At 72.5% G+C, this 56874-nt stretch carries 49 protein-coding genes, 1 tRNA gene and 1 riboswitch (1 of these 51 cut by a window edge); of the genes, 29 read left to right on the top strand and 21 right to left on the bottom strand.

All coding sequences use genetic code 11. The features are described 5' to 3' along the window. Together ACFY0P_RS28430 and ACFY0P_RS28425 are read left to right on the top strand one after the other, a co-directional pair. On the top strand, positions 1 to 665 hold the 3' portion of the coding sequence (locus ACFY0P_RS28430; RefSeq protein ID WP_388918911.1) for a response regulator transcription factor. Its footprint begins 82 nt before the window's first position; only the last 665 of its 747 coding nucleotides appear in the window; its start codon lies beyond the left edge, outside the window; its stop codon occupies positions 663 to 665. After that, positions 662 to 2173, top strand: a complete 1512-nt coding sequence (locus ACFY0P_RS28425; RefSeq protein WP_388918908.1) for a sensor histidine kinase — start codon at positions 662 to 664, stop codon at positions 2171 to 2173. Before ACFY0P_RS28430 ends, ACFY0P_RS28425 begins: the two co-directional genes overlap by 4 nt. Before the next feature lie 40 nt (positions 2174 to 2213). Here the strand turns inward: ACFY0P_RS28425 and ACFY0P_RS28420 are convergent, their stop codons facing one another. Further along, positions 2214 to 2651 (bottom strand): PaaI family thioesterase, encoded by a 438-nt coding sequence (locus ACFY0P_RS28420; RefSeq protein WP_388918905.1) that lies wholly within the window; start codon positions 2649 to 2651, stop codon positions 2214 to 2216. A gap of 79 nt (positions 2652 to 2730) precedes the next feature. Here ACFY0P_RS28420 and ACFY0P_RS28415 point away from each other — a divergent pair, with 79 nt between their 5' ends. Beyond that, positions 2731 to 3156, top strand: a complete 426-nt coding sequence (locus ACFY0P_RS28415; RefSeq protein ID WP_388918902.1) for a MarR family winged helix-turn-helix transcriptional regulator — start codon at positions 2731 to 2733, stop codon at positions 3154 to 3156. A gap of 5 nt (positions 3157 to 3161) precedes the next feature. Here ACFY0P_RS28415 and ACFY0P_RS28410 read toward each other — a convergent pair whose 3' ends face one another. The 6 genes from ACFY0P_RS28410 to ACFY0P_RS28385 form a co-directional block, all read right to left on the bottom strand. Next, on the bottom strand, positions 3162 to 3785 hold the full coding sequence (locus tag ACFY0P_RS28410; RefSeq protein ID WP_388919080.1) for a DedA family protein: 624 nt from the start codon (positions 3783 to 3785) through the stop codon (positions 3162 to 3164). A gap of 250 nt (positions 3786 to 4035) precedes the next feature. Continuing rightward, positions 4036 to 5190, bottom strand: a complete 1155-nt coding sequence (locus ACFY0P_RS28405) for a substrate-binding domain-containing protein (RefSeq protein WP_388918900.1) — start codon at positions 5188 to 5190, stop codon at positions 4036 to 4038. Further along, positions 5187 to 6281, bottom strand: a complete 1095-nt coding sequence (locus ACFY0P_RS28400; RefSeq protein ID WP_388918897.1) for an ABC transporter permease — start codon at positions 6279 to 6281, stop codon at positions 5187 to 5189. Before ACFY0P_RS28400 ends, ACFY0P_RS28405 begins: the two co-directional genes overlap by 4 nt. Further along, on the bottom strand, positions 6278 to 7867 hold the full coding sequence (locus ACFY0P_RS28395; protein WP_388918894.1) for a sugar ABC transporter ATP-binding protein: 1590 nt from the start codon (positions 7865 to 7867) through the stop codon (positions 6278 to 6280). Before ACFY0P_RS28395 ends, ACFY0P_RS28400 begins: the two co-directional genes overlap by 4 nt. Before the next feature lie 101 nt (positions 7868 to 7968). Next, positions 7969 to 10983 (bottom strand): SpoIIE family protein phosphatase, encoded by a 3015-nt coding sequence (locus ACFY0P_RS28390; protein ID WP_388918891.1) that lies wholly within the window; start codon positions 10981 to 10983, stop codon positions 7969 to 7971. Positions 10984 to 11125: 142 nt separating this feature from the next. Then, on the bottom strand, positions 11126 to 12094 hold the full coding sequence (locus tag ACFY0P_RS28385) for a cyclase family protein (protein WP_388918888.1): 969 nt from the start codon (positions 12092 to 12094) through the stop codon (positions 11126 to 11128). Positions 12095 to 12368: 274 nt separating this feature from the next. Here ACFY0P_RS28385 and ACFY0P_RS28380 point away from each other — a divergent pair, with 274 nt between their 5' ends. After that, complete coding sequence (locus ACFY0P_RS28380) at positions 12369 to 13619, top strand: PP2C family protein-serine/threonine phosphatase (protein WP_388918885.1); 1251 nt, start codon at positions 12369 to 12371, stop codon at positions 13617 to 13619. A gap of 5 nt (positions 13620 to 13624) precedes the next feature. Here the strand turns inward: ACFY0P_RS28380 and ACFY0P_RS28375 are convergent, their stop codons facing one another. Beyond that, the gene (locus ACFY0P_RS28375) at positions 13625 to 14203 is read right to left on the bottom strand and encodes a TetR/AcrR family transcriptional regulator (RefSeq protein WP_388918882.1); all 579 of its coding nucleotides are present in this window, start codon (positions 14201 to 14203) and stop codon (positions 13625 to 13627) included. 221 nt (positions 14204 to 14424) lie between these two features. Here ACFY0P_RS28375 and ACFY0P_RS28370 point away from each other — a divergent pair, with 221 nt between their 5' ends. After that, positions 14425 to 15852, top strand: coding sequence for an MFS transporter (locus ACFY0P_RS28370; protein ID WP_388918879.1), 1428 nt, complete (start codon positions 14425 to 14427; stop codon positions 15850 to 15852). 45 nt (positions 15853 to 15897) lie between these two features. Beyond that, positions 15898 to 15974 (top strand) — tRNA-Pro (locus tag ACFY0P_RS28365). A 480-nt stretch (positions 15975 to 16454) separates the two neighbouring features. On the opposite strand, the gene ACFY0P_RS28360 is transcribed toward ACFY0P_RS28365, so the two are convergent. Continuing rightward, positions 16455 to 17165, bottom strand: coding sequence for a FadR/GntR family transcriptional regulator (locus tag ACFY0P_RS28360; protein ID WP_388919077.1), 711 nt, complete (start codon positions 17163 to 17165; stop codon positions 16455 to 16457). Between the two features lie 322 nt (positions 17166 to 17487). Here ACFY0P_RS28360 and ACFY0P_RS28355 point away from each other — a divergent pair, with 322 nt between their 5' ends. The 7 genes from ACFY0P_RS28355 (at position 17488) to ACFY0P_RS28325 (ending at position 25341) form a co-directional block, all read left to right on the top strand. Continuing rightward, a complete protein-coding gene (locus ACFY0P_RS28355) occupies positions 17488 to 18384 on the top strand; it encodes a proline iminopeptidase-family hydrolase (RefSeq protein ID WP_388918876.1) in 897 nt (298 codons plus the stop codon). A gap of 31 nt (positions 18385 to 18415) precedes the next feature. Then, a complete protein-coding gene (locus ACFY0P_RS28350) occupies positions 18416 to 20155 on the top strand; it encodes an ABC transporter substrate-binding protein (protein ID WP_388918873.1) in 1740 nt (579 codons plus the stop codon). Further along, positions 20152 to 21192, top strand: coding sequence for an ABC transporter permease (locus ACFY0P_RS28345; protein ID WP_388918870.1), 1041 nt, complete (start codon positions 20152 to 20154; stop codon positions 21190 to 21192). Before ACFY0P_RS28350 ends, ACFY0P_RS28345 begins: the two co-directional genes overlap by 4 nt. Before the next feature lie 2 nt (positions 21193 to 21194). Continuing rightward, the gene (locus ACFY0P_RS28340) at positions 21195 to 22163 is read left to right on the top strand and encodes an ABC transporter permease (protein WP_388919074.1); all 969 of its coding nucleotides are present in this window, start codon (positions 21195 to 21197) and stop codon (positions 22161 to 22163) included. After that, on the top strand, positions 22156 to 23205 hold the full coding sequence (locus ACFY0P_RS28335; RefSeq protein ID WP_388918867.1) for an ABC transporter ATP-binding protein: 1050 nt from the start codon (positions 22156 to 22158) through the stop codon (positions 23203 to 23205). Before ACFY0P_RS28340 ends, ACFY0P_RS28335 begins: the two co-directional genes overlap by 8 nt. Beyond that, positions 23202 to 24212 (top strand): ABC transporter ATP-binding protein, encoded by a 1011-nt coding sequence (locus ACFY0P_RS28330; protein WP_388918864.1) that lies wholly within the window; start codon positions 23202 to 23204, stop codon positions 24210 to 24212. Before ACFY0P_RS28335 ends, ACFY0P_RS28330 begins: the two co-directional genes overlap by 4 nt. A 259-nt stretch (positions 24213 to 24471) precedes the next feature. Further along, on the top strand, positions 24472 to 25341 hold the full coding sequence (locus ACFY0P_RS28325) for a hypothetical protein (protein WP_388918862.1): 870 nt from the start codon (positions 24472 to 24474) through the stop codon (positions 25339 to 25341). A 138-nt stretch (positions 25342 to 25479) separates the two neighbouring features. Here the strand turns inward: ACFY0P_RS28325 and ACFY0P_RS28320 are convergent, their stop codons facing one another. Beyond that, the gene (locus tag ACFY0P_RS28320) at positions 25480 to 28098 is read right to left on the bottom strand and encodes a DUF6185 family protein (RefSeq protein WP_388918859.1); all 2619 of its coding nucleotides are present in this window, start codon (positions 28096 to 28098) and stop codon (positions 25480 to 25482) included. 110 nt (positions 28099 to 28208) lie between these two features. On the opposite strand from ACFY0P_RS28320, the gene ACFY0P_RS28315 reads away from it, so the two are divergent. After that, positions 28209 to 28892, top strand: coding sequence for a DUF2218 domain-containing protein (locus tag ACFY0P_RS28315; protein ID WP_388918857.1), 684 nt, complete (start codon positions 28209 to 28211; stop codon positions 28890 to 28892). A 4-nt stretch (positions 28893 to 28896) separates the two neighbouring features. On the opposite strand, the gene ACFY0P_RS28310 is transcribed toward ACFY0P_RS28315, so the two are convergent. Together ACFY0P_RS28310 and ACFY0P_RS28305 are read right to left on the bottom strand one after the other, a co-directional pair. Then, positions 28897 to 29709 carry a hypothetical protein gene (locus tag ACFY0P_RS28310; protein WP_388918854.1) on the bottom strand — a complete coding sequence of 271 codons (813 nt, stop codon included), beginning with the start codon at positions 29707 to 29709 and terminating at the stop codon, positions 28897 to 28899. Between the two features lie 152 nt (positions 29710 to 29861). After that, positions 29862 to 30119 (bottom strand): hypothetical protein, encoded by a 258-nt coding sequence (locus ACFY0P_RS28305; protein ID WP_388918851.1) that lies wholly within the window; start codon positions 30117 to 30119, stop codon positions 29862 to 29864. 160 nt (positions 30120 to 30279) lie between these two features. On the opposite strand from ACFY0P_RS28305, the gene ACFY0P_RS28300 reads away from it, so the two are divergent. From ACFY0P_RS28300 to ACFY0P_RS28250, 11 genes are all read left to right on the top strand, one after another. Then, positions 30280 to 30411, top strand: a complete 132-nt coding sequence (locus ACFY0P_RS28300; RefSeq protein ID WP_362599284.1) for a hypothetical protein — start codon at positions 30280 to 30282, stop codon at positions 30409 to 30411. A 156-nt stretch (positions 30412 to 30567) separates the two neighbouring features. Beyond that, complete coding sequence (locus ACFY0P_RS28295; protein WP_388918848.1) at positions 30568 to 31440, top strand: glutathione S-transferase C-terminal domain-containing protein; 873 nt, start codon at positions 30568 to 30570, stop codon at positions 31438 to 31440. Between the two features lie 77 nt (positions 31441 to 31517). Then, a riboswitch (SAM riboswitch) is annotated at positions 31518 to 31626 on the top strand. A 390-nt stretch (positions 31627 to 32016) separates the two neighbouring features. Next, positions 32017 to 32997 (top strand): amino acid ABC transporter permease, encoded by a 981-nt coding sequence (locus ACFY0P_RS28290; protein WP_388918845.1) that lies wholly within the window; start codon positions 32017 to 32019, stop codon positions 32995 to 32997. Next, positions 32994 to 33782, top strand: coding sequence for an amino acid ABC transporter ATP-binding protein (locus ACFY0P_RS28285; RefSeq protein WP_388918842.1), 789 nt, complete (start codon positions 32994 to 32996; stop codon positions 33780 to 33782). Before ACFY0P_RS28290 ends, ACFY0P_RS28285 begins: the two co-directional genes overlap by 4 nt. Positions 33783 to 33866: 84 nt before the next feature. Beyond that, positions 33867 to 34892 carry a transporter substrate-binding domain-containing protein gene (locus ACFY0P_RS28280; protein WP_388918839.1) on the top strand — a complete coding sequence of 342 codons (1026 nt, stop codon included), beginning with the start codon at positions 33867 to 33869 and terminating at the stop codon, positions 34890 to 34892. Positions 34893 to 34938: 46 nt separating this feature from the next. Next, complete coding sequence (locus tag ACFY0P_RS28275; protein ID WP_388918836.1) at positions 34939 to 35688, top strand: GNAT family N-acetyltransferase; 750 nt, start codon at positions 34939 to 34941, stop codon at positions 35686 to 35688. Beyond that, positions 35685 to 35828, top strand: a complete 144-nt coding sequence (locus ACFY0P_RS28270; RefSeq protein WP_388918833.1) for a putative leader peptide — start codon at positions 35685 to 35687, stop codon at positions 35826 to 35828. The genes ACFY0P_RS28275 and ACFY0P_RS28270 overlap by 4 nt, the downstream gene beginning before the upstream one ends. A 62-nt stretch (positions 35829 to 35890) precedes the next feature. Then, positions 35891 to 37105 (top strand): LLM class flavin-dependent oxidoreductase, encoded by a 1215-nt coding sequence (locus tag ACFY0P_RS28265; RefSeq protein ID WP_388918831.1) that lies wholly within the window; start codon positions 35891 to 35893, stop codon positions 37103 to 37105. Positions 37106 to 37126: 21 nt separating this feature from the next. Continuing rightward, the gene (locus ACFY0P_RS28260) at positions 37127 to 38500 is read left to right on the top strand and encodes an NtaA/DmoA family FMN-dependent monooxygenase (protein ID WP_388918828.1); all 1374 of its coding nucleotides are present in this window, start codon (positions 37127 to 37129) and stop codon (positions 38498 to 38500) included. Beyond that, positions 38497 to 39579: an LLM class flavin-dependent oxidoreductase gene (locus ACFY0P_RS28255; protein WP_388918825.1), complete on the top strand. Its 1083-nt coding sequence runs from the start codon at positions 38497 to 38499 to the stop codon at positions 39577 to 39579. The genes ACFY0P_RS28260 and ACFY0P_RS28255 overlap by 4 nt, the downstream gene beginning before the upstream one ends. Next, a complete protein-coding gene (locus ACFY0P_RS28250) occupies positions 39572 to 40696 on the top strand; it encodes an LLM class flavin-dependent oxidoreductase (RefSeq protein WP_388918823.1) in 1125 nt (374 codons plus the stop codon). The genes ACFY0P_RS28255 and ACFY0P_RS28250 overlap by 8 nt, the downstream gene beginning before the upstream one ends. A 3-nt stretch (positions 40697 to 40699) precedes the next feature. Here the strand turns inward: ACFY0P_RS28250 and ACFY0P_RS28245 are convergent, their stop codons facing one another. The 6 genes from ACFY0P_RS28245 to ACFY0P_RS28220 all read right to left on the bottom strand — a co-directional run bounded on the left by ACFY0P_RS28245 (position 40700) and on the right by ACFY0P_RS28220 (position 47027). Further along, positions 40700 to 41770 carry a phosphotransferase enzyme family protein gene (locus ACFY0P_RS28245; protein WP_388918820.1) on the bottom strand — a complete coding sequence of 357 codons (1071 nt, stop codon included), beginning with the start codon at positions 41768 to 41770 and terminating at the stop codon, positions 40700 to 40702. Further along, complete coding sequence (locus tag ACFY0P_RS28240; protein ID WP_388918817.1) at positions 41767 to 42528, bottom strand: ABC transporter ATP-binding protein; 762 nt, start codon at positions 42526 to 42528, stop codon at positions 41767 to 41769. Before ACFY0P_RS28240 ends, ACFY0P_RS28245 begins: the two co-directional genes overlap by 4 nt. Beyond that, entirely contained in the window at positions 42525 to 43286 is a 762-nt protein-coding gene (locus tag ACFY0P_RS28235; RefSeq protein ID WP_388918814.1) for an ABC transporter permease, read from the bottom strand. Before ACFY0P_RS28235 ends, ACFY0P_RS28240 begins: the two co-directional genes overlap by 4 nt. Then, positions 43283 to 44320 carry an ABC transporter substrate-binding protein gene (locus tag ACFY0P_RS28230; protein WP_388918811.1) on the bottom strand — a complete coding sequence of 346 codons (1038 nt, stop codon included), beginning with the start codon at positions 44318 to 44320 and terminating at the stop codon, positions 43283 to 43285. Before ACFY0P_RS28230 ends, ACFY0P_RS28235 begins: the two co-directional genes overlap by 4 nt. A 117-nt stretch (positions 44321 to 44437) precedes the next feature. Next, positions 44438 to 45358, bottom strand: a complete 921-nt coding sequence (locus ACFY0P_RS28225) for an ABC transporter substrate-binding protein (protein WP_388918807.1) — start codon at positions 45356 to 45358, stop codon at positions 44438 to 44440. Positions 45359 to 45947: 589 nt separating this feature from the next. Then, on the bottom strand, positions 45948 to 47027 hold the full coding sequence (locus ACFY0P_RS28220; protein ID WP_388918804.1) for a M12 family metallopeptidase: 1080 nt from the start codon (positions 47025 to 47027) through the stop codon (positions 45948 to 45950). A gap of 94 nt (positions 47028 to 47121) precedes the next feature. Between ACFY0P_RS28220 and ACFY0P_RS28215 the strand changes: the two genes are divergently transcribed. Continuing rightward, positions 47122 to 48858 (top strand): LuxR C-terminal-related transcriptional regulator, encoded by a 1737-nt coding sequence (locus tag ACFY0P_RS28215; protein ID WP_388918801.1) that lies wholly within the window; start codon positions 47122 to 47124, stop codon positions 48856 to 48858. 15 nt (positions 48859 to 48873) lie between these two features. Here ACFY0P_RS28215 and ACFY0P_RS28210 read toward each other — a convergent pair whose 3' ends face one another. Then, complete coding sequence (locus ACFY0P_RS28210; RefSeq protein WP_388919071.1) at positions 48874 to 51438, bottom strand: CHAT domain-containing protein; 2565 nt, start codon at positions 51436 to 51438, stop codon at positions 48874 to 48876. A 151-nt stretch (positions 51439 to 51589) separates the two neighbouring features. On the opposite strand from ACFY0P_RS28210, the gene ACFY0P_RS28205 reads away from it, so the two are divergent. The 3 genes from ACFY0P_RS28205 to ACFY0P_RS28195 are packed head-to-tail and all read left to right on the top strand — an operon-like array spanning position 51590 to position 54179. After that, a complete protein-coding gene (locus ACFY0P_RS28205) occupies positions 51590 to 53032 on the top strand; it encodes a S8/S53 family peptidase (RefSeq protein WP_388918798.1) in 1443 nt (480 codons plus the stop codon). 35 nt (positions 53033 to 53067) lie between these two features. Then, entirely contained in the window at positions 53068 to 53667 is a 600-nt protein-coding gene (locus ACFY0P_RS28200) for an RNA polymerase sigma factor (RefSeq protein WP_388918796.1), read from the top strand. Beyond that, positions 53664 to 54179 (top strand): hypothetical protein, encoded by a 516-nt coding sequence (locus ACFY0P_RS28195; RefSeq protein ID WP_388918793.1) that lies wholly within the window; start codon positions 53664 to 53666, stop codon positions 54177 to 54179. Before ACFY0P_RS28200 ends, ACFY0P_RS28195 begins: the two co-directional genes overlap by 4 nt. Before the next feature lie 4 nt (positions 54180 to 54183). On the opposite strand, the gene ACFY0P_RS28190 is transcribed toward ACFY0P_RS28195, so the two are convergent. After that, positions 54184 to 55461 carry a cytochrome P450 gene (locus ACFY0P_RS28190; RefSeq protein WP_388918790.1) on the bottom strand — a complete coding sequence of 426 codons (1278 nt, stop codon included), beginning with the start codon at positions 55459 to 55461 and terminating at the stop codon, positions 54184 to 54186. A 58-nt stretch (positions 55462 to 55519) separates the two neighbouring features. Then, positions 55520 to 56353, bottom strand: a complete 834-nt coding sequence (locus tag ACFY0P_RS28185; protein ID WP_388918787.1) for an N-formylglutamate amidohydrolase — start codon at positions 56351 to 56353, stop codon at positions 55520 to 55522. Positions 56354 to 56874 lie beyond the last annotated feature (521 nt).

Genomic DNA, 56874 nt, shown 5'->3' with positions numbered 1-56874 from the left:
AATCGACCCTCCGCCTCGCGGGCGGGTACGAGGTGAGCGGCGCGGACAGCGGCCAGTCCGCCCTGGTCGAGGTGGAGCGGGTGCAGCCGCATCTGATGCTCCTCGACGTCATGCTGCCGGACCTGGACGGCTTCGAGGTGACCCGCAGGCTGCGGGCGGCCGGGAACGACGTACCCGTGCTGTTCCTGACCGCCCGCACCGGGGTCGACGACCGCATCAAGGGCCTGGCGGCGGGTGGCGACGACTACGTGGCGAAGCCCTTCAACATCGAGGAGGTCCTGCTCCGCATCGAGGCCATCCTGCGCCGCACCGCCGGCGACCCCGAGCCGCCCGCGCCCGTCGGCGTGCTGCGCTACGCCGACGTCGAACTCGACGAGCTCGCCCACGAGGTGCACCGCGCCGGGCAGTACGTCGCCCTCTCTCCCACGGAGTTCCGGCTCCTGCGCTACCTCCTGGTCAACGCCGGGCAGGTGGTGAGCAAGACCCAGATCGTCGACCACGTCTGGAGCTACGACTTCGCGGGGGACCAGCGCATCATCGAGACGTACGTGAAGTACCTGCGCCGCAAGATCGACCGGTTCGACCCGCCGTTGATCCACACGGTCCGCGGTATCGGCTACTGCCTACGGCTGCCCCGTGACCACCAGGAGGCGTCCGAGTCGTGAGACGCCGTCTCGCCGCCGCGCTCAAGTCGCTGCGCGGCCGGCTCATCATCGGCGTCACCCTGCTGGCCACGGCCGCGGTGCTCGCCTCCCAGCTGGCCGGCTTCTTCGTCCTGCGCACCTGGCTGCTGGACCGCGTCGACCAGCAGCTGACCAGCTTCCAGCCGCCGTCCCCGGCGTTCCTGGAGGCACTGCGCAAGTCCAACGTGAAACAGACACAGCAGACGGCGCTCCCGTCGGACTTCCGGGTCTACGTCTACGACGCGGAAAGCCACCTCATGAAGACGACGCTGGGCTCGAAGGACAAGCCCGGCCCCCGGCTGCCGGACTCCGTGCGGAACCTGGAGCTGCGGGAGGGCCGGCCCGCGACCGTTCCCGCCGTCTCCGGGGGCGGGCACTGGCGCGTGGTCCTGCGGAACGGGGACGACGGCACGAAGATCGTGATCGCCCTGCCGCTCGACACGGTCGACGGCGCCATGTCGAAACTCCTCTGGGCGGACGTCGTCCTGCTCGCCGTCACGGTCGCGGCCCTGCTCGCCCTGAGTCGTTCCGTCGTACGGCTGGGGTTGCTGCCGCTGACCCGGATGGAGCGCACCGCGGCCGACATCACCGAGAGCCGGGCGGACCTGCGGCTGCCCGACACCGACCCGCACACCGAGATCGGCCGGCTCGGACGGGTGCTGAACTCGATGCTGGACCGGCTCCAGCGGGCGCTGGCGGAACGCGAGGCCTCCGAGGCCCGGCTGCGCCGCTTCGTCGCCGACGCCGGCCACGAACTGCGCACCCCGCTCACCTCGATCCAGGGGTACGCCCAGCTCGCGCTGCGTCCCGAGCGCCGCTCGGCGGAGGAGGAGCGGCAGGCGCAGCGGCTGATCGTGCAGAACGCCGAGCGCATGGGTCTCCTCGTCGACGACCTGCAACTGCTCGCCACCCTCGACAAGGAGCCGGCGTACCAGTCGGAGCCGGTCGACCTGCTGTCGCTGGCGGCCGACGCGGTGAGCGGCGCCGCCGTGCACGGCCGGGGGCATCCGACCGACCTGGGTCCGCTGTGCGGCGACGGGGAGGACGGCGGGGAGCTGGACATCGTCCCGGCCGTGGGCGATCCGCACCGGCTGCGGCAGATCGTGGAGAACCTGCTGTCGAACGCCCGTACCCACACCCCGCCGAACACCCCGGTGCACGTCCGGGTCGGCGTCACCTCGGCCGGCTTCCGGACCGGCGGCACCAACCGCCCGGGACGCTACTCGGCCTCCGCTCCGCTGTCCCCGGGATCGGCGGTGGCCGTCCTGGAGGTCGCCGACGAGGGCCCCGGCCTCGCCGCGTCCGACGCCGAGCACGTCTTCGAGCGCTTCTACCGCGCCGACCCGTCCCGGTCCCGCGCCCATGGCGGCAGCGGCCTCGGCCTGGCGATCGCGGCGACCATCGCCGAGGGCCATCGCGGCCGTCTCGAACTCGACACGGCCCCCGGCCGGGGCTGCACGTTCCGGCTGGTCCTGCCGGCGGCGGACTGACCGCATCCTGCCGGCGGCGGGCTGACCGCACCGCGTCCGGTCAGCCGCTGCCGGAGCCGCCGCCCGACGCGAACGAGATCGTGCCCTGGGCGACGGCGCACACGCTCTCGCCGCCGTCGGCGCCGACGTTGGCCACCTCGCAGCGGCAGACGGCGAGCGAGCGGCCGGCCCGCACCACCCGGGCCCGGGCGCGCAGGAGTTCGCCGTCCGCCGGGCGCACGTAGTCGATGGTGAACCCGGCTGTCAGGGGCCGGCTCCCCGGCCCGGTACCGGCCGCGAACGCCATCGCGTTCTCCGCCACGTAGGCGAGCACCCCGCCGTGGACGTATCCGTACTGCTGGCGCAGTTCCGCGCGGTTGTCCAGTTCCAGCGTCGCCCCGCCGTCGCCGAAGGCCACCAGCCGGGTGCCGACCAGGACGCTGAAGGGCTGGGCCGCCAGGATCTTCCGGGCGGAGGCCAGATCGGGCGTGTCGGTCACACTCGCCACCCCACACCGGGTCGATTCACTAGTGAAGTGAGAATGGCGCCCGACCGGCTGCTCTGTCAAGATTCCGCCCATGCCCGAGCCCGACCAGCGCCTCTTCTTCCTGCTGCAACGCGCCGCCCACCAGCTGCGCACCACCGCCGACCGGCGGCTGCTGTCCGCCGCCGGGATCACCACCGCCCAACTCGGCGCACTGCTCGCGGTGAGCGACGAGCCGGGGATCACCCAGCAGCGGCTGGCCCAGGTCCTCCAGCAGCGCGAGTCCGGCATCACCGCGCTGGTCCGGCGGCTCACGGAGGCCGGCCTCGTCACCCGGCACCGGCACCCGAGCGAACACCGCGCGGTCGTACTCGAACTGACCGAGCGCGGCGCCGGTGCGCTCGCCCTGGCGCGGCCGGAGATCGACGGCTTCAACGCCGAGCTGCGCGCCCTGCTCGGCGCCGACGGCTTCACCGAGACGGCCGCGGCTCTGCACCGCCTGGCGCACTGGGAGCCCTGAGCGGGTCAGCGGTCGCGGCGTGCCCTGCGGGCCTCCAGCAGCAGCGGCAGCAGGGACAGCACGACGATCGCGCCGACCAGCGGCAGCAGATAGCGGTCGATGTGGGAGACCGAGGAGCCCAGGGCGTACCCGGCGAGGACGAAGGTCTGGGACCACAGGACTCCGCCGACGGCCTGCCAGACGGTGAACGGCCGTACCGGCACCCCGAGCGCCCCGGCCGCCGGGTGCAGCACCGACCGGAGCATCGGCACGAAACGGCCGATCACCAGCGCCTTCCCGTACCCGTAGCGGGCGAGCAGCTGCTCGGCCCGGGCGGCGCCCTCCCGCACCCGCGGCCGGGAGGCGCGGGCCAGCAGCGGCCGCCCGCCGTGCCGGCCGATCAGATAGCCGACCTGCCCGCCCGCCACCGCGCCGACGGCCGCGCACACCAGCACCTGCCACAGCTCCAGCCGGGGCGCCCGGTCCGCGTTCGCCGCGCACAGCACCCCGGCCGGGAACAGCAGCGTGTCACCCGGCAGGAAGAAGCCGACGACCAGCAGCCCCGACTCGGCGAAGATCACCGCAAGGACACCCAGCGCGCCGAAGGCAGCGAGCAGCGAGCCGCTGTCCGTCGGATTGACGGCGATCACCACGCTCGCCTCCCCGTGCCGCTCGCCGGCCGTCTCCCTCAAGTGTGGCGTGACGGCGGCCGGGGACCCGCCCGCAACACCGCGCGCCCGGACGCCTCCCGACGGCGACCGGGAATCGTGCGATCCGCACACGGACCGGGATACGGCCGGGGAGACGGCCCGGGATACGGCCCGGGAAGTCGTCGGCCCCTGGGGCGGCGCCCCGCGCCGGGCCCGCTTCCGCCGGGACCGGAAGGCGGGACCGGGCGGCTCATCTGCCCCAGATCCTCCGGTAGGCCTCCCGGTAGCCCGGTGGGTCCCAGGTCGTGGCACCGGCGCTGTTGGCGGCCGTCGAGACGTGGGTGGGGGCGACATACCCGCTGGCCGGACGGCCGGCGAAGGCGCGGTTGAACTCGTCCACGATCTGCCAGCCCTGCTGCGACAGCGGCTCGGGGACGGTGGCGGCCTGGTACTGCCCGCTGTCGATGCGCTGGAAGGCGGACGGGTCGCCGTCCCCGGCCCCGATGTTGAAGGGCGGTCCGGTCCCCTTGCGGCCGGCCGCGCGGAAGGCGGGGGCGGCGTCCGCGAAGTACAGGTCGTTGATGGCGACGGAATACGTCCACGTGTCCGGGAAGCGGGAGAGCAGGGCGGCGATCTCGCGCGGGGTGCGGCTGCTCGCGTCCGGGATCGGGATGTTCTCGGACGCGAGCAGCCGTACGCCGGCGCAGGTGGCGAGCTTCTCCCTGATCAGCTCGGACTTCGTGCGCGCGAACGGGACCGAGGCGTCGGTGAACAGGACGACCCCGGCCCGGCCGCCGGAGTGCGCGATGATCCACTGGGCGCTGATGCCGGCCACGTCCTCGACCCGGGTGGTGACGTTGGTGAAGAGCGGCGGCCGTCTGCTGGGGCCCGGGGCGACGACCGCGTGCCAGCCGACGAGCGGGATGCCGGCCGCGCGGGCCTCGGTGACCTGCTGCGTGGTCGAGCCCGGGTCGAAGCCGCCGATGACGATGCCCGAGGGCCGCAGGGCCACCGCCTCGCTCAGGGCCGCCTGGATGCCGGCGGGGCTGCCGCCTCCGTCGATCACCCGGACGTTCCAGCCGATGACGTGCGCGGCCTCCCGCAGGCCGCTCGCGGCGCCCGCGACGCCGGGATTGGTCATCGTCTGCGCGACGAAGACGACCGTCCTGCCGGACACCGCCGCGGGGCCGGTGGTCGGTCCGTTCCAGGCGGTGTCGGTCCGCTCCGCCCGTGCGACGGCGGCTCCGGCCGTGGCCTGGACGGCGGGGCAGCCGCCGGGACCGCTGGTGGAGACCGCGGGGCCGTTCGGCGAACCGCGCTGGCAGCCCGCCAGGGCGGCTGCCGCAATCAGCAGTGCGAGGGCGACGGACCTGGCCCGGCCGGGCCGGGGAGCGGTGGGGGTCATGGCGCGGTACCGGGGGTGCCGTCTCCGGAGGCCGCCGTCGGCGGGCGCGGCGCGTCGGCCGGTGCGTCGCGGGCCGCGTCGGCCCCGGTGCGCAGCCGGCGGGCGGAGTAGCCGGCCAGGCCCACGGCGAGCAGCAGCGTGCCGCCGTAGAACAGCGGGACCGTCCAGAAGTCGGCGCCGAGTTGTCCGATGCCGGTGAGGCCGACGGCGAGCACCGCGACGGCCACGAGCGTGCCGAGGGCGTTGGGACGCCCGGGCCTGATCGCGGTGGAGCCGAGGAGCGCGCCGACGAACGCGGGCAGCAGGTAGTCGAGACCGACGCTGGGATTGCCGATCTGCTGCTGGGCCGCCAGCAGCACCCCGGCGAAGCCCACGATCAGCCCCGAGGCGGTGAACGCGTAGACGGTGTACCTGCGGGTCGGAATGCCGACCAGTTCGGCGGCGCGCGGATTGGCACCGATGACGTAGAGGAACCGGCCGAGCGGCAGGCGCTCCAGCAGCACCCAGAGGACGACGGTGAGGGCGAGGACGTAGAACGCGGGCAGCGGCAGGCCGAGGAGCGTGGAGTCGTAGAGACCGGTGAATGCGGTCGGCAGACCGGCCGGGCCCGGGACGATCCGGCCGCCGCCGGTCACCCAGCCGGTCACGGCGTACAGCATGCTGCCGGTCCCGAGGGTGGCGATGAACGAGTCGATCCGGCCGAACTCGACGGCCACACCGTTGAGGACCCCCACCACCCCGCCCCCGGCGATCACCGCGAGGCAGGCCCAGGGCCAGGGCCAGCCGGCGCCGACGACGAGCTCCAGCACCATGACGTGGGCCAGGCCGAGACCGTAGCCGAGGGAGAGATCGAAGGAGCCGGTCACGATCGGGACCATGGCGGCGAGCGCGAGGACGGCCGGGATCGACTGGTTGGACAGGATCGCGTCGACGGTGTCCCGGGTGGGGAACGTGCGCGGCAGCGCGAGGGAGAAGACCACGACGAGGAGCGCGGTGAGGACCAGGAGACCGTAGGCGCCCGCGAGGTGCCGGGCCGGAGCCCGCCGCAGCGGCCGGGAGTGCGGGGAGGAGGGCGGGGGCGCGGCGGTCATGGGTCCGTGGTGGTTCCGGGGGCCGGCAGGGCCGAGGCCGCCCGGGCGAGCCCCGTGACCGTGAGGTCCGCTCCGCTCAGCTCCGTGGTCACGCGGCCGCGGACGAACACCAGGGCGCGCCGGCACACGCCCGCCACCTCCTCGAAGTCGCTCGAGACGAGCAGGACCGCGAGACCGCCGGCCAGCGCCTCGTCGAGCAGGCGGTGGACCGCGGCCTTGGCCCCGACGTCCACGCTCGCGGTCGGCTCCTCCAGGACCAGCAGCCGCAGGTCCGCGCCGAGCCAGCGGCCGATCAGGACCTTCTGCTGGTTGCCGCCGGACAGGGTGGCGAGGGGGGCCTCGCCGGCGCGCGGCCGCACGGCGAAGCGGTCGATCAGCTCCGCGGCGCGGGCGCGCTCGCGGCGGGGACCGATCCAGCGCAGCGCGGGCAGCCCGCCCGCCCGGGGATTGGCCAGCAGGTTCTCGCGCACGGTCAGTCCCAGGGCACAGCCCTCACGCTGTCTGTCGCCGGGCACCAGGCCGACCCCGGCCGCTACGGCGTCCGCGACCGTACGGGGCCGGTAGGGCCGGCCGCCCAGGAGCACCCGGCCGCCGAGGAAGGGCCGGTCGCCGGCCAGCGCGCGGCCCAGCTCCAGGTGCCCGGCGCCCGAGAGGCCGACCAGGCCCAGAGCCTCCCCGGCCCGCAGCTCCAGGGCGACCGCCGCCGTGCCGGCGGTCCGTGCGCGGTCGAGGACCAGGACGGCGGGGCCGCCCCCGCGGCCGGCGGCGGGGAGCGGGCGGGGCGCCTCCTCGCCGACGATGTCCTGGACCAGCCGGGCGGGGCTGTGGCCCGCCAGCGGGCCGTGGCTGACCAGCCGACCGTCGCGCAGCACGGCGAAGGCGTCGGCCACCTGGTACACCTCGTCCATGCGGTGGGTGACGTAGAGGATGCCGCGCCCCCGGTCCCGCAGGGCGTGCAGCGCGCGGAAGAGCCGGGCACAGTCCGCGGCGGGCAGGCGGGCGGTCGGCTCGTCGAGCACGACGATGCGCGCGCGGGCCGCCAGGGCCCGGCCGACGGCGACCAGCGAACGCTCGGCGGGACCGAGCCCGGCGACCCGCGTGTCCGGATCGAGGTGTCCGGCGACCGTCTCCAGGGCTTCGGCGCAGCGCTCCCGGGTCCGCCGCCAGGAGATCAGTCCGGCGCGGCGCGGATATCCGGTGGTCAGGGCGATGTTCTCGGCGACGGTCATCCACTCCACGAGGCCGAGGTCCTGGTGGATGAAGGACATGCTGCGGGCGGCGGCGCGACTGCCGAGCGGGTGCCCGGCCACCGTGACCGAGCCCGCGTCCGCGTGATGGACCCCCGCGAGCACCTTGATGAGCGTGGATTTCCCGGCACCGTTGGGGCCGAGCAGGGCCAGGACGCTGCCGGCCCGGACGTCGAGGTCGACCCCGTCCAGCGCGCGGGTCCCGCCGAACCGCTTGGTGAGCCCGCGGATCCGTACCAGGGGGTCGGGAGGGTCGTGCACGGACAGCTCCGGGGGTCGGCCTGACGTTTTCTTCTTCCCGACTCTCCCCGGTGATACTAGTGCGGCACATCGTGGCATTCGGGATTTGACGCCCGCATGCCGGATGCGCTGCCGGATGTGATGCCGGTGATGACACCAACGGGTCAGCCACGCGGCCGGACCGGCGGCCTCTCCTGGCCTCAGGCGGCGTCGAGCCCGCACTCGGCCCAGATGACCTTGCCCTGCCGGATGTAGCGGGTGCCCCAGCTCCGCGCCAGCTGGGCCACCAGGAACAGGCCGCGGCCACCCTCGTCGGTGGTGGCCGCCCGGCGCAGGTGCGGGGCGGTGTTGCTGCGGTCGGAGACCTCGCAGATCAGGGTCCGGTCGTGCAGCAGACGCACCCGCACGGGGCCGGAGCCGTGGCGGATGGCGTTGGTGACCAGTTCGCTGAGCACCAGCTCCGCGGCGAACCCGGCCTCCTCGATGCCCCAGTCGGCCAGCCGGCGCATCGCCGAGGAGCGGACCTCGCTGACGAGGGAGGGGTCGGCGGGCAGGTCCCAGGTGGCGATCCGGTCGGGGGCCAGGGCGTGGGTACGGGCGACGAGCAGGGCGATGTCGTCATGGGGGTGGACCGGGGCCACCGTGTCCAGAAGCGTCTCGCAGATCTCCTCGGGGGTGCGGTCCGGGTGGGCGAGGGCGCCGCGCAACCGGTCGAGGACCAGGTCCACGTCGCGGTTGCGCCCCTCGATGAGCCCGTTGGTGTAGAGGACCAGCCGGCTGTCCTCGGGGAGGTCGATGTCCACGGCCTCGAAGGGCAGGCCGCCGAGGCCCAGCGGCGGCCCGGCGGGCAGGTCCGGGAAGGAGACCGTGCCGTCGGGGCGGACGAGGGCGGGGGGAGGATGCCCGGCGCGGGCCATGGTGCACTGCTGCGTGGTCGGGTCGTAGACGGCGTACAGGCAGGTCGCGCCCAAGATGCCCGTCTCGCCCGCGGCGGGGGCCTCCCGGTCCAGGCGTCCCACCAGGTTGTCGAGGTGGGTGAGGACCTCGTCCGGGGAGAAGTCGAGTTCGGCGAAGCTGCGGGCGGCGGTGCGCAGCCGTCCCATGGTGGCGGCCGAGAGCATGCCGTGGCCCACGACGTCCCCGACCAGGAGGCCGACCCGGGTGCCGGAGAGGGGGATGACGTCGTACCAGTCCCCGCCCACGTCCGACTCGGCGGGCAGGTAGCGATGCGCCACGTCGACGGCGTCCTGGTCGGGCAGCCCCTGCGGGAGCAGGCTGCGCTGCAGGGTCAGGACCATGGTGCGCTCCCGCGTGTAGCGCCGGGCGTTGTCGATGGACAGGGCGGCGCGGGCGGCGAGTTCCTGGACGAGCGAGCGGTCGTCGTCGTCGAAGGGTGCGGGGTGCCGGCCACGGTAGAACGCGGCCACGCCGAGGATGACGCCGCGGGCCACCAGGGGGACGGCGATCAGCGAGTGGACGTGGGCCAGCATCATCTCGGTGCGCGGCGGGTCGTGGGCGAGCCAGCCCATGGCGGCCCTCAGGTCCGGTTCCAGCACGGCCCGCCCGTCGGCCAGGCAGCGCAGGTGCGGAGTGGCCGGGGCGTAGTCGACGCGCTTGCCGACCGGGTGGAACGGACAGTCGTCGGCGATGCCGTGGACCACCGTGCGGTGCAGGTCGGAGCAGGGGTCGGCGGCCTCCTCGCCCCGCAGTACGGCCTCGGGCAGGTCGATCGTGACATAGTCGGCCAGCCGCGGCACCGCTGTCTCGGCGAGTTCCTCGGCGGTACGCCGCACGTCCAGGGTGGTCCCGATGCGTGTGCTTGCGTCGGTCAGCAGCTCCAGGCGGCGACGCGCGGCGAGGGCGTACCGCCCCACATGCGGCTCTCCCACCAGCACGAGCCCTCTGGCCGGGGGCTCTGCCGGGGGCGGCGAGCCGCGACGACCGCCTGCCGCGACGCCGGGGCGGGCTCCCGCTCCGGAGCCGTCCGCCGTGCCGTCGCAGCCGCCTGGTGTGCCCTTGTCCCCGCCCGTCGCACTGCCCGGACCGCCCGCTGACGCGCCTTCGATGCCGAGGGTCTCGGCCTGGAGGGGGACGAGGCCGGGCGCGGCGGTTCCGGGTACGGAGCCGCGCGCCACCGCGACGGGGACGGCCGGGGCCGGCGGGACGGCGAGGACGACGGACGTCGTCTGGACGACGGTGGCGGGCACGGGGGACGCGGGTTCGACGGACGCGGCGGTGTCGCGGGCGAAGTCGGCGGGGACGAGGGTGGGGCGCCACGGCTCCTCGGCCGACCACGGGACGAGGAGGGGCTCGTGCGGTGCGGGGCCGGGCAGGAGGGCCTCGGTGACGAAGCCGTGCACGCCGGTGGCGGTCGTCATCGGACGGCTGACCAGCGTGACCCGCCGGCCGTCGGACAGGGCCACGTGGACGGCGGCCCGCTGCGCCCAGGAGATGAGCTCGACGGCCTTCTCCATGAGGACCGCCCGGTCGCAGGGGCGCATCCCGAGGGCCAGCTCACCGACCCCGAGGCTGTGGTGAGGCCCGGCGGCGGTCTCCGCGCCGGTGTCCAGGTACGCCCGCAGCAGGGCCCGCTCACGTTCGGAACTCTGTCCGAGCAGCCGCCTCTCGATGGCGTGCGCCGCCCGGCGTATCACGGTGGCCAGCGCCGGGTCCTCGGCGCTGCGCGGGTAGCCGAGGCACAGGACGCCCTCGATGCGGCCGCTGATCGGGTCGCGGACGGGCAGTGCCCGGCAGGCGTTGCCCTGCGCGCGCTCGGCGAAGTGCTCGGCGCCGTAGACCTGGACGAGCTGCCGCTCCGCCAGCGCGAGCCCGATCCCGTTGGTGCCGGCGTACTGCTCGGCGAACACGAACCCCGGGTCTCGCTGGAACGCCGGGAGGCTGCCGGCGAGGGAGCTCTCCCCGAAACGGCGCAGCAGCACGGTCCCGTTCGCGTCCGCTACGGAGATGTTCATCCTGCTGCCGGCGAACCAGGACTGCAGCCGGTCGAGCACCGGCACGGCCGCACGGACGATCCGGGCATCACGCTCGAAGTCGTCCCGGAAGGGGAGTCCGGGCTGGTCGGGGGAGAGGCCCAGGGCCCGGCAGCGCTGCCACGAGTGCGAGATGGGGGTGCGGACACCGGCCTCGACCGGCTCGCCCTGCAGGAAGCGCTCACGCGAACGGACGGGCCCTTTGCCGTCTGTCGCACGCCCCATCGTTGCCGCTCTCCCGCTGCCCCGAACCACGCTTCGCCTCATTCGCGCTTGCAGCGTCCGTGTCGCTACCACAAGGTCACTACCACACGTTTCACTACAACAATAGGGTAAACGTGTGATAACGGTCATTGCGTACCCGGCGTCACAGGACGGCGACCGGGTTGACCGGCGAGCCCGTCCCGCCCGGGATGTTCAGCGGTGCCACCACGAGCAGGAACTCGTACCGCCCCGCCCGGGCCGTCGCGGCCGACAGGGCCTCCAGGTCGAGGTTGTCCAGCAGCGGTACCCCCATCGCGGCCACGGCCAGGGCATGGACCGGTGAGTGCACACCGGCCACGGGGGAGGGCCGTACGTCGCTGTCGCCGTCACCGCCGAGCAGCGCGATGCCGCGCTCTGCCAGCAGTGGTACGGCGTCCACGTGGAAGCCCGCGCAGGCCGTGCCCGGGTCCCAGGCGCCGAGGTCCGCGCGACGGCGGGTCTGCCCGGAGCGCAGGAGTACCGCGTCGCCCTCGCCGATCCGCACGTCGAGTGCCTCTTCCGCGGCGACGACGTCCCACGCGTGCACCGCAAGCCCCGGCTCCAGCCAGCGGACCCCGAGGACGGCGGGGAGATCGAGGAGGACGCCCCGGGTGACGAGGGGGCCGAGCGCCGACACGGCTCCGAAACGGGCACCCGCCGCGCCGACGACGTCCCTCGCCGTGCGGCCGTCGTAGAGCTGTCCCCGGTAGGAGACGTGGCACAGGGCGTCGAGATGGGTGACGGCCTTGCCGTGGTAGTCGGCGGCGATGAAGTCCTTGTGGGTGGCCGGCTCCGGGCTCTCCACGTCGCCGAGGTCGGTCATGTGGTGCAGGGCGGGCCTGGGGTTGTCGGGGCCCGGCGCGGTGTTCCAGGGCAGCGCCAGGGGCACGACCCGGCCGGACCGCACGGCGCCCGTGGCCCGTCGTACCTGCTCCGCGGCCACCCGGTTCCAGGCGCCGCGGTCGGCCGGGGTCCAGCGGCCCCAGGTGCGGACCGCTTCGAAGAGCGCGTCGAAGTCACGGCGGGAGACGGCAGGCCCGTTCCGGGCACCGGTGGGACCGGGGTCCGGGCCGTCCGCGGGGCTCGCGCTCATCCGTACTCACCGTTCCCGGCGTCGGCACCCGGCCCCGGCAGCGGGGCGGCGCTCGACAGTCGTACATCGCCGCACGGGCCGGCAGCCGTACGCCGCCGCTACGCCGCCGCATGGGCCGGCGACGCCTCGTCGGCCCGTAGGCCCGGACTCCCAGCCTGGCACGCCCGGCGCCGGCGCGCCGGGTTCGCGCGTCCGGGGGCGGCACGGCGGGCAGAGCCGCAGGACGGACCGTAGATTGAGCATGGAGCCGTTGAGGCGGGAAGGAGCGTCAGCGGTGGCATCGCGGGTTGATCACACGGCGCTGTTCGCCGCGACGCCGAGCCCGTATCTGGTGCTCGGTCCGGACCTGGTCATCGTCGATGTGAACCGGGCCTATCTCGCGGCCACCGGACGCACCCGGGACGACCTGCTGGGGCGGCACATCTTCACCGCGTTCCCGGACAACCCCGCCGACCCGGAGGCCGACGGAGTCCGCAATCTCGGTGCCTCCCTGCGCCGGGTCCTCAGCACCGGCCGCGCCGACACGATGGCGCTGCAGAAGTACGACATCCCCGTCGTCAGCCGTCCCGGGGCCTTCGAGGAGCGGTGGTGGTCCCCGGTGAACACCCCCGTGCTCGGCCCGGACGGGGAGGTGACCTACATCATCCACCGGGTGGAGGACGTCACCGCGTTCGTCAAGGAGTACCGCGCCACCCACCCCGACGTCGGCCGGTCGGCGGAGGAGTTGAAGGGGACACAGGCTCTGGAGGCGGAACTGTACGCGCGGGCACGGGAACTGCAACGGCTCAACGACGAACTGCGGCAGGCCCACACCCGCGAACGCGAGGTCGCCGTCATCCTGCAGGAAGCCATGCTGCACGTCCCCGACCTGGCCCACCACCGCGACATCGCGGTGCGCTACCTGCCCGCCACGGGCTCCCTCAACGTCTGCGGCGACTGGTACGACGTCGTCGACATCCCGCCCGACCGGCTCGCCGTCGCGGTCGGCGACGTCATCGGGCACGGCCTCGAGGCGGCGGCTGTCATGGGCATGCTCCGCAGCGCCCTGTCCGCCGCCATCCGGGCCCTGGAACGCCCCGCCCAGGCCCTGGAGGTGCTCGGTCTGTACGCCAGGTCCGTCGAGGGCGCGCTGGGCACCACCGCCGTCAAAGCGGTCGTCGACATGCGCAGCCGCCTGATCACCTACAGCAGCGCGGGCCACCCGCCGCCGATGCTCATCCACGCCGACAGCAGCTGTGAACTGCTGGACCAGGCCACCGACCCGCCCCTCGGTGCCCGCCCGCGGCACGTTCCCCGCCCGCAGGCGAGCCTGCCGTACAAGCCGGGCGACACCCTCGTCCTGTACACCGACGGGCTCATCGAGCGGCGGGACCAGGACATCGACGTCGGCCTGGACCAACTGGCCGACGTCCTCGGGGAGTTCATCCATCTGCCCCCCGAGCAGCTCGCCGACACCGTGCTGGCCCGCCTGGGCGTCGCCAGCGGCGGCCGGGACGACGTCGCGCTCGTCGTCGTACGGCTCTGAGCCCGCTACCGGCCGGCGCGTACCCCGTCCAGGGCGATGCCGAGGACACGGCTGCGCTGGGCGTCGTCGTCGAAGGCCGTCGCCGTGATGCCGGAGACCATGCGGAGCAGGTCGCCGATCTCCATGTCGGTGCGGGCCACCCCCGCCTTCTGGGCCCGCTCCAGCAGCGGGCCGCCGGCCGCGTACATCGAGTCGCGGCAGGCCTGGAAGATCTCCGACTCGTCGTTGAGGGCCTCGCGCACCGCCCGCTTGGTGACCATGTAGCCGGTGAACCGGTCCAGCCACGACGTAAGGGCCTCCCACGGCTCCAGCTCGGCCAGGTCCACGGCGGCCCGGCACAGCGCGTTGACCTCGTCCGCGTAGACGCTCTCGAAGAGGTCGCGGCGAGTCGGGAAGTTCCGGTAGAGGGTGCCGATCCCGACCCCCGCGCGGCGGGCGACGTCCTCCAGGGAGACGTCGGCGCCCCGCTCGGCGAACGCCTCGCGGGCGGCCGTGACCAGTGCGTCGTAGTTGCGGGCCGCGTCCTTACGGTGCGGTCTGCGGGACGCGACGATCTCGCTGACGGGGAACGGGCTGTACGTCACTGCTTCCTCCCGCGTGACCAGGGTAAACCGGAGGGTTTCCTCAACTTCGGTTGAAGCGGAGGGTTGCCTCCAGTAGAGTGGAGGGGTACCTCCACTTTAGCAGTGCGGAGCGGTACCGCCATGGCCGGACGCGGCCCGGTGTCCCCTTCCCGCACGCTCACCGACATTTCCCTCACCGTTCCATCCCCTTTCCCTCCGTTCCGATTTCGGAGAGGTCCTTCATGCCCCGGAAGTCCACCCGCCTCACCTTCGCGGTCCTCGCGACCGGTGCCGGCGTGTTCTCCATGCTCCAGTCGCTGGTCGCACCGGCCCTGCCGACCGTCCAGCACGCCCTGCACACCTCCCAGTCCACCGCGACCTGGGTGATGACGGCCTATCTGCTGTCCGCCTCGGTCTTCACCCCGATCCTCGGCCGGGTCGGCGACCTGATCGGCAAGAAGCGCACCCTCGTCGTCGTCCTGCTGGCCGTCCTGGCCGGCTGTCTGGTCGCCGCCCTCGCGCCGAACATCGGCGTCCTGATCGTCGCCCGGGTCGTCCAGGGCATCGGCGGCGCCCTGTTCCCGCTCTCCTTCGGCATCATCCGCGACGAGTTCACCCCGGCCGAGGTCAGCGGCAGCATCAGCAACCTGTCCGCGGTGATCGCGGCCGGCGGCGGCGTCGGCATCGTCGCCGCGGGGCCGATCGTCTCGGCACTCGACTACCGCTGGCTGTTCTGGATCCCGGTCGCCGTGGTCGCCGCGACCGTCGTCATCGCCGCCCGCTACGTCCCCGAGTCGCCCAGGCGGGCCGAGGGCAGCGTCAGCTGGCTCGGTGCCGGGCTGCTCTCCGCCTGGCTGGTGGCGCTGCTGCTGCCGCTGAGCCAGGCCGGGCAGTGGGGCTGGGGCTCGGCCAAGGTGCTCGGGCTGTTCGGCACGGCCGTCGTCCTGTTCGCGGTCTGGCTGCTCACCGAGTCCCGCTCCGCCACTCCGCTCATCGACCTGCGCGTGATGCGGCTGCCGGCCGTCTGGACCACCAACACGGCCGCCCTCCTCTTCGGCGCCGGCATGTACGCGATCTGGTCCTTCCTGCCCGGCTTCGTCCAGACCCCCGCCGCGGCCGGGTACGGCTTCGGCGCCACCGTCACCGAGTCCGGCCTGCTCATGCTGCCGATGCTCATCGCCATGTTCCTCTCGGGCGTCCTCGGCGGCCGCCTCGCACACCGCGTCGGCGCCAAGGCGCAGCTCACCGCGGGAGCCGCGCTCGGCGCGCTGGCCTGCGGCTTCCTCACCCTCTGGCATGACGAGCAGTGGCAGATCGGCGTCGTCGCGGGCCTGTTCGGCCTCGGCATCGGCCTGGCCTTCGCCTCGATGGCCAACCTCATCGTCGGCAGCGTGCCGCCCGAGCAGACCGGCGCCGCGACCGGCATGAACGCCAACATCCGCACCATCGGCGGCTCCATCGGCGCCGCGCTGACCAGCGTCCTGGTCACCGGCCGGCTCCAGCCCTCCGGGCTGCCGTACGCCTCCGGCTACACCCACGCCTGGGCCATGCTCGCGCTGTTCTGCCTGACCGCCGCGGGGGCCGCCCTCCTCGTCCCGGTCCGCCGCGCGAGCCGCGTCACCGACCCGGTCACGGAGCGGCCGACGGCAGCACCCGTACGCGTGCGGTAGTGTTGACCTGCGTGATCACGCGGAATCCACCGCGTGACTCCGCAGCGGGACGTGGCGCAGCTTGGTAGCGCACTTGACTGGGGGTCAAGGGGTCGCAGGTTCAAATCCTGTCGTCCCGACCAGCTTTGACGCAGGTCGGAGGCCGTTCTCTCGTTCGCGGGAGGGCGGCCTTCCGTGTTCTCGGAGGGCTGGTGGTCGCAGTGTGGTCGCAGGCCGGTGCCGCCGCCGAGAGGCGGGGGAGGGCCGACACATCCGGTCTCGTGCGGCCACCTGCGACCACCACGCCTGCCTTACCTGCCGCGACCAGGACGTTTCCCTTGGCCGGGCGCCAAGCGTGGCGTCTCGGGAGCAGCGGAGCTTCCCACCGCCGGGAGCTGCCCGCCATGGGGTACCGGCAGGTTCTCGGTGTGCTGGTGGTACCTGAGGCATGGCGCCGTGACCAGGGAAAACAAGGGCTGGACTCGCTAGGGGCCGGGTGTTGGCCCCTGTATGGTCCGGATCTTGGTCTTGACCGGGTTGGCGGGCGCGCACCGTGGAGAGGTTCTGCACCCCGGGGTTCAGGGATGACCGAGGTCCGCGCTCGGCCTCGCCACGCCCTTCCCTCACTCAGCCCCTTCCCCGCTCACCCGGGCCAGCACCTCCCGGATCATCTCCGCGCTGATCATGAAGTGCTCCCGGGCGATCTCCTCCGCCCGCTCCGGCTCTCCCGCCGCGATCGCCTCGTAGAGGGCGGCGTGCCCTTCGCCCGCCCGGTGGAAGTGGCTGCGCTCGCCCTTTCCCCACGGCTCGATCGGGAAGCCGAGGCTGATCCGGGTCAGCAGTTCGCGACTGAGCCGGGTGATCTGGGGGTTGTGGGTGGCCTCGCAGATGGCGCGGTGGAAGGCGCTGTCGGCGGCCTGCTCCTCGCGGGGCGTGCGCGCGGAGAGATGCGCGGACAGGGCCTCCCGCATCGGCGCCAGGTCCTCGGACCGCCGGCGCCGGGCGGCCGTCGCGGCCACCATGCCCTCCACCAGTCCGCGCAGGTCGAAGAGCTGCTCGAACTCCTCCCAGCGGGGCAGCAGGGTCCGTCGGACCGCGGCCCCGGAGGACTCGCTCCAGCTGTCCTGCACGAACGCCCCGCCGTTGCGGCCCCGGCGGATCTCGATGACCCCGAGGGCCTGGAGCCGCCCGACGGCCTCGCGCACGGTGGGGCGGCTGACGTGCAGCAGCCCGGTGAGCTCGCGCTCGGCCGGGAGCCGTTCGCCCGGCAGGAAGTCGCCCACGGCGATCGCGGTGAGGAGCCGGTCGGCGACCTCGTCGACGGCCGAGGTCATCCGCACCGGGCGGAGCGTGGACGAGAGGCTGCCGCCGAGGAGGACGCGGTCGATCAGGCGCGCGTACTCATCACGGTCTCCCGAAGGACCGAGCGGGTCAGGTGACTCTGCTGACTCTGATGCGGATGTCAGGTGTCCTCCCGAAAATCGTCGCTTCTGTAAACGCGGGCGACCCATGTAAACCCGCCGTTACGTCTTGCCCTGGCCCGCCCAAAAGGTCTTGTGGGCTGACCTTTTTCCCCATCACTATCTCACCCATCCGTCACCCCCGACTTTTTCAGACAGCGGTCGGCTGATTCCGGCCGGTCTGGGAGGCTTCCCCGTGGCGATCCCCGAACCGAACCACACCGGAACCGCCGACTTCAACGGCTATTCCACCTGGTACCGGATCACCGGCGAACCGGGCAGGACACCCCTGGTGGTCCTGCACGGCGGCCCCGGCGCCGGGCACAACTACACCCTCAGCATCGCGGGCATCTCCCGACAGGGCCGCTCCGTGATCCACTACGACCAGCTCGGCACCGGACACTCCACCCATCTGCCCGCCAAGGGCGCCGATTTCTGGACGGTCCAGCTCTTCCTCGACGAACTCGACAACCTGCTCAGGGAACTGGGCATCGCCGACGCGTACCACATCCTCGGTCAGTCCTGGGGCGGCATGCTCGCCGCCGAGCACGCGGTGCGCCGCCCACCCGGGCTGCGAGGTCTGGTCATCGCCAACTCCCCCGCGTCCATGGAGCTGTGGCTCAAGGCGGCGGCCGAACTCCGCGCCGAACTGCCACCGGAGGTCCAGCGGACCCTGCTCGCCCACGAGGAGGCCGGGACCACGGACCACCCCGACTACCGGGCGGCCGAACAGGTCTTCAACAACCGCCATGTCTGCCGCCTCACCCCCAATCCGCCAGAGGTCCAGGCGACTTGGGACAACATCGAGGCCGACCCGACCGTGTACCACACGATGAACGGCCCGAACGAGTTCCACGTCGTCGGCACCCTCAAGGACTGGTCCGTCATCGACCGGCTGCACCTGATCGAGGCACCGACCCTGCTGGTGTCGGGACGGTTCGACGAGGCCACTCCCGAGACCCTCCGCCCCTTCGCCGACCGCATCCCCGATGTGCGCTGGCACATGTTCGAGCATTCGAGCCACATGCCGCACGTCGAGGAGGAGGAGCTCTACCTCCGGGTCGTCGGCGAGTTCCTCGACTCCACCGACTGATCCCCGACCGAGACCGGGAGAGTTCACCGCCATGCCTCGCAGCGCCCTGCCACCCCGCGCCAGACGGAGCGGGTTCGCCGCCGCCACCGTCGCGCTCGCCCTGACCGCCGCCGCCTGTTCGTCCTCCGACGGCGGCTCCTCCTCCGGCCCGGGCAGCTCCGCCTCCGGCTCGAGTTCCGCCGCCTTCCAGTCACAGCACAAGGGCGGCACCCTGAAGCTGGTCGCCCACGCGGCGGCGGGCAGCTTCGACCCGCAGGTCAACTACACACTCCAGTACTGGCAGCTGTACCAGTCGATGTACGACGGACTGCTGGCCTTCAAGAAGGTGAACGGGCAGGAGTCCTTCACCGTCGTCCCGGACCTGGCCACCGCCCTGCCGAAGATCAGCAACGGCGGCAAGACCTACACCTTCACGCTCCGCAAGGGCGTCACCTTCTCCAACGGCAAGGCCCTGACCACCGACGACGTGGTGGCGTCCTTCGAACGGATCTTCAAGGTCTCCAGCCCCACCGCGGGCACCTTCTACAACGGCATCGTCGGCGCCGACGCCTGTCTGAAGACGCCGGCCTCCTGCACCCTGCCCAAGGGCGTGATCGGCGACGCGAAAACGGGCACGGTCACCATCAACCTGACAGCCGCCGACCCGGAGTTCGCGTACAAGCTGGCGGTCCCGCACGCCAGCATCGTCCCGAAGGACTCGCCGGCGAAGGACGCGGGTACCAAGCCGCTCCCGACGACGGGCCCGTACATGGCGGCGTCGTACGACCCCAACCGGGCGCTGAAGCTGGTGCGTAACCCGCACTTCAGGGAATGGTCGCGGGAGGCGCAGCCGCAGGGCTACCCGGACGACATCGACTACACCTTCGGCCAGACGGTCGAGTCGGAGGTGACCGCCGTGGAGAACGGCCAGGCGGACTGGATGTACGACCCGCCGCCCGCCGACCGCCTCAACGAGATCGGGACCAAGTACGCCTCCCAGGCGCATGTGAATCCGCTGACCGCGTTCTGGTACGCCACTCTCAACGTCAACATGGCGCCGTTCAGCAACAAACTGGCCCGCCAGGCGATCAACTACGCCGTCGACCGGTCCGCCGTCGTCCGGCTGTACGGCGGCACGAACCTCGCCTCCCCCGCCTGCACGATCCTCCCGCCGGGCTTCCCCGGACACGTCGACACGTGCGACTACACCAAGGGCGGCGGCACCACCTGGAAGGCCGCGGACCTCGCCAAGGCCAAGGAGCTGGTGAAGAAGTCCGGTACGGCCGGTCAGGAGGTCGGGATCGTCGTCCAGGACGACGACGTCAACAAATCGATCGGGCAGTACCTCCAGAGCCTGCTCACCCAACTCGGCTACAAGGCGACGCTCAAGCCGCTGTCCGCGAACATCCAGTTCACCTACATCCAGAACACCAAGAACAAGGTGCAGCTGGCCCTCACGTCCTGGTACCAGGACTATCCGGCGGCTTCCGACTTCCTCAACGTCCTGCTGTCCTGCGCCAGTTACCACCCCGGCAGCGACTCCAGCATCAACATCTCCGGGTTCTGCGACAAGGGCGTCGACGCAAAGATGCAGACGGCGATCAAGACCGCGCAGACCGACCAGGCGACCGCGAACAAGCAGTGGGGCGCCATCGACCAGGAGATCATGGGTGAGTCGCCGGTGGTCCCGCTGATCAACCCGAAGTTGATCGACTTCACTTCGACCCGGGTGGGCAACTACCGGTTCAGCAAGCAGTTCTACATGCTGCTCGGGCAACTGTGGGTGAAATGACCCCCGCAGTCGCTCCCACGGCGAACCCCGCCCCGTCGGCCGGGGCCCGGCGCTCGCCGGGCCCCTGGCGGACGGCCGCCGCCGACCTGCTCCGCAACAGGTCGGCGCTGGCCGCCGCAGCGGTCCTGCTCCTCGTCGTGCTGGCGACTCTGTGCGCACCGTGGTACGCGGACCACATCGCCCGCACCGACCCGTTCCAGTCCCACGTCTCCGGCACCACCGTCATCGACGGCAGGACCGTGCCGGTGCTCACCCCGAGCAGCACCGGCCTCGGCCTCGGCGTCACGCCCATCGGCCCGACCTGGGACCCCGCCCACTACTTCCTCGGCGCCGACAACCAGGGCCGCGACGTCATGGCCCGCCTGCTGTACGGCGGCCGCACGAGCCTGTTCATCGGGGTGACGGCGGCCCTGCTGTCCTGCGCCGTCGGGACGGCCGTCGGTGTGGTCGCCGGTTACGCGGGCGGGGTCGTGGACTCGGTCATCTCCCGGATCCTGGACGTCATCTGGGCGTTCCCGGTGTACCTGCTGGCGATCTGTCTGTCGGTGGTCCTGCTCACGAACGGCCTCAAGCTGGGCCCTGTCACCGTGGAGGCCGGCAGCCTCTGGCTGCCGATCACGATCATCGCGGCGATCTACGTGCCGTACATCGCGAGGCCGTTGCGCGGTCAGGTGCTGGTGCTGCGGAACAAGGAGTACATCCAGGCGGCCATCGGCTCCGGCGCCCCCACCCTGCGGATCCTGCGCCGCGAGGTGCTGCCGAACGTCGTCCCCACGGCCATCGTCTTCGTGCCGCTGATGACCGCGCTGGCCATGCTGACCGAGTCGGCGCTGTCCTTCCTGTCGGTGGGTGTCCAGCCGCCCGACGCCAGCTGGGGCACGATCATCCAGGACGGTCTGGGACTGCTCTACACCCGTCCCACCGTGACCATCGCCCCCGGTCTGCTGATCGCGCTGACCACGGCCGCGCTCAACGTCCTCGGCGACGGGGTGCGCGACGCCCTCGACCCGGGCGCCCGGCTGCGCGGAGGGGTGTGACCATGCTCGTCTTCGCCCTCAAACGCTTCGGCTCCGCCCTGCTGGTGATGTTCGCGATCAGTGTGATGGTGTTCCTGATCTTCTTCGCCACCCCGGGCGTCGACCCGGCCGCCCGAATCGCGGGGCGCAACGCGGACCCGGCCACCCTCGCCCAGGTGCGGCACTCCTTCGGCCTCGACCGGCCGCTGCCCGTCCGCTATCTGCTGATGATGCGGCACCTGCTGGTCGACCGGGACCTGGAGTCGTTCGTCAACCGCGGCTCCAAGGTGATCCCGCAGATCCTGCAGGCCACCCCGGTCACCCTGTCCCTGGTCGCCGGCGCGGCCCTGATCTGGATGACGGCCGGGATCCTCATGGGCACGGCGGCGGCGACCCTGCGCGGCAGGGCCGCCGACCCGCTGATCATGCTGGTCGGTGTCGTCGGCGTCTCCCTGCCGGCCTACTGGCTCGGCGAGGTCGTCAACCTCCTCACCCAGAAGCAGTTCCACGACTCCCTCTTCTCCTGGGTACCGCCGCCCGGCTACGTCGGCCTGAGCCGGAACCCCGGCCAGTGGGCGCTGCACATGCTCTTCCCCTGGCTGACCCTGGCCCTGCTCTACGCCGGGATCTACGCCCGGCTGCTGCGCGGCGAGGTCGTCACCGCGCTGGGCGAGGACTACGTCCGCACGGCCCGTGCCAAGGGCCTCTCGGAACGGCGGATCCTGCTCCGGCACGCGCTGCGCTGCTCCCTGATCCCGATCGTGTCGCTGTTCGGCCTGGACTTCGGTGCGCTCGTCGGCGGGGCCGCGCTGCTGACCGAGGTGGTCTTCGGACTGCCCGGCATCGGCAAGCTCACCTACGACGCCCTCCAGAACCTCGACCTGCCGGTGATCATGGGGACCGTGCTGTACGCGGCGTTCTTCGTGGTCCTCGCCAACGCCCTGGTGGACATCCTGTACGCGCGACTCGATCCGAGGGCCCGCCATGCCTGAACCCCTGCTGGACGTACGAGACTTGCGGGTACGGTTCCGCACCCGCCAAGGCCTGGTCACCGCCGTCGACGGACTCTCCTTCTCCGTCGCGCCCGGCGAGGTCCTGGGCGTGGTGGGCGAGTCGGGCTCGGGCAAGAGCGTGTCGATGCTGGCCGTGCTGCGGCTGCTCACCAACCCGAACGTCACCGTGGCGGGCGAAGTCCGCTTCCGGGGACGGGACCTGCTGACCCTGCCCGACAAGGAGATGCGGGCGGTGCGCGGCCGGGAGATCGCCATGGTCTTCCAGGACCCGATGACCGCCCTGACCCCCGTCTACACCGTGGGCTGGCAGATCGCCGAGCAGATCCGGGCGCACGAGAAAGTCTCCCGCAAGGAGGCCGGGGCCCGCGCGGTACGGCTGCTCTCCGACGTGGGCATCCCCGACGCGGCCTCCCGGGCGCATGCCTACCCGCACGAGTTCTCCGGCGGCATGCGGCAGCGCGCGGTCATCGCCATGGCCCTCTCCTGCGATCCCGCGCTGCTGATCGCCGACGAGCCGACCACGGCGCTGGACGTCACCGTCCAGGCGCAGATCCTCGATCTGATGCGGGAGTTGAACGCCCGCGGCTCGGCCATGGTGCTCATCACCCATGACATGGGGGTGGTCTCGCAGATCGCCGACCGGGTCCTCGTCATGTACGGCGGCCGGGCGGCCGAGGAGGGTCCGCGGCGGGCGGTGTTCCACAGCCCGCGGCACCCGTACACCTGGGGCCTGCTGGACTCGGTGCCCCGCGTGGGCGGCCCCCGGCTGCGGCGGCTGCCCACCATCGCGGGCGTGCCGGTCTCGCCCGGTGCCCTTCCGGAGGGCTGCGCGTTCGCCCCGCGCTGCCGGTTCCGCCACGACCGGTGCGCGGAGCGGCCCGTGCTGACTTCCGGCGGCGAGGACGCCTCGCACCTGGACGCGTGCTGGCTGGCACCGGACGACCGCGCGGGACTGCGGCTGACCGCACGAGCGGCCGACGGGAAACAGGGCAGGGACCGGGACGCGGAGGTGGCGTCGTGACGACAGCACAGGACGGTACGGCCGTCCCCGCGCACGACGTAGTGCTGCGCGCCACGGACATCACCAAGCACTACCCCCTCCGGGGCGCGCGCCGGGTCCTGCGCGCCGTCGACGGTGTCTCTCTGGAGGTGCGCGGCGGCGAGACCCTCGGTGTCGTCGGCGAGTCGGGCTGCGGCAAGTCCACGCTGGCCCGCTGTCTGGTCCGGCTCACCGAACTCACCGGCGGGCGGGTCGAGTTCGACGGGCAGGACATCTCCACCCTCTCCACCCGCCGCCTGCGCCCGGTGCGGCCGGGCATGCAACTGGTCTTCCAGGACCCGCAGGCCTCCCTCAACCCCCGCCGCCGCGCCGGGGACATCGTCGCCGAGCCGCTGCTCGTACACCGGTACGGCGACGCGGGCGCGGTGCGCCGGCGGGTCGCCGAGCTCTTCGACGTCGTAGGACTGGCGACGGCCCATCTGGACCGGTATCCGCACGAGTTCTCCGGCGGCCAGCGCCAGCGCATCGGCATCGCGCGGGCCCTGGCCACCCGCCCGAAGCTGATCGTCGCCGACGAACCGGTGTCCGCGCTCGACGTGTCGATCCAGGCCCAGGTGCTGAACCTGTTCGCCGACCTCCAGGAGGAGTTCGCCCTCACCTACGTCTTCATCGCGCACGACCTCGGAGTCGTACGGCACGTGTCGGACCGGATCGCCGTCATGTACCTCGGCGAGATCGTCGAACTCGCCGAGACGGAGGCGCTGTACACGGCCCCCGCGCACCCGTACACCCAGGCCCTGCTGTCGGCGGTCCCGGACATCGACGACGGCACGCTCGCGCACGACGGGCCACCCCGAGAACGGATCGTCCTGACCGGGGAGGTGCCCAACCCGGTGGACAAACCCACAGGTTGCCCGTTCCGCACCCGCTGCCCCTACGCCCGGGAGCGGTGCGCGACGGAACGCCCACGGCTCGCACCGGGCGCCGCCGGCCGCCAGGTGGCCTGCCACTTCCCGCTGGCCGGCTGAACGGAGCGATGACCGCGATCAGGGACACCAGGGCGATGAGCTGCTCCTCGTCGTGGTGCCCGGCGGCCATCGCGCGGACCTCGTCCGGGGAGTCCCCGGCGACCGCGGCCTGACAGCCCGGTTCCGCCCCCGGCCGAGGCCGTCCACCGTGCCACTGCACCCGCCCTGCGCGCCTTGGGCCGGTGGGACCGGTCCAGCCGGTGCGGATGTGTGACCATCGGTGACGACAGTGACCGTCGGTCCGCTCGGAGGGACACGCGTGCAGGGACTGGTCCGGGTGCTGGTTTCCGGCGAGATCGTCGTGACGAAGTACGGCGATCTGATCGACGACGTACTGGACGTGCCGCTGTTCTGCCCGCGCTGCGGCCGCACGACAGGACTGACGCTGGTGGCCGACGGACGCGAGGCGTACCTGGAGTGCGCGGAAGGCCACGTCTGGACCGACCCCGAGGTGGCCGCGTGCGGGGTGCGCCAGTTGCTGCACCTGAGCACGCAGGGTTCGCCGCCCCGGTTCCCGGGCGCGATGGTCAAGATCGACATGGTGCCGAGGATCTCCGAGGACCGGACACCGTACCCGCCGTCGCCGGACGCGCCCGAGCGGCTGCTGCGCTGGGAGGGCCGCGTCCTGACCTCGACCGGCACCCCGCCGTTGACCGACTGCCTGCACTGGGCGCGGCGGCTGTGCGCCTGGGCCCTGCCGAGCGACGGCGAGGTCTACGAGCGGCTCTACCCGCCCGCCGGAGGCAACGCGCTCGACGCGCACATGGCCGTCGTACTCGTCGCGCTGGCCCTCTACGCGACCGCCGCCGAAGGGGACCTGGCCCGCTGCGAGCAGGTGGTGCCGGACCGGGCTCTGGAACCGCTGGCGGGTGCGGAGCTGCGGTGGCTGCGCCCGACGGGCGCGGCGGGCCTGGGCGGCCGGCTCCGGGTGACCGATGTGCACCGGCTGGCCACCGCCGCGCCGGAGACCTACGAGCGCTGGCGAACCGCGGCCCGCCTCGTTCTCTCCGCGAATATCGACGACCGGCCCGGTGCGCGACTGGCGGACCGGGGCGGGCGGTTGCCCGCGGCGGCCGACGGCGTGACCTGGTACGTCCCGGAGCGGGGAAGCACCGGCCGGCAGCCGTGACGTGGACCGGGAACGGCATGGTCGTGCGCGGGATCAGTGCGTACGGTCTGGGATGCGCCGTGGTCAAGGACATCTCCGCCTGCGCCTGCCGACGGGCCCGGGTGCGCTGCCTCCGGGCCCTGTCGGTGGTCGGTCCCCTCAGCGCGTCAGATTGACCCAGATCCCCACGATGGCCCCCGTCTGGACGAGGACCCAGGCGATCTGCACGGACAGGCCGCGCAGCTGGTAGACGAACAGCAGCAGGGCGAAACGGCTGGGCAGGTACTGCCAGTCCTTGCGGAAGGTCGCCAGGTCCATCCAGATGCTGGTGAGCGTCAGGACGCACAGGAGGAGCGCGGCGTACAGGAACAGCTGGCGGGGATCGGCGTCGATGACATGGATGAACGCGGCGGCGAGTACCACGGGGACGCCGTAGGCGGCGGTGAGGAGCCACGCCCGCGCCTGGCTCCGGCGTCCCGGCAGCAGACGCCACAGCGCCCCGAGCGTGAAGCCGGCCGCCGCCCAGGCCATCTGATAGAGGATCAGGTCGGCGACGAGTTCCGGAACGCCGACGGGGGTGAACAGGATCTGCGCTCGCCCGTAGGGATCCTGTGCCTGGTAGTAGAGCAGCAGCCCGGTGGCCGGCAGCCCGAACCAGAATGCCAGACGCGCCGCGCGGACCGCATTGGACCACCAGCGCCCGTCCGGCCCCCAGGCCAGGGCGACGTCCAGCACCGAGATCTGCTCCGGCGGATCGGCACCCTCGCACGCGGTGACCAGCCAGTTGCGCAGGTCTTCCAGCTCCTTTTCCAGCCCCTCGTAGGTCACCCCGCCCGCATGACCGTGGTCCAGGAGGCGCATCTGGTGGTTGACGTTGAGGTAGTGGCGGGCCTTCTCCACCAATGCGTGCCGGTGCGGCTCGGTGCCCAGCCTCTTCGCATGGAAACTCTCGCCCATCCGGCTCAGCACGGACCAATGGCGCCCGACGCCGAGGACGGCGTACACGGCGGCGATGTTCAGCACCAGCCAGACGCCGTACAGTGCGCCGGCACCCGCGAACTTCGCCGCCCGCAGTCCGACGAAGAAGGCGAACAAGGAGACGGTCAGCAGGAGATCCAGCTTGCTCGGCCCGGGGGAGAACCGCTCGAATCGGCGGCTGCGTGTCAGTGCCGGCCGGTTGCGGTAACGCAGGAGCGCCAGCAGGGCGATGCCTGTCAGCACCCAGCTGTAGGCGAAGATCCATTTCAGATCGCTGAAGAAGAAGTTCTCCAGCAGCTTGCTCTGGTACTTGTTGTACCCGGCAGGGTCGTACTGCTCGGCGAGCCAGGTGACGCGCCCCCACTGTTGCGCGTTCGCCCGCCAGGCGATCGCGAGCAGAATCCCGGCGACGGCCGTCAGCAGACCTCCGGTGACGGCCACGCACTGCTCGGGGACCTTGTCCCACTGCCGGGTCCAGCGCTCGCGCAGCAGTCCTCCTTCGTGTGCGAATCGCCAGGCCCAGGCGAGCATCGCGGCCAGCCACAGCCACACGGTCGCCAGGCCGACCAGGACAAGCCCGGTGCGACCCAGGGCTGTTGTCGTCCCCGGGTCCAGGTTCGCCGGAAGACCGAAGGCATCGTGGGCCACGATCACCAGCAGGCCGATGCCCGCGACCGCACACGTGGCTGCCGTGACGGCGCGAGCCTGACGACGCTGGACGCCGCGGACGCGGGAGGGCCGGGCCGGTTCGTCAGGGCCGGCGCCAGGCGCGGTCGGTGGCGCGCCGAGGACCCAGGGGCGGGCGACGAGCACCAGGGCCAGGCCCGCCGGGATGCAGAGGACGGCGTACGACCGGGGTGTGACTCCCTGCTGTGGGACGAGCAGCAGCAGTGCCAGGGCGACCGCCCCGCTGAGCACGGCCCACTCCAGCAGCGTTCGCGTGAAGCTCGTGCCGTGTCCGGTGTCGGGGACGTCCGCCGCCGGCTGCCGGGCCACCTCCCCGACCGGTGGCCGGGGAGGTGGCCCGTGCGCGGCGGCTGTTCCGGTGCGCCGGGCACGGAGTGCGGCCACGGCGATCAGGACCGAGGCGCACACCCACCACGAGGCGATGCCCGCGGTGGCCCAGAGCGACTGGGCGAGCGTCACCGTCAGCCGGCGCTGCCAGGGCGGATCGACCTCCACCTGGACCTCTTGGGGCAGCCTGTTCTTCCACACCAGCTCGTTCTCCGTGGAGGACGAAGCGCGTTCCACGAGGTCGCTGAAGCCTAGGCCGTCCAGATGGGCCTCGATCCGCTTCCACCGGACGGTCTGAAGTGTCGGCGGCCACAGGTAGACCATCCATCTTCTCCCTGTGGGGACGATTTCCCAGGGGCCCACGAGGAAGGGCTTGTCCGTGGTGATCCAGTTGTACGCGATGTAGTGCACCTCGACCGAGGAGTCGGTGGCGGTCACCACGGGATCGCGGGGATGCCATTCGTTGCGCGGCCCGGGTGTCTCGTCGCCGAGCAGCAGGCACCGCATGGCCAGGCGGTACTGCGGGGAGTGCACGCTGAACGTCAGCTGCTTGGCGAGCGGCCACAGCCTCGGCACCCGCACCGTCATGTCGGAGACGACCAGGGGGTGCGACTGCCTGTGCTGCTGCAAGCGCAAGACGGCCTCGACGATGCTGCCCTCGAGGCGTTCCGACTGGCAGCCGGTACCGGGGGCCCGCCGCGGTTGCGCCGACGCCGGGTCGCACGTCCACACGCATGACACCAGCACCACGAGTGACAGCAGCCGCCACCATCGAGTCATCGCCATCGGGCCGACACCTCTCCCTGTCCCCGGCGAATCTAGACAAAGCGTCGTATCTGTCATGCACAGACACACGTCGAACCCCTGACACACACCCCCTTGGGCGTGCCGGTGGCATGTGCGGGGCCCGGTTCGAGGCGGCCGAAGGGCTGGGGGTGCTGCCGTACTTCGCCATCGGCGTGTTCTGGACGCAGGTCTTCGACGCCCTCCACATGGGCGACACCACGGTCGCGGCACTGCTCGTCCACTCGTTCACCGCGGTCGCCGGTGCCACGGCCGGCTGTCCGGCCGTGGACCGCATCGGCCGCCGCAGGCTGGTGCCGTCGGCACGCGCTTCGCCGGCGTCAGGCGACACGACCGGCATGCACAGGTTGCGACCCCGGGTACGGCACCGCACCCCGGGCCCCGACGTAGCGTGGCCCCGTCACCGTATGCCCGCCCCGCACCACCGGGAGTCCCAGATGGCCCGCTCCGAAGCCCGCGTCCCCACCGACCGCCCCGCCCGCTACGCCAAGCAGCTCGCCTCGCACCTGGGACGCCGCTCGCAGACCAGCTGGGACGAGGAGACCGGCACCGGCGGCATCGTCTTCCAGAACGGCACGGGAACCCTCACCGCGACCGAGGGCGCCCTGCTGCTCACCGTGGAGACGGACCCCGAGAACCTCGAGGTCCTGGAGGGTGTCGTCGGCCGGCACCTGGTCCGCTTCGGCACCCGTGACGAACTCGTCGTCGCCTGGCACCGCGACAACGGGGAGCCGGGCACCACCCAGCGCAACTCCGAGGCCCCGCAACCCCACTGACCGGTCAGTCGAACTGGCTCGGCAGCGGTGCCGGCGTCTTGCCGGACAGCACGTCCTTGAGGCGCTGGGCGCCGTTCTGCAAGGCCAGGGCGGTGCTGTCGTGGTCGACGCCCGAGAGGCCGCCGTTGGTGACCGCGGCCCCGGAGGCGCCGATGCGCAGCGCCGCGACATCCAGGGTGGTCGTGGCGGGCTGCCCGTTCGAGGTGCCCTGGACGGTGACCGTGAGCGCCGCCAGCGCGTCGCCCACCTTGGGCGGTTCCTTGTACTCGACCACCTGCACGGTCCGCTTGCTGCCGTCCGAGCCGGTGGCCGTGAACTGGTTGCACTCCGTGGGGAGGTTCTTCAGCCACTTGATGGTGGCGTCCATGGTGGCCTGGCCGTAGTCCCCGACCTGGTACAGCAGCCGGGAGTCCTCCGAGGTGAAGCCGCGCAGCCCGGAGGCGCCGGTGGCACGGCCGAGCAGGGTGTCGGAGTAGAGGCTGTCCAGCAGCCGCTGGCAGTCGGCGGCACTGGCCTTCCCGCTGAGGAACTGGGCGACGTCGACCTTCCCGACCAGCATCTGGTTGCGCCAGGTGGCGGCGTCGTTGGCCAGCTGCCAGTCGTCCTCGATGTCGGCCGGCGTGATCAGCGCGGCCTGCGCCCCGGGGCCGGTGAGGGCGGGGGTGCGCGAGGGGGCCGGCGTGGGCTCGGCGGCGGGGGAGACGGCCGCGGCCTCGGGGGAGCCGCTGCCGTCCGAACAGGCCGCCGCGGTGGCGAGCAGGGTCCCCGCCGCCAGGGCCGTGGCGAGCACACGCGCGGGTCGGGACGGACGGGTCATCGCGACTGCCTCCTCGGGAACGCGGTACGTCACCGGGCGGACGGCGCCGGTGCGCCCCTTCCGCCGGACGACGCCGGACGGTGTCGGTGCGTCCCTCCACGCCACCACCGGCCGCGTGCGCCGACCACCCGCACGTGCCAATCGGGTGAGCGTCATGATCCGGTCGCCGTGATCCGCACCCGCCGGCTGCCGCAGCGCGGGCACACCGCGTCCGCGAGCGGCGACGGCACGGCCCGGCCGGCCTCGTCGACGTACTCCAGGGTGCTCTGCAGCTCCGGATCGGCGATCGGGTCGGTGAAGAACACCGCCTGAAAGGTGGCCTCCCAGCCGTGGCCGCACCGCCCGCAGCGGAACGCGAAGGTCTCGGGCACGGCGCCCGGCACCGGCCCGGGACCCGGGGGCTCGGTCATCGGCTACGGCTCCTGTCGCTCGGCCTCCGCCACCAGCGCACCGCCCCTCCCGGCCGGCGGCAAGTCGGGGCCGGGTGTCCCAGGCGTGGACGCCCCCTTGACGCCGGGCGGGGACCGATCGACACTCCAGGTGGGAATCCTAGTGAAAAGGTAGGGAAAGATGGGTCGCCTGCGCACGCTCACCGGCAGACAGCGCCGCGAGAGCCCCGCGCCCTGGACGGCTCCCCTGCTCACCTCCCGCCGCCACATCGACCTGCTCCGGATGTGCGGCGCCACCGGCCGCAGAGGCTGAGCGCCCGAGCCCGGCCGTACGAGACGAGCGCCCACCCGCCGGGCTCGCGACTGCTCACCGGGCTACGGCCCGTCGGGCCACGGCTCACCGGCAACCCACCGACGAACGCTTCCGCCGCGCGTACGTCCGCGCGCCCGCCCGCCCCCGGGGAGACGCATGTCCATCACTCCACTCGCCGCCCTTCCGTCCGTCCGCACCGCCCCCGCCTTCCGGGGCCGCATCGGCCGCGACGCACGCAGCGGCCACTACGCCGTGCCGCGCCGCTACCGGCTCCACCTGTCCACCGCCTGTCCCGACGGCCTTCGCATCGCCGTCGGTCACAGCCTGCTGGCCCTGGACGACTGTTGTCCGGTCACCTTCCTGCCCGCCGTCCCGGACTGTCCCGACGGCAGCCATGCGGTGCTGCGCCCGCTGTACGAGGCCAGCGCCCACCGTTACTCGGGACCGGCCCTCGCGCCGGTGTTCAGCGACGGCTGGTCCGGCCGTATCGTCAGCACCCACAGCCGGGACATCCTGCGCGACCTGGACCAGCACTTCGGAGACGGTGTCGTCCGGCTCTACCCGTGCGAGGCGGAGGCCGAGATCGAGGCCGTCGAGCGGCTGTGCGCCGAGGGCATCGAGCAGGCAGCACAGCGGGCCGGGCGAGAGGGCGGCGACCTGGAGGCGCTGGAGGTGCTGCTCGCCACCCTGGACGAGCTGGAGCGCCGGCTGACCGGGGTGGAGTTCCTGGTCGGCGGACAACTCACCGCCGCCGACATCGAGTTGTGGGTGACCCTGGTGCAACTCGACACCGTGCACCGCAATCACCTCGACGCCGCCGCCGTGCACGCCATCGCCGGCCACCCGGTGCTGTGGGCCTACGCCCGGCGGCTGGCGGCCCACCCGGCCTTCGGCGCCCACCTCGACCTCGACGGCATCGCCCGCCGCCACCACGGCCGTTGCCAGGGCCTGGAAGCCGCCGGCGCGGCCGTCCAGATCCTGGACTGGGCGGGCCACGCCGCCGACGCTCCCGGCGTTCCGCGCAGGTGAGAGGCGCCCGAACCGTCCCGCCAGTCGGACAGGCGTTGACATTCGTTCGGGCAACTGCGTTACTTACGGACCAGAACGGTCATGAGCGTCAGCATCAAGCCCTGGCTTGCTGACCGGCAACCCTCGCATCGCGGTGGGGTGCCCCAGGTGACGACCGGACCGACGGCGATTCGGTAAGCGCGAGGCCCCGCCGGGGCCGACAGAACAGTGACAGGTGACGGACATGTACGCAGCTCCCAGGACGGCCCAGCGCCGCGCCGAGGGCTGCGTACGCCCGTACCCGAGCCCGCTCGTCGCCGACCGTGCCGTCGACCTGCTCCGTGTCAACAGCGCCCTGTGTAGCGCGTGTACCGCACCGGGCTGTGCCCGCTGTCGGGTCTGACCAGGCCTTTCCGCCGGTTTCCCGCAGCTCCGCACCCCAGCGTCCCCGTCGAAACACCGGCCGCCCGGTGTGCCGCCGTCCGCCCAGCCCCCGTGCCCCGCGCGCCCCCGCGCACCGAGCCGTGCCCGAACACGGCCCGGCGCGCGGCCCCCCGCCGTGGGACACGTGGGTGTCCGACTCCGCCGGAGCCCGCCATGAGTGAACCCCCAGGCGCCACCATCGCCCCCGAGGTGCCGTCCGCCGCTGACGAACCACCAAAATCCCTCGCCGCCCAGCGAGTTCTACCGTTGCGTCGGCCGGGACGCTGGATCGCCACCGCCGTCGTCCTCGTCCTGGTCGCCCAGTTCGCGCACGGACTGGTGACCAACCCCTTCTACCAGTGGGACCGCTGGGGCTACTGGTTCCTGCGGCCGACCATTCTCGACGGACTGGTCATCACCCTCGAAGTCACCGCGTACAGCGCGGTGTTGGGCCTCATCGGCGGCATCCTGCTGGCCCTGGCCCGGCTCTCCAGGAGCCCGGTGCTGCGCGCGGTCAGCTGGACGTACGTCTGGGCGCTGCGCTCCATCCCGCTCATCGTGGTGCTGCTCTTCCTCTACAACTTCAGCGCCCTGTACAAGACGTTGAGCGTCGGCGTCCCGTTCGGTCCGGCCTTCTTCTCCTTCGACGAGTCGAAGCTCGCCACCGACATGGCCATCGCCGTCATCGGCCTCAGCCTCAACGAGGCGGCCTACGCGGCCGAGGTGGTCCGCGGCGGCATCCTCTCCGTGGACCAGGGCCAGCACGAGGCGGCCGCCGCACTCGGTCTGCCCAAGGGCTACCAGTTCCGGAAGATCGTCTTCCCGCAGGCGCTCAGGTCGATCATCCCGAACTACGTCAACCAGCTCATCGGTCTGATCAAGAGCACCTCGCTGGTCTTCTACGTCTCACTGCTCGACCTCTTCGGCACCGCGCAGAGCATGGGCTCCACCTACCCCGGCGACATCGTGCCGCTGCTGCTGGTGGTCACCGCCTGGTACCTGATCCTCACCAGCGTCGTCTCCGTGATCCAGTTCTACGTCGAGCGGTACTACGCCCGGGGTGCCACCCGCTCCCTGCCGCCGACGCCCTTGCAGAGACTGCGGGCCGGCCTGACCGACCTGCGCGCCCGCGTCCGCCGGGAGGCCGCCGTATGAGCACCACCGACACCCTGGAGACGGTCCCCGCCGCCCTGGAGATCCACGACGTCCACAAGTGGTACGGCGCCCACCGCGTCCTCGACGGCGTCGACCTGACCATCCGCCCCGGCGAGGTCACCGTCATCCTCGGGCCGTCCGGCTCCGGCAAGTCCACGCTCCTCAGGGTCATCAACCACCTGGAGAAGCCCGAGATCGGCTACGTCAGCATCAACGACGAGCTGATCGGGGTGAAGCGGCAGGGCGACCGGCTGAAGGAGCTGAGCGAGCGGACCATTCTCGGCCAGCGCAGCCGGATCGGCTTCGTCTTCCAGAACTTCAACCTCTTCCCGCACCTGACCGTGCTGGACAACGTGGCGGCGGCCCCCGTCGCCACCGGAAAGCTGACCAAGCCCGAAGCCCAGGCGCTGGCCAAGGAACTCCTCGAACGCGTCGGCCTCGGCGAACGCGTCGGCGCCTACCCCCGCCAGCTCTCCGGCGGCCAGCAGCAGCGCGTCGCCATCGCCCGCGCCCTCGCCCTGCGCCCCGGCGTCATCCTCTTCGACGAGCCGACCTCCGCCCTCGACCCCGAACTCGTCGGGGAAGTCCTCTCCGTCATCAGGGACCTCGCCACCAGCGGCACCACGCTCGTCATCGTCACCCACGAGATCGGTTTCGCCCGCGAGATCGCCGACCGGGTCGTCTTCATCGACGGCGGCCGGATCGTCGAACAGGGGCCGCCCTCCGAGGTCCTCGACAAGCCGCGGCACGAGCGGACCAGGGACTTCCTCAGCAAGGTCCTCTGAAACAAGGTCCTGCGGCCGCCGGCCGCACCCCTCGACCTCCCCCCACACCCTCACCCTCATCACCAGCAGCGACAAGGAACGGCCATGTCTGACCACTTCACCCGACGCAGCCTGCTCAGAGGCATCACCGCGGCGACCGCCGTCGCCTCCCTCGCCACCGGGCTCGCCGCCTGCGGTGGCAACAGCGACGCGGCCACCACCACCGACAACGCCAAGTCCGGCGAGGTCGTCGTCGGCCAGGTCTCCAACGGCGCCGCCACCCAGACCACCATCAAGGTCTCCGAGGTCAAGTCCATCAGCGCCGAACTGCCCGCCGCCCTCAGGAAGAGCGGCACCCTGAAGATCGGCATCGGCGCCCTGCCCGCCGGCTTCCCGCCGCTGGCCTTCACCGGCAGCGACCAGAAGACCCTGACCGGTTCCGAGCCCGACCTCGGCCGCCTGGTCGCCGCGGTCCTCGGACTCAAGCCCGAGGTCCAGAACTCCACCTGGGAGAACCTCTTCGTCGGCATCGACAGCGGCAAGGTCGACGTGGCCTTCTCCAACGTCACCGACACCGAGGAGCGCAAGAAGAAGTACGAGTTCGCCTCCTACCGGCAGGACAACCTCGCCTTCCTCGTGCCGAAGAAGAGCACCTGGAACTTCGACGGCAACTACGAGAACCTCGCCGGCAAGACGATCGCCGTCGGCTCCGGCACCAACCAGGAGAAGATCCTCCTGGAGTGGAAGGCGAAGCTCGCCAAGGAGGGCAAGAAGGTCACCGTCAAGTACTTCCAGGACAGCAACAGCACCTACCTGGCCGTGTCCAGTGGCAAGGTCGACGCCTCCTTCGGCCCCAACCCCGGCTTCGCGTACCACAACAAGCAGACCGCGGGCACGCCCACCGCCACCCGCACCGCGGGCACCTACTCCGGCGCGGGCGCCAGCCTCCAGGGCCTGATCGCGGCCACCGCGAAGAAGGACAGCGGCCTCGCCAAGCCCCTTGCGGACGCCATCAACTACCTGATCAAGAACGGCCAGTACGCCGAGTGGCTCAAGGCCTACAACCTCTCCAACGAGGCCGTCGCCAAGTCCGAGGTCAACCCGCCCGGACTGCCGCTCGACAACTCGTGACCACCCGCACCGAAGAGCCCGGCTACTTAGGAAGGACTCCGCCTCCGTGACCGTCCAGACCGACTTCCGCGGCGGCGGAGCCCCTCTCACCACCGACACCACACCCCTCGACAACGCCGTCTGGTCCGCACTCACCGGCCCGCACGCCCATCTGGCGCAGAGGTTCGGGCAGGCGGCCCGCTACCCCGACGACGTCTACGCCTACGCGGCCCTCGCCGACGCCGCCGACCCGGCCGCCTGGGCCGACCTGTACACACTGGTCGGCCCGGGAACGACCGTCAGGATCAAGCCCGTCGAACAGGCACCGCCGCCCGGCTGGGAGGTGGTCGGCGGCGGCCGGGGCGTCCAGTTCGTGGACACCGCGTTGCGCGCCGAACCCGCCCCCGAGGCGGTACGGCTCGGATCGGACGACGTGCCCGAGATGCTGGACCTGGTGGCCCGCACCGAGCCCGGCCCGTTCCGCACCCGGACCGTCGAGATGGGCACCTATCTCGGCATCCGGCACCGGGGCCGGCTGATCGCCATGGCGGGGGAGCGGCTGCGGCTGCCCGGCTGGACGGAGATCAGCGCCGTCTGTACCGACCCGGAGCACCGGGGCCGGGGCCTTGCCACCCGCCTGGTCCGCGCGGTCGCCGCCGGCATCCGCAAGCGCGGGGACACCCCGTTCCTGCATGCCGCCCCGGGCAACGCGACAGCCATCCGGCTCTACGAGTCGATCGGCTTCACCGAGCGCCTGCGCGGCCGCACCCTGCTGGTACGCAGCCCGGGAACATCAGCGCACCCACGGCTGTTGTGACTCAGGACGAGATGTACGCGAAGCAGGCCGAGGAGGTGCGGGACATGACACGTGTCGCCAGTCCCAGCCGCCGTACCGTCCTGCACTCCCGGCCGCACATCGACCTGCTGCGCGTGGCCGGCGCGCTCTGTTGTTCCTGACTTTCCTCCGCCGCGCCCCTCCATCCGGCGCGCCCTCGTACGGACCTCAGGAAGGCACCACTGTGTCCTCATCTCCCGCTTCCCACCTGCACCTCGCCGTCGCCCTGGACGGCACCGGATGGCACCCGGCGTCCTGGCGCGAGCCGGTCGCCCGCCCCCGTGAGCTGTTCACCGCCGGCTACTGGGCCGACCTGACCGCCGAGGCCGAGCGCGGTCTCGTCGACTTCGTCACCATCGAGGACGGCCTCGGCCTGCAGTCCTCGCACTACGGCGAGCTCGACGGCCGCACCGACCAGGTCCGCGGCCGCCTGGACGCCGTGCTGGTCGCGTCCCGGATCGCTCCCCTGTCCAGCCACATCGGCCTGGTGCCGACGGTGATCGCCACCCATACCGAGCCGTTCCACATCTCCAAGGCGATCGCCACCCTGGACTACGTCAGCACCGGCCGCGCCGGACTGCGGGTGCAGATCTCCGCCCGCCCGTACGAGGCGGACCACTTCGGCCGCCGTACCTTCCCGCCGATCGACCTCGCGCAACTGCGGTCACCGGCCGGGCAGCAGCGGCTCACCGAGCACTTCGACGAGGCCGCCGACTACGTGGAGGTGGTGCGCCGGCTCTGGGACAGCTGGGAGGACGACGCCGAGATCCGGGACGCCGCCACCGGCCGTTTCATCGACCGCGACAAGCTGCACTACATCGACTTCGAGGGCCGGCAGTTCAGCGTGAAGGGCCCCTCCATCACCCCGCGCCCGCCGCAGGGCCAGCCGCTGGTCACCGCCCTCGGCCACCAGACCGTCCCCTACCGGCTGATCGCCCGCCAGGCCGACGTCGGCTACGTCACTCCGCGGGACAGCGCGGACGCCCGCGCGATCGTCGCCGAGATCCGTGCCGAGCAGCAGGCCGCCGGACGCGCCGGTGACACCGTCCACGTCTTCGGCGACCTCGTGGTCTTCCTCGACGACGACCGGGCAGCGGCCACCGCCCGCAAGGAGCGCCTCGACGCCCTCGACGGCGCCGAGTTCACCAGCGACGCCCGGATCTTCACCGGAACGGCCGCCGAACTCGCCGATCTCCTCGAGGAGTTCGCCGCCGCCGGCCTCACCGGCTTCCGGCTGCGGCCCGCCGTGCTCGGCCATGACCTGCCGCGCATCACCGCGGACCTGGTCCCCGAACTCCAGCGCCGCGGCCGCTTCCGCACCGCCTACGAGGCCGACACCCTGCGCGGCCTGCTCGGGCTCGCCCGCCCCGCCAACCGCTACGCCGCCGCAACCGCCTGAGCCGGAAGGACCGCACCCGACATGAGCAAGCCGCTGAAGCAGATCCACCTGGCCGCGCACTTCCCCGGCGTCAACAACACCACCGTGTGGAGCGACCCGGCCGCCGGCAGCCACATCGAGTTCAGCTCCTTCACGCACTTCGCACAGACCGCCGAACGCGCCAAGTTCGACTTCCTGTTCCTGGCCGAGGGGCTGCGGCTGCGCGAACAGGGCGGAAAGATATACGACTTGGACGTGGTCGGCCGTCCCGACACCTTCACCGTCCTCGCCGCGCTCGCCGCCGTCACCGACCACCTCGGACTGACCGGCACCATCAACTCCACCTTCAACGAGCCCTACGAGGTGGCCCGCCAGTTCGCCAGCCTCGACCACCTCTCCGGCGGCCGGGCCGCGTGGAACGTGGTCACCTCCTGGGACGCCTTCACCGGCGAGAACTTCCGGCGCGGCGGCTTCCTGCCGCAGGACGAGCGCTACTCCCGCGCCAAGGAGTTCCTCGCCACCGCGAACGAGCTCTTCGACTCCTGGCACGGCGACGAGATCCTCGCCGACCAGGCCACCGGAGCCTTCCTGAGCGACGCCAGGGCCGGTTCCTTCGTGCACAAGGGCCCCCAGTTCGACATCCACGGCCAGTTCAACGTGCCTCGCTCCCCGCAGGGCCGCCCGGTGATCTTCCAGGCCGGCGAGTCCGACGAGGGCCGCGAGTTCGCCGCCTCCGGCGCCGACGCGATCTTCAGCCGGTACGCCACCCTCGACGCCGGGCAGGCCTTCTACACCGACGTGAAGTCCCGCCTCGCCAAATACGGCCGCCGGCCCGAGGACCTGCTGATCCTGCCCGCCGCCAGCTTCGTCCTCGGCGACACCGACGCGGAGGCCGAGGAGATCGCCCACCAGGTGCGCCGCCAGCAGGTCAGCGGCGCGACGGCACTCAAGCACCTGGAGTTCGTCTGGAACCGGGACCTGTCGTCGTACGACCCGGAGGGCCCGCTGCCCGACGTCGACCCGCTGGTCGGCGAGGAGCACATTTCCCGGGGCCGCGCCCAGGTCCGGATGTACCGCGACCCGATCGCCATCGCCCGCGAGTGGCGCGAGCTCGCCGAGGCCAACAAGTGGTCCATCCGCGACCTCGTGATCAACACCGGCAACCGGCAGACCTTCGTCGGCTCCCCGGCCACCGTCGCCCGCACCATCAACGACTTCGTGCAGGCCGACGTCTCCGACGGTTTCATCCTGGTCCCGCACATCACCCCCGGCGGCCTCGACAGCTTCGCCGACACGGTCGTACCGCTCCTCCAGGAGCAGGGCGTCTTCCGCACCGAGTACGAGGGCACCACCCTGCGCGACCACCTGGGCCTCGCCCACCCCGACGAGCCCCGGGGCGAGCGGGTGGCGTCGTGAGGTTCCTCGCGATCACCCTGATCGTGCACCGCCCGGATCCGGTCACGGGGAGACGGAAGTCCACCCACGACCGGTTCCGGGAGGTCCTCGACAACGCCGTGCTCGCCGAGGAGCTGGGTTTCGACGGCTTCGGGGTGGGGGAGCGGCACGAGCGCCCGTTCATCTCCTCCTCGCCCACCGTGGTGCTCAGCCATGTCGCCGCGCTCACCCGGCGCATCCGGCTCTTCACCGCGGTGACCACGCTGAGCCTGCTGGACCCCGTCCGGGCGTACGAGGACTACGCGACCCTCGACCACCTCTCCGAGGGCCGCCTCGACCTCATCATCGGCAAGGGCAACGGCTCCGCCCAGCGCGAGCTGTTCCAGGTCACGCCCGAGGACCAGTGGGACCGCAACGCCGAGAGCTACGACGTGTTCCGGAAGCTGTGGCGGCAGGACAAGGTCACCGCGAAGACCCGGTTCCGGCCGGAGCTCACGGACGCCGAGGTCTGGCCGCGCCCCTACCAGCGGCCGGTCCGGGTCTGGCACGGCAGCGCCACCAGCAAGGAGTCCGTCGACCTCGCGGCCCGCCACGGCGACCCGCTGTTCTCCGCGAACGTCACCAACCCCATAGAGCCGTATGCAGAGTTGATCCGGTACTACCGGGAACGCTGGGAGCACTACGGCCACGACCCTGCGGACATCGCCGTCGGCGCCGGTACGGCGGGCCTCCTGGTGGCGCCCACCACCCAGCAGGCACTGGCCGCCTACCGCCCGGTGTTCGAGGCGAACCTGGCCTTCTTCCGCCGGGCCGGACTGCCGGTCGTCTTCGAGACCCTGGAGGACTTCGTCGAGCGCAGCTCGGCGCTGATCGGCAGCCCGCAGCAGGTCATCGAGAAGGTGCACCGCTACCACGACCAGTTGGGGCACACCGTCCTGCATCTGCACGCCGACGCGGGCGGGCTGTCGGACACCCAGCACCGCGACTCGCTGGAGCTGTTCCAGTCGGCGGTGGCCCCGGTCCTGCGCAAGGACATCCCCGACCCGCCCTTCCCGTGGGCACCCGTCCACCCGGCCGCCGAGGAGCCCGCACGTGTCTGACACCCCCCTCGGCGTCCTCGACCTGGTGCCGATCCCGAGCGGTGCCACGGCCGCCGACGCCCTGCGCAACTCCGTCGAACTGGCCCGGCGCACCGAGGAGTTCGGCTACGCCCGCTACTGGTTCGCCGAGCACCACCTCAACCCGGGGGTGGCCGGCACGTCCCCCGCGGTGGTCCTGGCACTGACCGCCGCCGCGACCTCCACGATCCGGCTGGGCTCCGGCGCCGTACAGCTCGGCCACCGCACGGCGCTGTCCACGGTCGAGGAGTTCGGCCTCCTCGACGCCGTGTACCCGGGCCGCATCGACCTGGGCCTGGGCCGCTCCGGCGGCCGCCCGCCCGCGGAGAGGGCGACCGCGCCGACGGCGACTCCGGTGGTCGACGGCCGCGCCCCCAACGGCCTGGTCGTCCCGCCCCGCTTCGACTTCGCCCGGCTCCTCGGCTCCCCGCGGTTCGCGCTCCATCGCAGACTGCTCCTGCTCCCGAACGCCGAGTCCCAGGACTACACCGAACAGATCGACGACGTCCTCGCCCTGCTGGCCGGGACCTACCGCACCGAGGACGGTGTGGAGGCGCACATCGTCCCGGGTGAGGGCGCCGAGGTCGAGGTGTGGATCCTGGGCAGCAGCGGCGGCGAGAGCGCCCGGGTCGCGGGCGAGCGGGGCCTGCGCTTCGCCGCCAACTACCACGTCAGCCCGGCCACGGTCCTGGAGGCCGTGGACGGCTACCGCAGGTACTTCCAGCCCTCGGACGTCCTCGACAAGCCGTACGTCAGCGTCTCCGCCGACGTCGTGGTCGCCGAGGACGAGGCCACCGCCCGCGAACTCGCCACCGGCTACGGCCCCTGGGTCCGCAGCATCCGTACGGCCGAGGGCGCCATCCCCTTCCCCACCCCCGAGGAGGCCCGCGCCCGCGTCTGGACGGACGAGGACCGGGAGCTGGTCCAGGACCGCCTCGACACCCAGTTCGTGGGCAGCCCGCAGCAGGTCGTCGACCGCCTGGAACAGCTCCAGGAGGCCACCGGTGCCGACGAGTTGCTCATCACCACCATCACCCACGACCAGGCCGACCGGGTCCGCTCGTACGAACTCCTCGCGGCGGAATGGCGCCGGCGCTGAGGCTCACACCTGCGCGGCCACCAGCTCAAGGAGCCGGTGGCCCGCCGCTCCCGAGAACCACTCGGCATGGCCGACGTAGTACTCGTACGCCAGCCGGGCGTTCGCCGGGGACCGGGTGACCCCGTGGAAGTAGTCCAGCTCGGACAGCGCGAACTCGGCGTGGACCAGGGGGAGAAGGGCGGGGAGGGCCGCTGATTCGGCGGTGGTGAGCGGGCGTATCGACCGGTATCCGTGGAGCAGCTCGATCGCGTGCTTCTCCTGGACCGGGCGGTCGGGGTCCAGCCACTGCACGGTGTTGCGTTCCAGGGCCGTGGCGAGGTCGTGCACGGCGGTGGTGCGGTCGCTCATGCCGAAGTCCAGCACCGTGGCGACCCCGCCGTCCTCGTCCCAGAGCAGGTTCGAGGCGTGCCAGTCGTTGTGGGTCCACAGGGGAGCGAGACCGGGGAGGTGCGGGGCGAGCCGCTCGTGGTGCGGGAGTAGCACGCGCCGGGTGTCCTCGGGCCAGGGGAAGTCCGCCAACGCCGTTGTCAGGCTTGGGCGTTCGGCCAGGTACGTGTGCAGCGCGGCCCACGGGTCCGGGGCCGCGAACACGGTGAAGGAGGCGACCAGCGGCTGCGGCGAGCGGCGCGGTGCCGCGAAGCCCTCCGCCGCCAGGTGCAGCCGGGCCAGCGCCTCGCCCGCCGCCCGGGCATGGGCGGTACCGAGGAACGGCGACCAGGACAGCGCGTCCCGGTACAGGTCGGTGCCGGTCCCGGCCGAGTGGACCTCGTACGTCCACTCGCCCCGCTCCACCAGGCCCAGGACCTCCACCACCGGCGCCCCGCGCTCCCGCAGATGGCGCAGGAAGGCGTGCTCCTCCGCCAGCCCCCGCGCAGTCCGCACGGTGGCGTGGTGCCGTTTCACGAACAGCCGCCGTCCGTCCCGTTCCGCCACGGCCGCCGCGGACAGCGGGCGCGGGCTGCGCCACACCACCCGGGCCGGACCGGTCACGGCCGTGACCTCGGCGTCGGTCAGCGGCGGCCAGTCCGGCTCGACCGGCTCGGTGCCCAGACCATGGGCGAGATGCGAACTCACGGTGTTCTCACCGCCGTCGTACCGCGCAGGGAGTCCAGGATCCGGCGTTCCGTCGCCGCGAACTCCGGCGCCGTGAAGTCGTCGGCGCCGCGCGGCCGGGGCAGCGGCACCTCGACCCGGTCCACCACCGTGGCCGGGCGCGGGGACAGGACGTGCACGGTGTCGGCGAGCAGGACCGCCTCCCGGATGTCGTGGGTGACCAGGACGACCGTCCAGCGGTGCCGCTGCCACATGCCGGCCAGCCACAACTGCATCTCCGTGCGGGTCAGCGAGTCCAGCGCGCCGAACGGCTCGTCGAGGAGCAGCACCGGCCGCTCCAGGACCACCGTGCGCAGCAGCGCGGCCCGCTGCCGCATGCCTCCGCTGAGCTGGGCGGGGTACGCCTTCTGGAAGCCGTCGAGGCCGAAGTCGGCGAAGAGCGCGTCGGCCCGCGCCCGCGCCTCCTTCTTCCGCACCCCCTGCGCCTCCAGGCCCAGCGCGGTGTTGTCGAGGACCGTCCGCCAGGGGAACAGCAGGTCCTTCTGCGGCATGTAGGCGACCTTGCCGGATTCCACCCCGGCCGGCTCGCCCTCCACCAGCACCTGCCCGGAGGTCGGCCGGTCGAGCCCGGACACCAGGTTGAACAGGGTGCTCTTACCGCTGCCGCTGGGGCCGATGACGGCGGCGAACTCGCCCGGTTCCACGGTGAGTTCCAGGTCCCGCAGGACCTCCAGCGAACCGAAGGACTTGCCCACGCCCGCGATGCGCAGAGTGCTCATTTCCCGGCCTTCCGTTCCCAGGGCAGCACCAGCCGCTGCAGCAGATAGGTTGCCCCGAACAGGGCGATGCTCAGCGCGGCCGTCACCGCGACCGCCGCGAACACCAGGTCGGTCCGGAACGCGCTCTTCTGGGCCTGCATGTAGATCCCGAGCCCCGACTCGGCGCCCGCGTACTCGGCGAACACCGCGCCGACCACGGCGTAGGTGATGCTCACCCGCAGCCCCGCGAAGAAGTACGGCATCGCGCTCGGCACCCGCACCAGCCGGAACGCCCGCCACCGCCCGGCGCCCAGCGAGCGCAACAGCCGCATGGCCTCCCGGTCGGTCGCCGCGAAGCCCGCGGCCAGGTTGGCGGCCAGCGGAAAGAACGTCGTCAGCGTCACCACCAGCATCTTGGGCAGCAGCCCGAAGCCGAACCAGATGATCAGCAGGGGCGCCACGGCGACGATCGGGATCGTCTGGGAGGCGACCAGGAGCGGATACAGGCCCCGGCGGGCGGCGGCGGAGAAGTCCAGCACCACCGCCACCAGCCAGGCCGCCGCGAACGACAGAGCGAAACCGAGCAGTGTCTCCTGGAGGGTGGGCAGCGTCTGGTCCCACAGGTCCTGGCGGTTCGCCCAGCCCTGCTCCACCACTCGGGCGGGGGAGGGCAGGGTGGTCGGGTCGACACCGGCCGCCGTCACGTACAGCTGCCAGCCGCCGACGACCACGGCGAGCACCAGCAGGGGCGGCCACAACGACCGCAGCAGGGGCCTCACCCGGCGTCCGGGAGGTAGGCATCGGTGAAGAAGGTCGAGGTGTCCGGCGCCTTGGTGAGCTTCCTGCCGTTCGCGTCGACGAGCAGCCCTGCGTCGTACTCGAAGTCGGCGAAGGCCTTCCAGCGCGCGGCGCTCTGGGTGCCGATCGTGCCGTCGGCGCCCTTGTAGTACTCCTTGGCCAGCAGCTCCGAACTCTCCTTCACCAGCCTGGTGTTGGTGAGCACGCTCTTGTTGGCGGCGATGAGGAGATCGGCGGCCCGGTCGGGGTTCGCGGCCGCGTAGCGGTAGCCCTTGTCGACGGCGGCAAGGAACTTCTTCGCCACCGCCGGGTTCTTCTTCAGGAACCGGTCGGAGGACGCGATCAGGGTGGAGTAGATCGCCGGGAAGCCGTAGTCGGAGAGCTGGAAGTCCTTCAGCGGCTTCCCGCTGAGCTTCGCCTCCAGGCCCTCCCAGGTCGGCATCGGCATCGCGAAGTCCGCCTTGCCGGCGTACAGCGCCGCGTACGCGGAGGTGTTGAGGGTGACCTGCTTGAAGTCGCCCGTGCCGCCCGCGTTCTCGATCACCTTCTGGAGCAGCGGCTTCTCGTAGGGGGCGCCGAACCCGGCGTACGTCTTGCCGTCGAGGTCCTTGGGTGAGGTGATGTCGGTGCGGTCGGCGCGCACCGAGACGGTCACGTCCGTCTGCTGCGTGACGGCGTAGACGGAGGTGATGTCCTGGCCGGCCGCGCGGGCCGTGGTGACACCCTCCTGGTAGGAGATGCCGAAGTCGGCCTTGTGGCTCGCGATCAGGGTCTCGGGCGCGGTCGAGCCGTAGGGGACGATCTTCAGATCGATCCCGGCGTCCTTGAACCAGCCCTTCGCCCGGGCGACGTAGATGCCGGTGTGGTTGGTGTTGGGGGTCCAGTCCAGGGCCAGGGTGACGGTGGTGGTGCCGTCCTTGGCGGCGGCCGTGGAGTCGGCGCCGGCGGAGCAGGCGGTGCTGACGGCGAGGAGCGTCAGGGCGGCGAGGGCCGGCGGTGCGGTGCGGCGGAGCATGGTGGAGGGTCCTTCGTACGGGGGAGGGGAGTCGGGCGGCGGTGCGGGGCGGTCAGGCCCGACACAGCGCGCTGTCCACCCGCTTGAAGTCGACGGCGAGCCGCCGGGTGAGCAGGGTCATGCGGTCACGTCCAGCAGGCTGTTGGTGAAGGACCGGTGCCAGTCGTGGTCGTGCGCGATGGCACCGTTCTCGGCGAGCCAGTGCGCATAGGGGCCCATCCGGCCCTCGTCGATCACGCCCCAACGCCCCTGCTGGTCCGTCCACGTCGGCGCCACCAGGGCGAGGGAGCGGGCGATGAGCGGACGCGGGAAGTACGGGATGACCCGCTCCAGCATCCCCAGCGTGGCGTCGGGCTCCCGGGCGGCCGTCGCGTATCCACGAGCCGTCACGGTCAGGAAGTCCCGTACCAGGGAGGGCTGTTCGTCGAGCAGCCGCTCGCTCGTGCCCAGCAGATAGCTGTGGTAGCGGGGCGCGCCTATCTCGTCGACCGGCCAGGTCAGCCGGCTGTGCTCGGGCAGGTCGCCGCGCAGCGCGTCCCAGGACCAGTAGGTGCCGAAGGTCGCGTCCGCCTCGCCGGCCTCGATGTCGTCCACGGTCAGCTCACGGGTCCCCGCGTCGACGGTGATCACCGCGTCCGGGTCGCCGCCGTCCGCCGCCACCAGATGGCGGACCATGGCCTGTCCGCGCGGGGTCGGGTTGTAGGCGAGACGGCGGCCCGCCAGGTCGCGGGGACGGCTGATACCGGTCGAGGTCGTGGTCTGGATCGCCTCCAGTCCACGGTGGTTGACCGCGGCGACGGCCACCAGCGGCTGGCCGAGGGCCGCCCGGCGGGCGAGCAGCCGGTTCGGCGGGAAGATCCCGAAGTCCACCTCGCCCCGGGCCAGGTACTCCAGCGTGTCCCCACGCCCCGGGTCCTGCACCACCAACTCGACGTCCAGGCCCGCCGCCCCGTACCAGCGGTGGGCACGGGCGACGTACAGACCGGCAGAATTCGGCCATGGATGGAAATAGTCGAGCATGACCCGGATGTGCGGCATGGAGGTACTCCGAAAGCGGCGCGCGGGGGCGCGCGGAGGTGAGCGGGGTGACGGAGGGGGCGGTCAGCGGGACCGGCGACAGCACGCGCGACAACAACAGGAGCGGGCGGCGTGGTGGAACACCGGGGGCCGCGGCTCGACTGCTGTGGACACGTGAACTCCTACGCGGGGCGCATGGCGCTGCTGGTGCGGTCGGCGTCCCCATGGGGACCGTGCCCGCCAGCGCGGCACACGGATCCCAGACGCCCTCTCAGCCCGGTCGGGGAGGGGCTCCCGCGTAGATGGCCGAAACCATAACCGCAGTGGACGCATCCTGTGCAAGCGAGGTCCGGAATATGGGATGCCGGTGACCGTCCGGTGAGATGTACAGCGGCCTAGGGGAGGGGGCCGTGTGCGCTGCCGGGTGCGGGTGCGGGTGCGGGTGCGGGTGCGGGTACGCGGTGGCTGGTCGCGCAGACCCCCGCACCCCTGGAAGAGTCCAGGCACCGGCGCTGCCGCGCGGACGTCTCCCTCCCCCGAAGGTGGCGTCCGCGCGGCTGCTTCCCCCGGTGCCGGACAGTGGTCCGACCTCCGCGTCGCGGCCGTGCTGTCACCAGCACATGACCGCTGTCTCCCCCGACCCCCACGTGGAATGGAGACGGACGCGGACGGCGTAGCGGCGGCCCTTGACGAGCCTGACCCTGATCCTGGTGTTGTGCGGGGTGCCTCCGTCGTCGTGGCCGGCGAGGTAGCGCGGTTCCCCGTCGCGCTCCTCGAAGACCACGACGACGGAGTCGCTCTCCCCGAAGGTGCCCACGCTGTAGACGCGGGTCTCCGGCGGCTCCACGGCGAAGTCGGCCTGTCCGCCCGGCCCGAGGCTCAGCGGCGCCGAGCGGAACGGCACCAGCACCGCCGGCGGATCGGCGGGCGGGTACCAGCGGAGCACGAACTCCTTGTCGGCCGGGGACAGCGACCCCGGCGGATACAGGCCGTTGTGGTAGTGCTCCGGTTCCAGGACCAGCCCCGGACCGAAGGGGAACTGCATCACGGACTGCGGGTCCCACACCGAACCGTTGGCCTCGGCCGGATCCAGTGGGCGCAGGATGTTGAAGTCGGTCCGGTCCCGGCTCCAGTGGTTCGGCGGTCCCGCGAGGTCGGCGTAGACCGCCTCGTCGTCCCAGTGGACGCCCGCGAACGGGCTCTGGTGCTCGTGCTGCATCCCGAGCGCGTGCCCGATCTCGTGCAGCGCCGTCCAGCGGCCGTCGGGCCCGGTCAGGTCCCAGCCCAGGTTCATGGTGCGCTCGCCCGCGCCCACCGAGAGCGCGTCCCGGCCCACCGCCGACCAGGATCCGTCCCCCAGCTGGAAGCCGATCCGCAGCTCCGCCTCGCACCGGTCGACGACCTCGGCGAACGTCACCCCGATGCCGAGGTCCTGCCACTCCCGGAAGCACGCGCGCACCACGTCCCGCTGCTCCTCGGCACCGGCCCACGGCACCCGGCGCATCTCCCCGGTCCCCGGGACCGGGATCACCGAGGCGTCGGTGTCGGCGTCGAAGAAGCAGTAGTGCAGCACCGTGCCGTTGACCCACATCCGCCGCCCGCCCACGAGCGCGCCGAGCCGCTCGGCGGCCAGTCCCGGCGCGAACGCCGGGGCCGACTGCTGCGGAAGCGAGCAGTAGCGTCGGGTCATGCGCCCAGACTGCCGTTCGACCCGGCCGCACGCCTGAGTCGGAGGCTACTCAAGTCCCCCTGTATCAGGGCTGAGTAACGCGACTCATACTCACGTGACGACTTACGAACAGGACGCGCGACCCCTCGAACCGCCCTGGCCGTTCACCGGCCGGGAGGACGAACTGGAGCTGGTCAGGCGGTCGTCGGTGGCCGGCCGCCAGGGGGTCGTGGTGACCGGTCCGGCGGGCGTCGGCAAGACCCGGCTGATCACCGAGGCCGTCCGGGGCACCGACTGCGTCCGGGTCACCGGCACCCCCGAGACCAGCGCCCTCCCGTTCGCCGCGTTCGCGCACCTGCTCTCCGACCGCGTCTCGCTGCCCGGCGCGGTCCGGCAGCTGTCCGGGACACGGCTCCTGGTCGTCGACGACGCCCACCTCCTCGACGAGGCCTCGGCCGCCCTCGTCCACCAGCTCGCTGTGCACGGCCGCACCCGGCTCGTGGTGGCCGCCGCCGGCACGGCATCCGTCCCCGGCGCGGTCTCCCGGCTGTGGACCGGGGAACTCCTCACCCACCTCGCCCTGGAACCGCTGCCCTACGACGAGACGGCCGCGCTGCTCGCCGGCGGCCGGCTGGAACCGCTCACCGTGCGCCGGCTGCACCGGGTGTGCCGGGGCGACCTGCGGCTGCTGCGCGACCTGCTCGGCGCGCTCCGCGAGTCCGGCCCGCTGACCCGGATCCCGGACACCGGCGAGTGGGCCTGGCGCGGTCCGCTGCCCCTCACCGCGACCGTACGGGACCGGATCGCCCTCCTGCTGGACCGCCGGGGGCCGGGGGAGCGCGACACCCTCGAACGCCTGGCCTTCGCCGAGCCGTTGCCGCTCCACCTCGACGACGCCCTCGACCTGGCCGCTCTCGAAGGGCTGGAGACCGACGGCCTCATCCACGTCGACGACGGGGGTGCCGTCCGCCTCGCCCACCCCCTGCACGGTCCGGCGCTGCGCGCCTCCGCGGGCCGGCTGCGGGCCCGCCGACTGGCCCGGACCCCCGAGCAGTGCGAGCCCGCCCTGAAGGACGAACAGGAGCAACTGGAGGAACACATCCAGCAGTTGGACGTACGGGAGGTGCCGGCCCCGGTGGGGGAGTGGCTGGCGGCGGGAGACCTGCCCGTACCGACCGGGTACGCGGCCGTGCGTGCCCGGTACTCGTGGCTTCGGGGGGAGCTGCGAGAGGCGGCGGCGTGGGCGAGGGAGGGACTGCGGACGGCGCCGGGCGACGCCTCCTGCCGTACCGAACTCGCCCGTGCCGCCGCCGAGTGGGGGGAAGCTGCCGTAGTGCGCGGGGACGGGGGTCTCGCGCACTACGGCGCCGTACGGCTCGGAGAGGCCGAGGGGGCCGCGAGGGCTGCGGGGCGGCTGGACGGCGTGCTCGCACGGCACGCGCAGGCCCTCGCCCGCGGTGACGGACCCGCCCTGGACCGGGCGGCCGAGGCGCTCGCGGCACGCGGACTGCTGCTGTTCGCGGCGGAGGCCCACGCCCAGGCCGTCCGCGCCCACCGCGACCCGCGCGCCGCCCGGATGTCACGCACCCGCGCGGTCGCCCTCGCCCGCCGCTGCCAGGGCGCCCGCACCCCGGCCCTGTCCGGCCTGGTGCTCGGCGAGCTCACCGCCCGCCAACGCCAGATCGTCACCCTCGCCGCCGCGGGCCTCAGCAACCGCCAGATCGCCGAGCGACTGACCCTGTCCGTACGGACGGTGGGCAACCACCTCTACAGCGCCTACACCCGCCTCGGCGCGAGCGACCGCACGGCGCTGCCGTGGCTGGTGGTCGAGCCGGACCGGCAGTCGGCCTAGCGGATCGATCCCCGCTCAGGCCGCCCCGAACGCGGCGAACGCCCACCCCGTCGCCTGGTGGAGCGCGTCGCCCGGCAGGGCGGCCCGGGCGTCGCGCAGCGACTCCGCCAGCGACAGCCCGGCGCCCAGCCCCTTGTGCAGGGCCAGCATCAGCGGGACCACGGCCGCGTCGTTGACGGGGGCGCTGCTCGCCACCACCCCGGCCGTGCCCAGCGGCAGCAGCGCGGTGACCAGACCGAGGAGTTCGTCGGCGCCGACCGAGGCGAGCCGGGCCGTGTCGCAGCTGGAGAGGATGATCCGGTAGGGGCTGCGGGCGAGGCGTTCGAAGTCGTGCACGATCAGCGGACCGTCGGCCATCCGCAGGGAGGAGAAGAGCGGGCTGTCCGCGCGGAACGTGCCGTGCGCGGCGATGTGCGCGAGTGCGGCGCCGTCCAACTCCTCGAGGACCCGTGGAACCTGGGCTTCGTCGTGCTCCAGGATCCGCGCCGTCGCGTACCGGCCCGCCACCTCGGGCACCTCCGCGCCCCCGGTCGCCAGCCCCGGCCCGCGGACCAGCACATGGCGGCCGCCCGGCGGCGGCTCGGTCTCCCGGGCCCGCAGCCAGCTCGACGCCGACGGCGACACGCTGAGCACCCGCTCCCGCAGGGCGGGCAGCAGAGCCCAGGGCACCCGGTGCAGCGCGCCCGGCGGGACGATCACCACCGGCCCGGAGCCGAGCTGGTCCGCCGCCGCGCCCAGCAGCAGCTCCTCCAGCCGCTTCCCGGCGGCCTCCACCACCGGCAGCCGGCCCTCCGCACCCGGGTGCGCGAGCCGCCGCAGCCCCGCCTGGACGTGCTCCGCCTCGGCGACCGCCTCCGCCAGCAGGCCGCCCGCGAAGCGCCGTACCCGGCCCTGTCCGCACAGCAGGACGTGCACCCGGCCGTCCAGGACGGCGAGTTCGACCAGCCGGGCGTCGCCGAGCCGGTCCAGCAGGAGCGCCGGATCGAAACGGTCGCCGCCGCCGGGCGCGTCGCCGCGGGTGTGGTGGGTACGGGCGCGGATCTCCCGTTCCAGGCGCCGCTGTTCACGCTCCAGGGCGGGCACCGGACGGCGCTCCCGGCGGGCCTCCTCCGCGCGGGACGCGATCTCCCGGAACGCGGTCAGCGAGGCGAGCAGGGCAGGGTCCGCGGGCGGCCGGGTCGGCGGAGTGGACAGCACCGTGGCCCGCCAGCGCTCGCTCCACTCCAGGAGCCGGCGCGGGCCGCCGTGCGCGAGGCTCGCCTGCTGGGCCAGCGCGGCCAGTTCGGCACCCTGCGCGGTGGCCCGGGCCCGCAGCTCAGAGGCGCCCAGGGTCATCCGGTGGTCGTCCAGGACGTCGAGCCCGCGCCGGCACGCCTCCAGGACGCCACGGCCCGAACCGGCCGCCCGGGCCCGGAGCGCCTGTGCGGCCCAGCCGGTCATCCGGGCCAGCGGCGGGCCGGTGTGCCTGCTGCGGGCTGCCACCGCCAGATGCCGCTCCGCGTCCGCCGTCCAGCCCAGCGCCAGCGCGATCCGCCCGGCGAGCAGCGAGGCCTCCGGCGCGGCCGGCGCACCGAAGGACGCCAGCCGGTCGGCGACCGCCGCCGCGTCCTGCACCAGCCGCCCCGACGCGGCCCCGCCGGCCACCCGCGCCTCGATCAGCACCAGCCGCGCATGCGTCTCCCACCAGCTCCGCCGCTGCCCCGAGAACAGCCGTACGGCGACGGCCGCACGGGCGATCGCGGTCTGCGCGTCCCCGGTCGACAGCGCGGACCGGGCGGCGGTCAGCAGCAGTTCGGCCTTGCGGGTGGACTGCCCGCCGATCCGGTCCAGGGTCGCGATCGCCGCGTCCGCCTCGGCCAGCGCCTCCGGGGCGAGACCGGCCGCCATCAGCACGTCGCAGCGCGCGATGTACAGCATGAACGAGGGCGTGCCCAGCTCGTCGTACCGCTCCTTGGCCTCGGCCAGCAGCCGCAGTGCCGCCGGGATGTCGCCGGACCGGTACGCGGCCAGGCCCCGGTTCTCCACGGCGACCGCCTTGTCGTGCTCCTGGCCCGTCGTCTCCCACAGCAGTTCGGCCGCCGTGAAGTCCGCGTCGGCCCGCTCCACCGCGCCCATCGCCAGATGCACGGTGGCCCGCACGCTCAGCGCCCGCGCGGTCCAGATCACGTCGTCGGCCTGCCGCAGCACCGGTATCGCCCGCCGCAGGTCCTCCAGGGACTCCCGGTGCCGGCCCAGCACCCACCCGGCGAACGCCCGCCGGTACAGCACCCGCGCCCGGGTGTGCCCGTTGCCCCGGGCCACCCCGCGGTCCAACGCGGCCATCCCCTGCCGGGTGCGCCCCGCGTGCACCAGGGCGACTCCGAGGGTGGCGAGAACATCCGCCTCCCGATCCGCCGACTCCGCGCGCGCCGCCCAGTCCCGGGCGCGCCGCAGATGGTCGAGGGCCACGGCCAGGTCCCCGAAGTCCCGCTGCCAGATGCCGATGACCTGGTGCGCGACGGACGCGTCCAGCGGCGACGGATCGGACCGCAGGACGTGTTCCGCCCGGGCCAGGGCCTCGCCGGGGGCGGCGAACACCATCGGCAGGAGTTCCGTAACCGAATCGCTTCCCGCACTCACCCCTCGGATGGTAGTGGCCTGGGCATACATGCCCCACAGGTTTGACGCTGTATCAAGCGGCGGCTTCGCGAGTCTGACTGAAGAACGCCGTTTCTGGGGGAGGAGACAGGCCATGGCACCTCAGCGATTCCATGAGCAGTTCGAGCAGATCCAGCGCTCCATGCCGGACGTTCCACTGGCGATGGGGCCCGACGACGCGGCCGAGTTCCTGTACGAGAAGGGGGTGGTCCTCGCCCGCGACGGCGAGGAGGCCCGAGTCGTCGAGGACACCGTGCGCGCCCACTTCACCGCCACCGCCGGCCTGGTCGCCGACCACGTGCGCAGGGCGGGACCGGAGACCAACCGCACCGGGGTCACCCGCATCCGGGTCGGCGACCCGAACCACGGCGACCGCACCGCCGACCCCGCAGTCCGCCACGCCCTGCGCGCCGTGCGGGCGGCGGAGGGCCGCGCCGGCCGCCGCCTGGTCAGCCGCAACCACGTGGTGTCCACCACCCCGAACGCCAACTCCTGCAACCCCTGCGAACCGCTCCCCGCCCTGCTCACCCAGACCCCCAACCCGCAGGCCGTGGAAGGGAACTACGACCCGGACACCGCGGTCAGCGTGCTGGTGATGGACACCGGTCTGGTGCACGACTACCGCACCTACCCGCTCCTCGCCCGCGTCCAGGGCGACCCGCAGCTCAACGAGACCGACGCCGAAGGCATCCTCCAGCAGTACGTCGGCCACGGCACCTTCATCGCCGGGCTCATCGCCGCCCTCGCGCCCAACAGCGACATCACGGTCACCAACACCCTGAACGACGCCGGCGCCATCCTGGAGTCCGAGTTCGGCGCCAAGCTCTTCGAAGCGATCGACCAGCACGGCTGGCCGGACGTCATCAGCCTCTCCGCCGGCACCCCGAACGGCAGCGCCGACGGACTGCTCGCCGTCGAGGCCTTCATGGACGCCCTGCGCGAGCAGTCCACCCTGCTCGTCGCCGCCGCCGGCAACAACGGCAGCGCCACCCACTTCTGGCCCGCCGCCTGCGCCGACCTGCCCGGCTACGCGAACACGGTCCTCTCGGTCGGCGCACTGCGCAGCGACGGCGAGTACGGTGCCTGCTTCACCAACTACGGCAGCTGGGTCAAGGTCTACGCCCCCGGCGAGCAACTCATCGGCGCCATGGCCGGCTTCGACGCACCGGTGCCGTACGTGTACCAGCACACCACCTACGACGCCTGCCGGTTCGGCTTCACCTATGCCTGCACCTGCCAGTACCCGCGCCACACCGGCGTGTTGACCGACACCGGGACGACCGGCCCCGGCAAACCGGACCAAGTGATGTTCGAAGGGTTCGCACAGTGGAGCGGAACATCGTTCGCCACCCCCATCGTGGCCGGCCTCGTCGCCGACCGGATGACCACGCTCAGGGAGTCCGACCCGCGCGCCGCGGGCGCCCAACTCCTGCAGAGCATCACGGAGTACGCGGAGGTGCGCGGGGTCCACGTACCGGCGCTCCGCCCGGCAGGCTGGCAGCCGGTCCCGGTGGTGATGCCGGCAGCCACGGCCTGAGTTCCGGAACACTCCCCTCCACGGCGTACCATGACTTGCCGTACACGAGGGGTGGGACCGTGGACCGAGCAGAGGTCGGCGCGCTGGTCCGGGCCGCCGTCGACGGCGACGCGGCGGCCTGGAAGGCGCTCGTTGAAGGGCTGAGCCCACTGGTGTGGTCCGTGGTGCGCGCGCACCGGCTCTCCGACGCCGACGGGCACGAGGTGTACCAGACCGTGTGGTTCCGGTTCGCCCAGCACCTCGGCCGTATCCGGGAGCCCGACAAGGCGGGCTCCTGGCTGGCCAGCACGGCACGCAACGAGTGCCTGAAGGTGATCCGGGGGCTGACCCGGCTGCTGCCGACCGACGACCCCCAGGTCCTCGACCGGATCAGCGAGGACCGTACGCCCGAACAGTCCCTGATCGACGCGGAGGACCAGGCGGACGAGGCGGAGCGGATCCGTCTGCTGTGGCAGGAGTTCGAGGAACTCGGCGACCGCTGCAGGCAGTTGCTGCGCGTCCTGATGGCCTCGCCGCCGCCCAGCTATGTCGAGGTGTCCGTCGCGCTGGGCATCGCCGTGGGCAGCATCGGCCCGCTGCGCCAGCGCTGTCTGCGCCGGCTGCGGGCCCGGCTCGACGCGAGGGGTGCGGTGTGAACGACGACGAGTTCCCGGCCGACGAGGGCTTCGACGAGGCCTTCGACGAGGCCTTCGACGAGGCCTTGGGCGACGGCGACTTCGACGCGGATCTCCTGGAGGAGGAACTGCGCGGCGCGGCCGCCGTCCTCGACCCGCTCCCGGCCGAACTGCTGCAACTGGCCATGGACGCCTACCTGCTGCACGACCTGGACGCCCGGGTCGCCGAGCTGACCTTCGACTCCCTGGTCGACGCGATCCCGATCAGGGGGGTCGAGGACCCGCCCCGGATGCTGACCTTCCGGGCGGGTGAGCTGACCGTGGACGTCGAGGTCACCGACGACGGACTGCTCGGCCAGCTGCTGCCGCCGCAGTCGGCGCGCATCGAGGTGCTCGGCGGCCCGGCGGCGGCGTATCCGCTCACGGTCGACGGCATGGGCCGCTTCGCCAGTGACACGCCGCCCGCCGGCCCGTTCGCGCTCCGGCTGCGGACGGGCGGGGACGTGATCGTGACGGAGTGGCTGCGGGCCTGAGGCGTCACCAGGTGGCAGGCAGCGTTCGCGGCCCGCGGATCATCGTCTTCCGCCGCCACTCCACACCCTCGGCCGGCACCGCGAGCCGTAGCCCCGGCAGCCGGTCCAGGAGGGTGCCGACCAGCAGCTCGGTCTGCAGCCGGGCCAGGACCGCGCCCGTGCAGTAGTGCGCGCCGTTGCCGAAGGCGAAGTGCGGGTTCGGGTCGCGGTCCGGCAGGATGCGGTCCGGGTCGGGGAAGACGGCCGGGTCGCGGTTGGCGGCGAGGTAGGAGACGTACACCGGTTCGCCGGCCGCGATCCGGGTGCCGTCGCTCAGCTCGACGTCCTCGAGGGCGATCCGGGCGAGCCCGACCGTGCTGCGGTGCGGGATCCAGCGCAGCAACTCGTCGAGGACCGGCCCGCGCTCCGCCGGCCGCTCCCGCATCCGCGCCATCAGCTCCGGCCGCGTCAGCATCAGGAAGAGCATCTGCCCGCAGTTGTGGGTGACCGCCTCGCCGCCGATCTGCAGCGGACCGGCCAGCCCCACGGCCTCCTCCTCGTCGATCTCGCCCCGGGCCACGGCACTCCCGAGGAGCGAGTACACGTCCTCGCCCGCGCTGCCGGCACGCGCGCGTACCGCCTCGGTGATCCACCCGTACAGCCCCTTCTTGGCGGCATCGGCGGCCTCGACTCCGCCCGAGGTGGAGATGATCTGCCGGGTCCAGGCGTGCACCCGGTCCCGGTCCGCCTCCGGTACCCCCATCACCTCGCTGACCACGGTGATCGGGAACGGTTCCAGCACCCGCTCGATCAGATCGGCGGGCGGCCCGTCCCGGACGATCCCGTCCACCAGTCCGTCGAGGATCTCCTGCGCCCGAGGCCGCAGCCGCTTCATCGCGCCGACCGTGAAGGCACCGGCGAGCGGCTTGCGCAGCCGGTTGTGGTCGGGCTGGTCGGCCCAGGCCAGCGAACCCGGACGGGGCTGGAAGTGCGGGGCCAGCCGGGTCACCTGGCGCCGGGTGACCTCGACGCGGCTGAACCGCGGATCGTTGGTGACGGTCCTGACGTCCTCGTACCGGGTCGCCAGCCATGCCCAGCCCTCGCCGTACGGCAGCCGGATCCGGGTCACCGGCCCTTCCGTCATCAGGGCTGCGAGGACCGGGTCGAAGTCCGTCCCCTCCAGTTCGAGCGCGGGCCAGTCCCGCACCGGCGGCCCTGCCTCGCAGACGGGCGCGAGCGGCTCGGTCGCCGCGGGCGCGGCCGGCTCCGTGGTCGTGGTGGGCGCGGTGATCTCCGTGGTCATGCCTCCACGGTCGTACGGCCCCCACCCCGTGTCCTGGCGGAATGCTCCAGCCGGAGGGTCAGCGCCCGGCGGCGTCCACGAGCGCGGCGAGGGCGGCGGCGAGCCGGTCCGCTCCCGCGCCCGCCGGACCGCCGGGCTCGGTCATGTAGAGGTCCCGCCGGATCTCGACCATCAGCGCGGCGACCCGCACGTTTGCCCCGCAGAACTCCAGCGGCACGTAGGTCCCGGCGAACGGGCTGTCCAGCCCCGTCTCCCCGCACCCCGCGAAGGCTTTGCGGGCCGCCTCCGTCAGCTCGGCCGGTGTGTGGAAGGCGTCCGTGCCCAGACAGACCGGCGGCCGCGGCCCCGCCCCGTGCAGCTCGTAGGGCAGCGCCCGGCTCGGATAGGAGTGCACGTCGATCACCACGGCCCGCCCGGTCGCGGCCAGCCGTCCGGCGACGGCCTCCGTCATCGCCCGCGCGTACGGCCGGAAGTACCGCTCGACCAGCGGCTCGGGGTCGTACGGCTCGTCCCGGAGCACACCCCGGTGCGTGGTCCGCGTGTACACGGCCCCCATCCCGACGGCGAGCATCTCCTCCCGCTCGTCCGGGAACCGCTCCGGGTCCACCACCAGCCGCGACAGCCGGTTGACGAACCGCCAGGGGGTGATTGCGGCCAGATCGGCCGCGGCCTCCGCGATCCCGGCCGTGTGCGCGTCCGTGATGTGGTCCAACTCCCGTTCCAGGGCGGCGTCGTCGAGCACGATGTCCGCCCGTACGTCGGACGGGACCGCCCGCGCGGAGTGCGGCACGTGCAGGATCACGGGTGACTCGTCGGCGCCGGGCAGGAGTGCGTACGACGGCTGGGACACGGGCGGCTCCTGGGCGTTGTCGGTGGCAGCGTGCGGGATCACGGTGTCACATCGACGACCGACGAGGGCGGGCAGGCGTGTCAGCCGTGGGTGGTGGGGTCCACGTCGCACCGGGCGAGCCCCGAAAATCCCGTTGCCGATGTGCGCATCCTGCTGATGGGAAGCCGAGGGGAAGAGGCAACGCCGTCGACGCAGAGACCGGCGGGTGATGCGCGGCCGGCAGGGCCGGGCATCACCCGCCGGGGCGCGGGTCAGTGCTTGTCGACGGCCGAGGCCCAGTCCCGGTCCACGCCCATCTGCCGGTACATGGTCGAGTACCCGACGAAGCAGTTGAACTTCTCCACCTTGCCGTTGTGCAGGTACCAGAAGTCGGCAGTGGGTATGTCGACCTTCGCGCCGTTCGGCTTGACGGTGTCGCCGGCGACTGCAGCGGCCCCTCGAACGTGCCCTGGACGGCCAGCAGCACGTCACCGAGCGCCGTACCCCGGTAGGCAACGCCGGGGACCATGTCGTTGAAGACGCCGTCCTCGGCGAAGCTGTCGACGAACGTTGACGCTCCCACC

The organism is Streptomyces sp. NPDC001714, from assembly GCF_042892755.1.
In the GTDB taxonomy this organism is placed as follows: domain Bacteria; phylum Actinomycetota; class Actinomycetes; order Streptomycetales; family Streptomycetaceae; genus Streptomyces.
Note: the sequence above shows the minus strand (reverse complement) of the source record. Positions and strands in the feature narration are given on the sequence as shown.

Bases quoted from the DNA above. Each gene is read 5' to 3' on its own strand.
- ACFY0P_RS28415 (WP_388918902.1), top strand. From the start codon at position 2,731: ATGCCCGAGCCCGACCAGCGCCTCTTCTTCCTGCTGCAACGCGCCGCC.
- ACFY0P_RS28405 (WP_388918900.1), bottom strand. From the start codon at position 5,190: ATGACCCCCACCGCTCCCCGGCCCGGCCGGGCCAGGTCCGTCGCCCTC.
- ACFY0P_RS28400 (WP_388918897.1), bottom strand. From the start codon at position 6,281: ATGACCGCCGCGCCCCCGCCCTCCTCCCCGCACTCCCGGCCGCTGCGG.
- ACFY0P_RS28395 (WP_388918894.1), bottom strand. From the start codon at position 7,867: ATGCCACGATGTGCCGCACTAGTATCACCGGGGAGAGTCGGGAAGAAG.
- ACFY0P_RS28390 (WP_388918891.1), bottom strand. From the start codon at position 10,983: ATGGGGCGTGCGACAGACGGCAAAGGGCCCGTCCGTTCGCGTGAGCGC.
- ACFY0P_RS28385 (WP_388918888.1), bottom strand. From the start codon at position 12,094: ATGAGCGCGAGCCCCGCGGACGGCCCGGACCCCGGTCCCACCGGTGCC.
- ACFY0P_RS28370 (WP_388918879.1), top strand. From the start codon at position 14,425: ATGCCCCGGAAGTCCACCCGCCTCACCTTCGCGGTCCTCGCGACCGGT.
- ACFY0P_RS28360 (WP_388919077.1), bottom strand. From the start codon at position 17,165: ATGACCTCGGCCGTCGACGAGGTCGCCGACCGGCTCCTCACCGCGATC.
- ACFY0P_RS28350 (WP_388918873.1), top strand. From the start codon at position 18,416: ATGCCTCGCAGCGCCCTGCCACCCCGCGCCAGACGGAGCGGGTTCGCC.
- ACFY0P_RS28345 (WP_388918870.1), top strand. From the start codon at position 20,152: ATGACCCCCGCAGTCGCTCCCACGGCGAACCCCGCCCCGTCGGCCGGG.
- ACFY0P_RS28340 (WP_388919074.1), top strand. From the start codon at position 21,195: ATGCTCGTCTTCGCCCTCAAACGCTTCGGCTCCGCCCTGCTGGTGATG.
- ACFY0P_RS28335 (WP_388918867.1), top strand. From the start codon at position 22,156: ATGCCTGAACCCCTGCTGGACGTACGAGACTTGCGGGTACGGTTCCGC.
- ACFY0P_RS28320 (WP_388918859.1), bottom strand. From the start codon at position 28,098: ATGGCGATGACTCGATGGTGGCGGCTGCTGTCACTCGTGGTGCTGGTG.
- ACFY0P_RS28315 (WP_388918857.1), top strand. From the start codon at position 28,209: ATGTGCGGGGCCCGGTTCGAGGCGGCCGAAGGGCTGGGGGTGCTGCCG.
- ACFY0P_RS28310 (WP_388918854.1), bottom strand. From the start codon at position 29,709: ATGACCCGTCCGTCCCGACCCGCGCGTGTGCTCGCCACGGCCCTGGCG.
- ACFY0P_RS28305 (WP_388918851.1), bottom strand. From the start codon at position 30,119: ATGACCGAGCCCCCGGGTCCCGGGCCGGTGCCGGGCGCCGTGCCCGAG.
- ACFY0P_RS28300 (WP_362599284.1), top strand. From the start codon at position 30,280: ATGGGTCGCCTGCGCACGCTCACCGGCAGACAGCGCCGCGAGAGCCCC.
- ACFY0P_RS28295 (WP_388918848.1), top strand. From the start codon at position 30,568: ATGTCCATCACTCCACTCGCCGCCCTTCCGTCCGTCCGCACCGCCCCC.
- ACFY0P_RS28290 (WP_388918845.1), top strand. From the start codon at position 32,017: ATGAGTGAACCCCCAGGCGCCACCATCGCCCCCGAGGTGCCGTCCGCC.
- ACFY0P_RS28285 (WP_388918842.1), top strand. From the start codon at position 32,994: ATGAGCACCACCGACACCCTGGAGACGGTCCCCGCCGCCCTGGAGATC.
- ACFY0P_RS28280 (WP_388918839.1), top strand. From the start codon at position 33,867: ATGTCTGACCACTTCACCCGACGCAGCCTGCTCAGAGGCATCACCGCG.
- ACFY0P_RS28260 (WP_388918828.1), top strand. From the start codon at position 37,127: ATGAGCAAGCCGCTGAAGCAGATCCACCTGGCCGCGCACTTCCCCGGC.
- ACFY0P_RS28240 (WP_388918817.1), bottom strand. From the start codon at position 42,528: ATGAGCACTCTGCGCATCGCGGGCGTGGGCAAGTCCTTCGGTTCGCTG.
- ACFY0P_RS28230 (WP_388918811.1), bottom strand. From the start codon at position 44,320: ATGCTCCGCCGCACCGCACCGCCGGCCCTCGCCGCCCTGACGCTCCTC.
- ACFY0P_RS28225 (WP_388918807.1), bottom strand. From the start codon at position 45,358: ATGCCGCACATCCGGGTCATGCTCGACTATTTCCATCCATGGCCGAAT.
- ACFY0P_RS28220 (WP_388918804.1), bottom strand. From the start codon at position 47,027: ATGACCCGACGCTACTGCTCGCTTCCGCAGCAGTCGGCCCCGGCGTTC.
- ACFY0P_RS28210 (WP_388919071.1), bottom strand. From the start codon at position 51,438: ATGGTGTTCGCCGCCCCCGGCGAGGCCCTGGCCCGGGCGGAACACGTC.
- ACFY0P_RS28205 (WP_388918798.1), top strand. From the start codon at position 51,590: ATGGCACCTCAGCGATTCCATGAGCAGTTCGAGCAGATCCAGCGCTCC.
- ACFY0P_RS28190 (WP_388918790.1), bottom strand. From the start codon at position 55,461: ATGACCACGGAGATCACCGCGCCCACCACGACCACGGAGCCGGCCGCG.